Below are 57671 nucleotides of genomic sequence, written 5' to 3' on the forward strand. Positions count from 1 at the left end.
ACAAAAGACCATATCTCCCTTTTGAACGCCAATGAGTTTTAAAGCAAGGTGAATGGCTGCTGTCCCAGAAGATAATGCTGCGCCCCTCTTCACCCCTGCATAATCCGCGACCACTTGCTCAAATTCATTTACAAGCGGTCCTAATGGTGCAATCCAATTGCTTTTAAATGCCTCCTCTATTTTCTTCTGTTCTTTTCCACTCATATGAGGAGGAGATAAGTAGATTCGTTTCCTGTCTCTCATGATTTCCCACCTTCTCTTCGATCTTTGATCTCAATTGCAGGAACGCCTACGGCGACTTTCTGATCATGTATATCTCGGGTCACTGCCGCTCCTGCGCCGATCACTGCCCAGCTTCCAATGGTTCTGCCAGGTATGACAGCAGCCCCAGCTCCAATATGAGCACCCTCTCGCACAGAGACACAGCCGGTGAGCACGGCTCCCGGAGAAAGGTGCGTAAAGGATTCGAGAAAGCAGTCATGCTCCACGATAGAACCGGTGTTGATAATGGCATGCTCACCAATTACTGCATCTGCTTGCACAACAGCCCTTGCCATCACAACCGTTCCTCGGCCAACCTTCGTTGACGAGCTCACAACTGCCTCTGGATGAATCAGTGTGGCAAATGCCCTCTCTTCAAATGCGAGACGTTCTTTGATCCTCTGTCTGATTTCGTTTTGCCCAATGGCAATCAGCCATTGCATATCAGGTATTTCATCTCTTACCTTTTGACTCATAGAAACCGGACCATACAGAATGCCGGTTCGAGTGTCAGCCTCCTCAAATCGATCGTCTAATACAGCACACAATGAGTAATCAGGATGCAAAAAAATCAACTCCTGAATGACCTTACTGTGTCCGCCAGCCCCTATTAAGCCAATGGGCTGCTCTTTACGTATCGGTTCCTTTGAATTTTTCAGCTGTTGCATGATTTGGCTGCTGCACCCCTTCTGTTTTGATGACTTTCAGCAAGGTCATCCATAAGATTTTCATATCGAGCCAAAACGATTGGTGCTCTACATACCAGAGGTCATAGGTGAATTTCTCCTCCCAAGAGAGAGTATTCCTCCCATTCACCTGGGCCCATCCAGTGATACCAGGCTTCACAAGATGACGCTTCGCTTGCTCCTCTGTGTACATTTGTAAATACTCCATTAAAAGCGGTCTTGGTCCAACGAGACTGATTTCCCCTTTGAGTACATTGACAAGCTGCGGCAATTCATCAAGACTGAGCTTACGAATAAAGGCGCCGGTTTTTGTTAATCGAAGATGGTCTGGAAGCAGTACGCCATGTTCATCGCGTTCCTCGGTCATCGTCCGAAATTTATAAAGCATAAACGGCTGTCCGTACAGACCAGGCCGTTCTTGTCGAAACACCACAGGAGCTCCGATTTTCCACCGAATGAGTCCATAGATGAGAAGGAAAAGGGGGCTGCCTGCGATGAGCAGGGTCAAAGCCACGACCACATCTATTATTCTTTTCATCATTGCTTCTCCTTTCCACACTAGCGAGAGACAGAGCGTTCAATAGCAGCTTGTTTCACCTTACGCATGAGCTGTATCCGCTCTTGTTTTGTTCCTGCAAATTGATACAAATAGCCTAAGTAGAGAACGAAACATATTCCGCCAATACAAAATAGCTCCCACCATCTCGTCACATCATACACAGCCTGAATGCCGGCACAGATCCCCCATATAAACAGAGCCCCAAACAGCGGAACGACTGTATGTTTGTAAAAGATGGTACTTTTCTGTTTCGTGATCTTGGCTGTATACAATGGGAGAAAGACGATATTTTTCATCAATAAAACAACGGCCCCTGCTGATGCAATGCCATATAACCCAAGCTGAAGTAGGTGAGTCAGTCCATAGGCTAACAGGACATTGGAACCGCCTAATATGAGTGTCACAACCGCCGGCACTTTAAATCGGTTAAAGGCAGTCGGTACATAGGTCAGCGGTAAAAACATCAACGTGAAACACAAATAAGCCGCATGAATCATCAGCAGCCATTTCAGTTCCTCAAAGGCTGGTCCAAGCCATAACAGCATGAGCGGACCGGCAAGACCTCCTAACAGAGCTGCGGGGAATGCCACAAATAAACCACTCCATTTCATGGCATTGGCGGCGTATTGAATGAGCCCCTGCTCGTCTTGATTTGAATATAATTTTGTGATCGTTGGCGCAAACACAACCGCAAGTGTCCCTGCAAGGGTGCGCAATAATAATGGAAATTGTAAAATGGCGGCATACTGTCCAGTCGCTTCTGCCCCAATCAGTAAGTTGGTCATCAATAAATCGATTTGTAAAAACAACAAAATGCCCATTTGCTCAAATGAATGCCACACCCCTGATCGAACCAGCGTGAGACTTGAAGATAAAGAAACGTACCGCCACTTAAACGAAAACCAAGGAATGAGTTTCTTAAAATAATAGAGACCCATTCCCAAAGCGGCGAAACTCCCCATAACGGCTGCAAGCGGAATATGCCAAATGGCTGGTGTCGTCACGGTAAATAACAGCACAATCACAAGCGCCCTGCCAAACATCTGAATGGCCTGTCCAACACTCGATACATATAATTTGTTCGCATAAAACGGTGCCGCCCCAATACCAGACATGACGAAATTGAGCATAAATAAAAGACCCCCTAACACAAAGGCGATCTGTGTATCTTTTGCAAGATGAGCAGGCACATGGAGCCAGTCAACCAGCTGCTGAGACATGAATAGACAAAGTAAAAAAAGACAGATGGATAAAAAAAGAGAACTGACAAAATAGGAAGCGAGATAGCGCTGCGCTTGTTCCATCTCTCCTTTATGAGCCGCAACAGAAAAAAAACGCACCACCACAGCACTTAATGAAGCCGTAATGACCGATAAATAATTGATCATATTTTGCGTCAGATGAATCAGACCAAACGCTTCCACTCCAAGTGTATGAACAATGTAAGGCGTTAAACAAACAGACATCAGCATCATCAAGAAAAACGTCATCACATTTGCACTGACATTGTAAAGAAACGCACGGTTCATGGTGATTTCACGCAGTGTTTAAGGGCCTTCATCCAACTTCCTCTCCCTTTTGTCCGCTTGTTTTCATATGCTGATGAATGGCCTTTTTCACCGCTTCCTCCGTTGGTTCCTTCAAAAGGGTCATAAACGGCAAGTGCGCTACCCATTCATATCCTTCCATGACTTTATGATCAAACGACCTGATGACAACACACGGTGTATGTGTGATCGCACAAAAGATCATGCCATGCAGTCGATCTGTCACGACGACTTGTGCCTGACTCAACTGCGTCCATAACGTGGATAATTCCTCTAAACGAGTCGTTCGATTCACTCGCTTACCAATGGTCGTTGTGATAAAACCAACTTGATCATACGTTTCTTTGATATGCTCCTGCAGTTGTTCTCGTTTCTCTTTCGTGAGATACGCCTCCTTATCCTCACGCAGACAAAGTAGCACACCTTTACGGGTTTGACTCTTTGATGTTTCGTCTAATGTCAGGACCATATCAGGCTGTTTCCACACCTCTTTATTAGGAAAATGCTGCTTCATCCATTGATAGGTGGTTTGATCTCTTGCCATCAAGAGAAGCCTCGGGTGTTGCTGATATGCTTGAATAGCGCGGCGTTCTTCTCTTTTCCCTCTCTTTGTTTCTGTAAAATGAGCAGTAGCGGGCAGCTGAATGACGGGATAAGACTTAAAGGCGTTCATGATAAATTGTCTTGTCCATTCTTCATATCGATATAAATCGCCCATGTTGCCCCCGCCGATGATACAGACAATGTCCTCTGGGTGCCGTGCGTGCTTCAGCGGACGTGCTAGACGATACATCTCCTGCATGTCTACTTCTATGATTTGATAGTCTGGAAAGTGCTTTTGTAGAAAACAGCAGCTGGCATAGGCAATCGCGTGATCACCTAAGTTGTCATGTGCCGGTAGCAGCGTGAGAATGATTTTTTTCTGATGACGCAGCTCTGGCAGTCTTTGGCGGCTCAACCTATATTGAAGTGGATACTTGACCTTTAAGAGCAGCCACTCTGCGGCATGTGCTTTTAATTGCTGCAATGTCACACTCATCACCCCGATTTTCTCGTTTGATATTCAATCCATTTTTGATAGCTTGATGCTGCGGCAGAGAGCGGATACACCCACTGCATCCTAGCAAGGAATAAGATCATTCGCTTTCGCACAGTCAGCTTCGATGGTTCCACTTGTTTCACAGCCTTCTGAAAAGCTTCATGTGTCACCATTTCACGCATATGACCAAGCTTTTTTTGAAAGGAAAGGGAATTTTGGCTCTTCCATTCATTGAGCATACAATGCAGCGTATGATTCACGATAAAAAAATAAAAAGCCTTCTCATATGGTGTCAGCTCATCATGCTCTTTTAAAAACAAACGCTGCGCGTCATAAAACGCCAGTCCATGCTGAAAATACTGCTTTTGATATCGCTGGACAATGGATGACAAATGAACCCGGTAATAATAAAGCGGCTCATGAACAAAGGCAATGACACGTGATAAAGAAAAACAGCGCAGCGTGACATATTGATCTTCAATATTCTCAAGCTCACCTCTCAACGGAAAACGGATATGATGCTTTTCGATAAACGCCCGCCGATACAGCTTATTCCATGAGAATCCCGTGATCTCACCATGTAATAACGATTCTATTAAACTTGTCTTATCGGCTTCCTGCTGAGCTAACAGCGTCGTCGGTATGATCCGTTTTGACTGTTCAAACTGAATCCAATATTCACTGACAACAAGATCGGCACCGGTGTTTTCGGCTTCTTGATATAAAGCCTCACAGTATTGAGGAGCGAGAACATCGTCTGAATCAACAAAGGCAAGATACGTTCCTGTTGCTTCTTCTATGCCCCTGTTCCTCACCGCTCCCAGCCCTTGATTGGTTTGGTGAATCACCCGAAATCGCTCATCACGCGCAGCAAACGCTTCAAGGATGTCTCCACTGTGATCGGTAGATCCATCGTTAATGAGGATGACCTCTATATCTGAAAAGCTTTGGTCTGCAATCGATTGAAGACACTGCTCCACATATTGACTAGTGTTATAGACTGCGACCAATAGACTGATAGCTGGCATGACAGCAAGCCCCACCTTTCTTCAAATCTACTTTGTAAAAATCGTTCGGTACGGTAAAACAGAAGAATCAAACGGCATCAGCATGATGCTGTACAAAATATAGCAAACCGCAATTCCGATATACATAAAGAAATTGGTTCGCTGATCAAAAATCCGTGTGAAATAAGGCAGTAAAATGAGCTGATACAGACCAAAGTAAATATGAAATCTTGCATAAATGACATCCTTCGTTGCAAGGATGCCAAACAAAAATCCAAGCAAGCAAAAATTCACAATATAATCACTCTCTGGCGTCAGCTCACGAAGTCGTTTTCGACAAAAGAACGCAAGCAATAACGGCAAAATCAAGACACCAATTTTCGTCACATTCATTCCATTCGTATTCGTTGTCAGCCACTCCTCGTAATGACCATAAGAACTCCCTTGCAGCATCACCACAAACACGGAGACAAAGCGGTCATACAGAGCGGTTAAGCCTAGAAAAATCATACATAACACAAGCATCATCCAAGACCACGCCTTTGTTCTGACGATGAAATAGACTGGAATCATAATGAGTGCCGAGGAATGAAATAGCGCGCATACAAGTACGAGCGGAAAATACCATTTCCACTGACCTTTGATGACAAACTGGATGGCATAAAAAAGAATCGCTGCCACCATATACTGCCGCATGCCATTAAACGAAGCGTAATAATGAAATGTGCCGAGAAATAGCAGCATACTAAGCTCAAATGGCCGTCCATATCGCACAAGTGTTTTGATAATAAAAAAATAGGTGATGATCCCAACTGTGATATACATGATTTGCGGCTCATGTGATAGTTGATTGAGCATCCATAAGATCAATGTAAAGCCCGGATCAGTGGCGGCCTTGTCTACACCGAATCCGAAAATATGCCAAGGCTTGTCATAGTTGACGGAGAACTCATACATTTGTCCATAGGTTACAAAATCAGTTCCTACTTTGTAGCGTATGCCCGCCACAATACAAAGAAATAAAAATGGAAAAAACACCAGAAGCTTGTTCGGCCGCCAGCCGCTTTGTATGGTATCATCACGTCTGCCATAAAATGCAGCAAAGCTCGACCATAAATAGACCATGATCATGTTCACCAAATAAACCGCCATCTGCCAATCCTTCCTTACAATCCATACACATTCATCACACGGGTGATGTTCTGTTTTACATCAAATCCTCTAAGGCCAAGCTGAGAAATAATCGTCTCCTGAAGAGGAGGGTCTGCATGGTAGGCTTCTAGTATGGCTTTCATCCACTCATGTGCTGAATCTTGCAAGGATTTCCGTTTCACAAGCCCACAGCCTAAATCGACTTCCTTTGTGATATGATCTGAAATCACACATGGGAGTCCAGATGCCTGCGCTTCCACTAATACGAGAGGAAGACCTTCAAACAAAGACGGCATCACAAACACATCAAATGCTTTCATATACTGCGGAACCTCTGAGACAACGCCCGTAAACACAATGTCTTCCATTAATCCTGCTTTCACTGCATACGATTCAACCACTGGCCGGAGCGGCCCATCTCCTATGAGAACTAGCTGAAAGGAGACCCCTTGTTTTTTCAGTGTCTGCGCTAATTCAATGAAAAAAACATGGTTTTTCTGCTCATGAAATCGGCCAATATGTCCAATGATCAGTTTTCTCTCGTGAAGATGGAGGTCTTTTTTCATCTTCACCTTCGCTTCTGGCTCCAACTGAAAAAAAAGGTCCAAATCAATCCCATTTGGTAAAATGTCCACTCGTCCATCGTGCATTCTTTTTTGCCCAAATAAAAAGACACCGGCATCTTCACCGCATGCAACAAGCTGCGTAGAAAAGGCAAAGATCAGCTGACGAAACCCTTTGAGCATCAAATGATCGACCCGGCTAGGAGACTGTTTCCAAGCCGTATTATGTGAATGGCAAATGCGTATCTTCACACCTGCCAGTTTCGCAGCAAGGGCAGAAAAGCCCGTTTGAAAATCTGTATGTGCATGCACCGCCTGATAAGGTCCCGTTTGCTTGATCGTCTTCGTCAACGTTTTGACAAACGTCCATGGAGAGGACGCTCCAATACTTGGGACATAAAAAATCCGCCCGCCAAGCTGACGAATTTCCTCATCGTAATCACAGACATCCTCCCGGTGGGTAATGAAATCAAATTGAAGAACATTCCGGTCGATTGCACGATAGATATTCATGATCATCGTTTCTGCTCCGCCTCTGTTCATTCCGCCCACAACATGAAGTACACGCTTTGGCTCACTCATCCCGAATCGTCCTCCTTTTCACCATAGATCCTCCAAGTTTCCGCTGATGATAAAACCTCATGATCTTTGGTGACATACAGGCACGGATGACCGGCTTAAGTGCAAAGAGATAATCAAACGGCGACAATTTTAATTGCTTGCATGCTTTTAACACAAGCCAGGCATTGTCCATTGAATATCGGAATTTCCGGCGCTGAAAGGCCGCTTCATCCTCCCTTACAAGGTATAAGGGCTCTTGCAAATTAAAGCCTTTTCTCCCCGCAGCAAAAAAACGAATCCAAAGATCGATATCTTCCATCCGTCTAGTTGTTTTTACAGAACGATAGCCATTTAAAGCTTTGTAGGCAGACGCTCTCATCATAATCGTCCCATGACAAAAAGGCGTTCCTCTTGCTAGCACCTTTCGATCAGGCTCTGAGACAAGGGCTCGAACGCCCTTCGTCCCTGACTCATCAAACACCGTCATCGCCGTCCCAACCACATCATATTCTGGATGTGCTTCGAGGAAATGAACCTGTTTTTCTAATCGTGTAGACACTGATATATCGTCGCCATCCTGTCTTGCAATCAGTTCTCCATTCACTTCAGTGAGACAACGATTTAAACTGGCGGCAAGTCTTTGATTGTGTTCGTTTTGAATGAGGCGAATTCTATCTGGATCACGCATGGTATAGTGCAGCACTTTTTCATAGGTGCCATCTGTTGATGCATCATCACATATGATGAGCTCCCAGTTTTCATAGGTTTGACGGAGAATCGATTCAATGCTTTCTTCTACTGTCTCTTGGCAATTGTAAACACCCATGATAATCGATACTTTCGGCTGACGCATGCTCACATCACCTTCTCTTTTTGGTCCATATACGTTGTGTAAATTTCCTCCATTGCACTTACCGTCTGCTCCTGTGCAAATGCGTGAGCCATAGAACGTCCCGCTTTCCCCATTAGGTGAAGCTGGTCCTTTTTATGGTAGAGCTGTTGTAAATAAACGGCTAAACCATTCACATCATTCGGTTTGATTAAAAAGCCGTTCACTCCATGTTTGACGAGCTCACAATGCCCTCTATTTTCTGTTGCAATCACCGGCTTTTCAGCTGACATTGCTTCAAGAAGATTCATCCCAAGTCCTTCTCTCAAGCTGGTTGATACACATACATCGCTCATATGCATCCAATCTTCGATGTGTTTGCAAAATCCCGCAAACTGTACATGTTCCTCAAGATTCAGCTGACAGACCAGCTTTTCATAGGACGACCGACTTGTCCCTTCTCCAGCAAATACAATTTTCACATGTGGTATATTCCGATACACCTGCGCGCAAGCTTCGATGAGCATTCCTTGATTTTTATTGTCATTTAATTCACCAGCACACAACACGATAAAATCTTGCGTGGTAAAACCATATACTTTACGAAGGCGGTCTTTTTCTTTGTCATCAACTGGTGCAAATCGCTTCATATCGACACCCATACCGGGAACATAATGCACAGCCGCCTTCTCTTTTGACAGACGATCGGCTCTTTCATAGTCTTCTCCATTAATGGTGATGAGTGCATCCGTATATTGAACGAGCCATCTCTCAACTGGATAATAAAGCAGCCAATTTTGAAGCGGTGCCCCCTTCCAAAAGTGAAACCCATGCGCTGTGTAAAGAACTTTCGTCCCTTTTTTGCGCGTCCCTTTGGCCGCTAGCCTGCCAATGACACTCCCCATCGGTGTGTGACAATGGATGAACTGATAATGCTCTTTTTCTAACAGCTTTTTCAGCTCCACATAAGCAAGCCGGTTGTGCAAATGAAAAGGGGAACGCTGAATCGGAATGGAATGCGCTTGATCCACATACGGTAGCTCCAGCTGGCCATTTGCCGCTGTATGCACTTCCCATCCTTGTTCCTGAAACCATCTGAAATACGGGAGATGGAACGCCTTAAAATGATAATCAACCGTTGCGCAAAACAAGACTTTTTTCTTCATTAGCAAGTGGCTCCTCCTCTCGTTGCATCGGTTCAGGCAATACATCATGCGACTCAATGGAGGCAAACAAGGCCTGTCTTAATTGATCGTCACTCATCATATTAAATTCGTGAATAAAGCGGTTCAGCACATACGGATCACCATCCAAGGCATGCCCGATATGGATTTTCGGGAAAATTTGCTCCTGTGCTTTTTCATGCTGGTTGAGTAACTCCTCGTACATTTTCTCTCCGGGACGAATCCCCGTAAATGTGATTGGAATCTGGTCTGTGGTGTAGCCTGAGAGGTGAATGAGGTTTTCTGCGAGGTCGACAATTTTGACTGGCTCCCCCATGTCTAAAACAAAAATCTGCCTTCCTTCTGCTAGTGCACCAGCTTGAATAACAAGCCTTGATGCTTCTGGTATCGTCATAAAATATCTTGTCATGGCTGGGTGCGTGACGGTCACTGGCCCGCCTTTTTCAATTTGTTTTTTAAAGATCGGAATGACACTGCCCCTGCTTCCGAGTACATTCCCAAACCGGACGGCGACAAATTTCGTTTCACTGCTTGCCCCCATTTGCATAATCACCATTTCAGCAAACCGCTTTGTCGCTCCCATCACATTGGCAGGGTTGACCGCTTTGTCAGATGAGATGAGGACAAATGTTTCAACTCCGTGCTCATGTGCAGCTTCTGCCACATTTTTTGTCCCGATAATATTGTTTTTCACCGCTTCTTTCGGGCTGATTTCCATGAGCGGGACATGTTTATGCGCGGCGGCATGATAAATCATATCCGGCTGAAAATGACCAACGATTTCACTCATTTTTTGTTTATCTTGAATATCCGCAATTTGTGGATATAGGCTAATGCTGTCTCCATACAATTCTTTCAGCTCTAGTAAAATAGAATGAATGCTAAATTCTCCATGTCCCACAAGCACAATCGCCCGAGGGGAAAATACACAAATTTGACGACAGATTTCTGACCCGATAGACCCGCCAGCTCCTGTCACCATAATCGTTTTTCCTTTTAGGTGAACGGATAGACGGCTTGTATCTAATTGAATCGGCTCTCTTCCAAGCAAATCCTCTGGCTGTACATCCCGCAATTGATTCAGCGCGTGGGTTCCTTTTAAAATCTGTTCCATTTCCGGCATAATCTGTGTTTTGATTCCAGTCGCTACACATTCCTTATATAGACCTTTTAATGTGTGACTGCTTTTGGATGGAATGGCGATAATGATTTTTTGAATATCCATCATCACAACAGCCGTTTGAATATGTTCTTTTCCCCCAAGAACAGGCAGCCCCATAATTTCAAGCTTATGCTTTGTTTTGTCATCATCAATGAAAGCGACCGGCTCAATATGTACATCACTCGACTGCTGAAGCTGACGAACGATAATGGTCCCGGCTGATCCAGCGCCAATGATTAGTGCCCGCTCCTTTTCAACTTGAAACCGCTTGGCACCATCATGAAACAGCCTGGATGCCATACGTGATGCACCGATGAATAACACATGGAAAAGCCAGACAATAAATAAAAAGCGAAATGGCCATGTCTGCACAAAAATGTACAGCATCGTCATGGAAAATAAAAATGAACACGCAAAGGTCTTCATTAAAGAAAATAGCTCTCTAACCCCTGTATAGGCCCATACTTGCTTGTACACGTGAAAAATATACGAAAACAAATGGTGCCCGATCAGTAGACTGAGCGAAGAAATGACGAGCATTTCAAATGTATATACGGTTAACGCCGCCTCTTGGACAAATTGAAAGCCAAAAAAGACGGCAACTAAGATGAGATATGAATCTAGTGCCACGATGATTGATAATCTTTGGGCGTAAGTCAACGCTCCTCCCCCTTTTTAAAACATCACTATTCTTACGTAAAATGGGCATCAAACCCGTCCTCACATCCCACTACCGATGACGAGCATCTAAGGCATATGTCATGCCCACAGCAGGATCGAGTGCCTCCGTTGTTAAAGATTAGGAGACATCACCTATCAATCTCTTTAATACATATAGTGCCTTCCCTTTTTCACTTTCTTGCCATTTAGCATCGCCCCAAGCAGTTTCCCTGTCGTACCCTCTAATACTTCTTTTGATTTCTTCACAGCGGCAATCTTCGTTTTACCGCTTAAAACCACAAGAATGCTTCCATCCGTCCGGTTTGCTAATATTTTGGCATCGGCTACAGGCAGAAGCGGTGTGGAATCAACAATCACCATGTCATACTGCTGTTCAATCTCGTAAAATAGCTGCTTCATCACAGAGGAGGAAAGCAGCTCAGCGGGATTTGGCGGAATGGTCCCACTCGGAAGCAGCTCTAAATGCTCAATTGGTGTAGGCAAAATGGCTTCTTCCAAACTGCAATTATTTAATAGCACATTGGTCAATCCGGTGTGCGGACTCAGATCAAAATATTCATGAATGGCAGGTTTACGTAAATCAGCATCCATGAGCAAGACCCGTTTTTTCTGCTGTGCAAAAACAGCTGCCAAGTTTGCAGCCGTAAATGATTTTCCTTCCTTCGGCAAGGAGGATGTGACCAATATCGACTTCAGCCTCGTTTGAATCGACGTGAATTCGATGTTCGTTCGGATCGTTCGGAATTGTTCCGCAATGACAGAGTGAGGATTTAATACAGAAATACAGGATAAATCTCTTTTTTCTCGTTTTTTCCTCTTAAAAATCAATGTTCTGTCCTCCCGTTATGACGGACTGCTTGTCTTTTTTTGCCCTCCTGTCCGCCTGCATCTGATAGACACTGCCGAGCGATGGCAATCCGATCTCTTCTCTTATTTGATGTGTTCGTTTCACCGTATCATCGAGTAAATTCATTAAGAAAATGAGTGTCATTCCCCCTAATACAGAGGCGCCTAGTGCCAGAACGATGTGAACGAATTTACGTGAGTTCATCAGTATCGTGTTGGACAGCTTGGCTTCAGACAAAACATTAATGCGATCCATATTCATGGTTTTTTTGATTTCTTCTTGCAGCACCTCTGTGGCTGTATTCGCAATGGCTACTGCCTTCGCTCGGTCCTCATCTTGTACAGAAATATTTATGACCTCTGACTCATTTTCTGTACTTGTGGCAATTTTGTGTTTTAATCCTTCCGCCGATTCTGTAAGATTGAGTGTTTCTTTTACTTTTTCAATAACGATTGGACTTTTTAATAGGACTTGAAAGGTACGTGTATATTGAAGGTTCATCTGAATATCGTTTAAATTCGCTTGTGCATCACTGCTTCGTTTATGAACAAGAATTTGAGTGGTTGCCTGATATACAGGAGTCGAGACATAGAACTGATAGTAGGCTGAAATGCCCGTTACGATCAGGACAATCAGGATCAGAAGGGCCATTTTCTCTTTTATGACAGAAAACAGCTGCTTAAAACCTATATTCTCATTCATAGATACCTCCCGATTTCATCATAAAAAGGTTATATATGGTTTCTTTTTGTTAATGATTGGATTATAAAAGATAATACCCGCAAAGAAAAATGTCATAATAGGTCTTATAGTTCTTTTTAAAGAACGAAATCGTTCGTTTTCTTTTGTTTACTTCCTGTTTCTTACGTTTTTGAATTTTATAAAGAACAATTTATTTCTTATAATGAACGAAAAGGTCGCAGAACGATTCGCCGGGGAGAAGGGAGATCATATATCGAATGATAGGAAAGGTGATACGCATTTACCGAAAGAGGAAAGGATACTCAATCCAGCAGCTGGCTGAAGATGCCCATGTCTCTAAATCGTATTTGAGTAAAATTGAGCGTGGTGTCCATCGTAATCCATCTGTCCAGTTTTTAAAAAAGGTATCCTCATCACTAGACATTGATTTACAAGAGCTGTTTGATGCAGAAACGATGATGTTTCATTACGCTGAGGGCGGTGAACAGGAGTGGCGGGATCATATCGTTCATGCCGTCCAATCTGGCATGCCTAAAGAAGAACTGTATCAGCTGCTCCAAACCTACAGAAAGGAGCAGGAAGGAAAGACGTTACATGTCCATCATAGAAAGCTGACCGACTCAAATATGTCAGAATGGAAGCGTCTCATGAGTGAAGCAAAGGCCATTGGCTTAACCATCGAGGAAGTGAAAGCGTTTCTTACCAATATGGGAGAACACCGGGCGTAAGCCACTGAGATCAAACCAATTTGCGGGGAGAGGCGCTTGTCGCTTCGATGAAATAGAGCCTTTTTATATGAAAAGGCTCTTTTCAGTTTATGGACAAAGGGCTAAAATGAACTTATTTTAGCCCTTTGTCTTCTTTTCAGCGTGATAGAAAACCTTTGCAGTCTAGGAGCGAATTCGACATTCGTGAGCACCAGCGCGCAGGACTGACACCGAATGCGAGGGTTTGTCTACATGCTGAGAGCCTTTTTGCATGAAAAGGCTCTGTTTTCTGTTATTCTTCTTTTTTGGTTCGTGCTTTTTTCGTAATATCATTGTTCTTCCAATAGGCCCATAGTGATGTGATGCCAAGAAAGGCTAACGTAATGAATTGCTGCACACCTTCTTCATCAATTGGAATTGGGCTTTTTCCTGCAGCAGTGAGAGCGCTGTTCACAAGTGCCAATAAAAGCAGCACAAGCCTCGCAATAGTGCCTGCACTAATTTTTTGAACCTTCAACTGTAACCCCTCCCCTTATCCTTTCATACGGGCGATACTGCTCGTTCCCTCTCATATGTATGCAAAAAGCGAATGAATAGAAGAACGAATCAAAAAAAGAGACATCATTCCTAGATGCGGAATGATGCCTTGATTTATGTGCTGTTTATTTAGAGAACATCTTTTTTGCTTCATCCATTGCCATTTTGTTGCCTAGAGCTGAATAATCTAACCATGGCTGATCGGCAATCGGATACACTTGGTTTTTCTTCACGGCTTTTAGGCCTTTCCAAATCGGCGTCTGCTCTAACTGTTTGAATGCCTGCTGCGCCTTATCATCACGGTTCACAACGACAAAAATAGCATCTGCATCAAAGTCAGGAAGCACTTCTTGAGAAATGACTTCAAATGGACGTTTGCTGTCCAGTTTTTTCACACCATCTACAGGTGTCAGTCCTAAATCATCGTATAAAATTGGCCCCATCGGACGTTTCATACTAAATACTCGAAGCTCTTTTGCTGTTACACGAATCGCCATCACTTTTCCATTTCCAATCTTTTTCTGGATGAGTGATTTGACTTCTTTTGCTTCTTGATTGTAGTCCTTAATATATTGATCGGCTTCTTTTTCTTTATTGACGAGCTTGCCGATTTTTTTCAAATGATCACGCCATGTGCCATCATTTAAATTAAACACTTCGGTTTTGGCGATTTTCTTGTATTTTGATAAATCTTGTCCAGCCAGTTCTTCATCGACGTAAATGACATCTGGTTTTAAAGCAAGCAATGACTCCATATCAGGATCTGCTGCGATGCCCAGCTTTTTCGTTTGGCTAAGCTGCTTTTTCGCATGTGGAAGGAAATCTTTTAAGTCTCCCCCTACAACAGAGCCAGCAGGTTTTATCCCGAGTGCTAATAAGTCATTTGTTAAATGAATCGACAAGGACGCAATCTTAGGTGTTCCGTTTTCATCTTGATTTGTTGTCTTCTTTGTTTCCTGTTGACCACAAGCGGCCAGAATCAAAAAACAGAGCGTTAAACCAAACACAAGTACTTTTTTCATGATGAGTTCCTCTTTCTTATTTTGTTTTTGTTAGTAAATAGAGAAAATAAGGTGCTCCGATAAAAGCCACAACCACACCTGCTGGGATGGCATTTGGGGCAAATATGGAACGTCCGAGTGTATCAGCACTGACCAAAATCAACAATCCAAGCAAAGCGCTCACTGGTAAAAAATATTGGTGCAGTGAGCCGACAAGACGCCTCGCCAAATGAGGTGCAACAAGGCCAATAAAACCAATTCCGCCTGTCATCGATACACTTGCACTTGCTAGACCAACAGCTAAGGTGAGAAGAAAAAGTCGTTTGCGCTCTACACGTACTCCGACACTTGAGGCGACGGCATCACCTAATGTTAACGCATTGAGTGTGCTGGACTGCATGAGCGTAAGCGGGACAAGACATACGATCCAAGGTAGGAGCGCAAGCACATGAATCCAGTCTCTTCCCCATACATTTCCCACAAGCCACCTTGAAGCGAAGGTGTATGTATCTTCATCCAGTTTCAATGACAAATATAACGTCAATGCACTAAACCCCGCAGCTACGGCAATTCCAACAAGGATCAGCCGGATAGGCACAAGCCCTTCATGCCTGTCGTACGCAAGAAGAACGATGACTGCCGCCGCAAGTAGGCCTCCACCAAATGTAAAGAGCGGAATGAGTAAAGATGGATTTCCTTCTAGTACGTGAAAATACGTCACAAAGATGATTAAGCCGAATGCGGCTCCTGCATTCAGACCAATAATCCCAGGATCGGCAAGTGGATTGCGGGATAAACTCTGCAAAATGCCACCTGCGATGCCTAGACCTATTCCAGCTAGTATCGTCACGACGATTCGAGGCAGACGATAATCAAACAGCACCGTCTCACTTTGGAAATCTCCAAAGCCAAATAACGTTTTGACGACAACGAGAGGACTGAGTTTCAGCGTGCCGGTATTTAAACTATACAGCACGACAGCCGCACTCAGACAAAGCAAAACGGCTGTCACGACAAGAGCACGCCGTTTCTCTTTCATGACAGGTTCCTCCCTTCTTTTCTGGCAATATATAAGAAGAAAGGAACACCAACAAGTGCCACCATGACGCCAATGGCAAGCTCTCTTGGCGGATTTACTGTCCGGCTGGCAAGATCAGCGAAGACGAGAAGCATTGCGCCTAAAATCGCTGACATCGGAATGACGAAACGATAATTGACCCCAACCAGCTTTCGTGCAATATGCGGAATGACAAGCCCGACAAACCCAATAGACCCAACCGCCGATACAGAAACGCCTGCCAACAGAACCGCAGCTGCCATACCTAGTATTCGCACTTGCCGGGTTTTCACCCCTAAATTCGCAGCTACATCTTCACCAAGTGATAATAACGAGAGGGATCGTCCTAATAACATCGCCCAAACGATGACAATGAGAATGACTGGAGCAAGGATCATCAGCTGCGGCCATTTGACACCTGCCACACCCCCTGCATACCAAAAAGCCAGATCCTGACTGAGATCAAAGTAAATGGCGATACCTGAGCTTAGCGCATGCAGCAATGCGGCAACAACAGCTCCAGCTACAGTGAGCCGAAGTGGAGTCAGCACGCCGCCAGCCGCCCCAATGGCAAAAATCAGCAGTGTACTGAGAACGGCACCAAAAAAAGAAAATAACATCAATGCCGAATAAGGCATTCCTGGAAAAAAAGCAAAACAGAGAGCGACTACAAACATCGCACCGCCGTTAATGCCTAATATCCCCGCATCTGCCAGCGGATTTCTTGTAATGCCTTGCATCAGCGCACCTGCCACAGCAAACGCAGCTCCAACAAGCGCAGCTCCTAACACACGAGGAAGCCTTAATTCATGAATGATCTGCTGCTCTGTCACATGAGACTGATAGTCAAACACAGCTGTCCAGACCGTTTGCAAAGACAATGACTTTGCACCGTATGAAACAGCCAAAAACATAGCCGCCAATAAACCAATGACAGCGAGAAAAAACAATAAAAAGAACAAAATAGGTGATGATCGTTTTTGTTGAGATGTTCGCTTATCCGGCAAAATCGGTGTCATCCTTTTCTTCATTAAAAGTCAGTTTGAAAATGAGAATCATAATCATCAAAATTATAGCTGTCAGCCTCTGAAAAATCAATGTACGGCTCATTTTTTTAATTATTGAAGGTATTGGTAGACGGCAAATAAGAGAATTCTTTCCTTCTGCTTTTTCTCGTTCTGAAAGACCTATCAATTTTTACAGTATTTTAATAGGAAAATAGTTGACATTCCGCATGAAAATCCCCTAAAATTACAAAAGTAAGTCAATTGTTATAAAAATATTACAAACAGATGTCAAAGGAATAAAGAATGACCCGTCATGAGAGGAGAATTGAAAGTTGTGTCAGTAAAGGGAAAATGGAGTATCATCCTATTTGCGCTTGCCATCGTCATTGGAACAGTTGCATTCTTTCAAAATCAGCAAGCAAGCGGTACAGAGAAGAAAAATGTGAAGCAGGATACGAATTATAAAAATGTTGAAATTGTTACTCTTGTAAATGACGGGAAGTTTATGAGATATGCGGTGAACTATCCACTTTTTCATCAAAAAAAGCTAGATGACAAGATTCAAAGCTATGCGAATTCAGCATTAGAGCATTTCAAAAAGACATTTAGTGAAGCAAAGGACATTGATGAAAACAAACGGTTTGAACTGAATATTGACTATGACATGGTGCACTATGCAAAACAATCTGCGGCCATTTATTTTACGACCTATACATATACAGGTCAGCAAAATGGGACCACTCACCACGTCACAATCAATTTCGATTTTCAGAAAAAAGACTTTCTTGACACAAAAGATTTATTTCAACCAAAAAAGGACTATTTGAAAAAATTATCCTATATTACATACACGGAGCTTAAAAAAGATAAAACCTTGTCTAAGGATCTATCACTCCTTCAAAAAGGAACAGCCCCTACTGATCAAAACTTCAGTCAATTCGCCTTAAAAGAGAAATATATAGAGTTCTATTTCCCAGCTTCTCAAGTAGCCGCAAAGGACTTAGGTCCGCAAACGCTGGCGATCAAAAAGACGTTGCTAAAAGATATCTTGAAGCCGGAATATATGAATAAGACCAAAAATCAGAATGAAATCAAAGAACCGAATCCAAAAAGAAAAGCCGTCAAGCTGCCGCAAAAGCCAAAGCTTGATCCGAATAAAAAAGCCATCGCACTCACATTTGATGATGGTCCAAACCCAGCCACAACTTCAACCATTTTAGCAGCGCTGAAAGAAAATAAAGGACACGCCACCTTTTTCGTATTAGGAAGCAGGGTTCAGTATTATCCTGGAATGCTTGCCGACATTTTAAAGGGCGGAAATGAGATCGGAAACCATTCATATAACCATCCTTTATTAACGAGACTCCCTCTAAAAGAAGCGGTCAAACAAGTAAAAGACACGCAGAAGCTGATTGAAAAGGCCAGCGGTTATACTCCTACGCACTTTAGACCGCCATATGGAGGAACAAATCCCGACATCAATCAAGCGGTGGGCATGAACGTTTCATTGTGGGATGTCGATCCTGAAGACTGGAAAATTCGCAACAGCCAGCAGATCACAAACCATGTTCTCTCACATGCAGCAGATGGCAAAACCGTACTCATGCACGATATTTATGACAGCTCTGCTCGAGCAGCAGTGAAGATCATACATGAACTCACCAAACAAGGCTACCAGCTTGTCACAGTCAGCGAACTTGAACAATTGAAAAAAGAACGAAACGAACAGACCCCTGTGCAGTAAACACAGGGGCTTTTTTTTATGACTCTAACAACTTCTTTCTTTTTAACAATGCTTGAAACGTCTCTTCAAGCTCACGAGAAGGCTCGATGCTTAAACGACTGAGCACTTCAGACAGCTGCATATCAATCAGCAAGAGCTCTTCTTCTTTCTTTGTAGCAGTTGGCTTTTCTTCCTTTTGTTTATATTCTTCATAGGTGCCATCAAAGCGTTCAATGGTACCCTCGTGCACATGAAGAATACGAGTAGCCACCTGCTCAATGAGCCGCCTGTCGTGGGAGACAAACACAACTGTGCCCGGGTAATCTTTTAAAAGTCCTTCAAGCGCTTCTACTGCCGCAAGGTCTAAAAAGTTCGTCGGTTCATCAAGCATCAGAACATTGGAATCACTGACGAGCAACTTTGCAAGCATCGTCTTCACTCGTTCCCCGCCGCTTAATACGTTCGTCAGCTTATACACATCGTCTCCCCGAAACCCAAGTCTCGCTAAAACGGTGCGAACGATCGTCTCATCTTGAATCGCCTGTTCCAGTGCATTTTGTAAGATCGATTCATCTAGATTCAGTCCTGAAAGATCTTGGCTGAAATAGCCAATCTTCACGGCTTCTGAACGAAAAATCCCGGGATGTCCGTTTACAAGCATTCGGAGAAATGTCGTTTTACCGCTCCCATTCTTCCCAATGATCGCGACTTTGTCTCCGCCTCTCACTTCAACATTCGCCTTTTTCCAAAGGACTTTATCTCCTGCCATGCCATCTACATGTTCGACACGAAAAATGGAGCGGCTTGCCACTTCCTTCATGGTGTGCTGCGTCATTTGAAGAGGCTGGACTTCCTTTACCTTCTCCACCTTTTCTAATTTCTCCATTCTTGTTTCAATAGATTTGGCTGTTTTTTGAAGCTTTTTTTGCTTGTTTGCATAATAAGGCTTTGCAATTTTAGGCCCCGAGGATTTCAGCTTTGGAGATGGCTTTGTCGCTTTGTCGGCTTTTTTCATTTTCTTTTGCAGTGCATGTTCTAACTGTTTTTTCTTTTGGGTATACACCTCGTACGCCTCCACGTGCTGGCGATGTTCGAGTTCTTTTTGCCGGGCAAAATCGCTGTAGTTGCCTTTGTATAGTTTGAGCTTCCCATCTTCCAATTCCCAAATGTCTGTACATAACGCATCTAAAAAAGCACGGTCATGCGAGACGACAATCAGAGCACCTTGATGATGACGAAGCTTTTCTTCTAGCCACTCAATATGCTCCGTATCTAAATGAGTCGTCGGTTCATCGGCTAATAAAAGGGCAGAAGGCCGGCTTAAAGCTCTCTCAATATAAGCTTGAGTCATCTCTCCGCCACTTTGTCTGCCATCTCCTGTCTTTAGTTGAGGAAGCAGCGTACAAGTTGTAGTGTGTGCAAATGTGCCGCTGTCTGGTTTTTCCCTACCCGCCAGTACATGGAGCAATGTCGTTTTCCCACTGCCATTTGTCCCTACAAGGCCGATTCGGTCCCCTTGATGAATGGCAAGCTCCTCTATATCAAATAACAAACGATCCTTTCGAAATACTTTTAATTGGTGGGCTCTCAGTAACATCCAACCCTCTCCTTTCGTATCAGGAGACATGAAAAAGCCTCCCATTCTCAGAATAGGAGGCAAAATGGTGTACAAAAATAAGCGTATCGATACAGAATGACATGCGGTTCATCAAATGAGCACACATATCCCCCGTATCCATCACTTCAATCTTTGATTCCCAAGCTGTACCATCCTATTCCGAAGCTAAAAAATGAAAACGCAGCAAACATAGCAACACATATCGTTTGCTCACTGCCTTCGTTCTTTCATTTTGCTTACAGGTCATAGGATTAGTACTTCATTGCATTGGGTCACCCTTCCGTCGTTTATTACGTATACGATAAAAGATTGGTTATTTTTTGTCAAGTGGGTTTCCTATTAAGACAGGCTGGCCAACTTGAGTAAACACCTTACCTATTGCATCTGTTTCGCTTGCATAAACTGATCAATGACACGTAATGCTTTTTCTGTTCCACCTGCTGTTTGGAAACTTTCTTCAATCTTTTCAATCCCAGCACGGTATGTGTCACTTCCGAGTACACTCTCTACAGTATCTCTCAACTGCCTTGCTGTCAGCTGGTCTTTATCGAGTGCACGAGCAGCAGAGAGATCCGTCAGTCTTTTTGCCACCATCGGCTGATCTTTGTCAACCGGGATGACAACCATTGGAACATGATAATGAATACCTTCATTGACACTGTTCATCCCGCCGTGGGTTACAAACACATCTGTCAGTTCAAGGACTTCAAGCTGCGGCACATAAGGCTCGATGAGAAAATGAGATGGCGCTTCTTTTAGGAGAGACATGTCGATTTTTTCACCAGTTGCGAGAATCACTTTTCCATCAAAGTCGGCAAAGGCATCAATACACATATTAAAGAATGCTTCAGTATCTCCAAGAACCGTTCCCATTGAAATAAAGACAACCTTCTCCCGCTCAAGCGCTTCTAATGGGAAATCGTGCTGGTCAGCACGTTTTAGAAAACTCGGTCCAATGAAAACAAACGAATCATCCAATGCATCAACAGACGGCTGAAAATATTCACTTGTATACACCATATTCAGTTCGCCGCGGTTTTTCATGAATTGCATCAAATGCTTTGGCTGAACGCCAAAACGTTCATGTATTTCTTCTAACAGATGAGCCGCCTTCTCATCTTTTCTGTATAGAGGTGTATCAAAATGCGCCTCCTGCAGCACAAAAGAAGGATTCGAACCGACGCCTGGAATCTGTAAGTAATCCCGCACAAGCTCACCTGCTCCAAACATATCAAAATAGACCAAATCAAATGAATGCTGTTGAGAAAGAGTTTCCACCACTTCTAAAATGTCTAATGACGTTTGTAGCATGGCATGAAAAAATGGCTGCATGGACTCCAAATCGTCTTCTTCCACGCTTAATGTCCGAATATAATCTGGATGTATATGTATGTGAGCGCCTAAGCGTTTGATCCGTTTTTGATAATGTTCAGTTGTGACCACATGCACTTCATCACCTCGATCAACAAATGCTCTTATCATCCCTAACATTGGGTTCACATGTCCTTCAGCTGGGAACGTAATCATTAAAACCTTCGCCACAAGAATCCTCTCCTTATTGTCAATTCCCTTCCATGTTAATCTTATACAGTGATCAGGCTCAACAAATACGCCTGAAAAGGGGATAAATGAGTCTTAGGGCTAGTATTTTTAAGAGGATAGCAGAAAAAAAGACAAAGCCTCCTTTTTAAGTGCTTTGTCTTTTTTCTATTAATTTTTGAGCAGCATTTGTTTAAACGCAGCAGACTGTTTTTCAATTGAGATTGGATCAGCATAGATAAATTCTTTGATTGAATAGGTTAGAACATGTCCTTGTTTTACTGCTTTATTCTTCTTCCATACACCGCTACCTGTGATATCAGAATTAGGTGCTTTTCCATCCTTTGTTGGTACAAGTAAATAGTCACCTGTATACTCGTTCATCTCTTCTAATGAAATACCGAGATACCCTTCTTTTGGTAGAGCTTTCTCTGCTTTTTCAGGCAAACTGAATCCATACCCTTGATAGATAACCTCTCCTCCACGACCAAAGTCTGTACCAAATAAGTACACCTGCTTAGGCTGCACATCCATAATGGAGAACGTCTTGTCTTCACCAATTTTTGCTTTGACCTCTTTGCCGTCTTTTTTCAGCTGCTCGTCCATTTCTTGTATTTGTTTTTTGGCTAACGATTCTTTTCCAAGAATCTTTCCGATTTCAATATGCATCTCTTTAAAGCTATGTTCACTTGTTGTGAAAGTAATTGTTTTTGCGATCTTTTTATATTTTTCAACTTGATCATTTTGTGAATACGCAATAATGAGATCAGGTTTCAGTTTGGCGATTGCCTCCACATTTTCTATCGGCACCCTCTTCACACCTGTTTCATCTAAAAAGGATGATTTAGGATAAACATCTGTCATGCCAACAGGTGTCACACCTAACTTTTTAAAATTTCCAAGCTGTGCTGTTAACACAACAATTCGTTTCGGTTTGTCTGGAATGGTGATCTTTTCACCCGTTTCAGTTGTATATGTACGAGTATTTGATTCTTGTTCTTTATTGTCTTTCTGCCCGCAAGCCACCAACAATACTGCCAGCAGACTCATAAGCCAAATCATTTTTTTCACTTACGAAACCACCTTTAATTGAGAATGATTATTAATTATAACATAAGCAGTGTGGTTTAGATGTAAAGTTTTAGCAGTGAACGCCACATACAAAAAACCCTCTTCTGATGGAGAGGGTTCGAGAAACCTTTTTCAATTGTGAACTAGGTTGGATGCACACGCTGAGAATCTATAAAACCCCGACACGATAGATGTTATTACAGGATATTATGAAAGCAAAACACCCTTTAGTCGAAGAACATCATTCAAACATTAAAATTTTGGGGTCTTGATTGTAACAGTGAACAAGCATAGCATGTAATTGTCCCCTATGATGATAAACATGTGCTAATATCTCTAACAACCATTCATACCTTGTATATGTCACACCCCAATAGGAAGTGGTACGAGACAGTAGTTCTGTGTCCGATAATTTCATATAATTATTTTTTAATGAATGGAAATTAGTCATTAAGCCTTTTTCTATCGACTTTACAGTTTTATATGATACATTAGCATAAAATGTTGCCATCTCTTCTTGGGTCGCCTCATTTGCAATACGCCAGTCAGCTTCACAAATGATCGCAATGTGTTCCAGCAACTCTCCGATAGACTGCTTATGAGGTGTTGGTCTTTTTTGTAAATCAGCTTCTTCTAATTGACTTACTATTTTTATCAATGTTTTAACAGCTACTTCAATTTGATGTAAAACACTTTCACAATTCATTAGTGCCTCCTTATGAATGAATTTTGCCCTTTTCGTTGAACAAGCTTTTAGAATATTGATGAACTGACTTTATACTCCAATAATAGATTAAGTTTACTTGATTACCTATCATCAAGAAAATTTGTCTTTTTAACAATATTAATCTGTGTTTTTCGATACAAAATGAACGCGCTAATACATAGTGAAGTTCCTCTCAATTCACTCACACAATACCACTCATAAAAAAACAAAAAAACCCTTTATTTCAAAGGGTTTTCAAGTTCTTTCATAAATAATCCATCGGATACTCAAGACGCGCTCGGAGGGATTCGAACCCCCGGCAGACGTGGTACCGGAAACCACCGCTCTATCCAACTGAGCTACGAGCGCACGATATGTTTTTTGAACGTCAGCATATCAAATTATAAGGGAAATGCTGCAAGAAAGCAATGATTAATCGCTATCCCTGTCGATGCATTTTCTTCATTCCCATACATATACTCATATGATGGTTTGAAGTGGAAGAGTTTTGGGGAAAATGGATAGGGGTATTTGATTTTAGGTCAGCATTTTGTTTGACCTTTATTGACCAAAAATGTATCATTGAATTACATACTTACCTAAAAGGTGAAGGAGGAACATTATGAATTTAATACCTACAGTCATTGAGCAAACAAATCGTGGGGAAAGAGCTTACGACATTTATTCTCGTCTTTTAAAAGACCGTATTATCATGCTTGGTTCTGCGATCGATGACAATGTTGCCAACTCCATCGTATCACAGCTTCTCTTCTTAGAAGCCGAGGATCCAGAAAAAGATATCTCTATCTACATTAACAGCCCTGGCGGTTCGATCACAGCTGGTATGGCCATTTACGATACGATGCAATTTATTAAACCAAAGGTATCAACTATTTGTATTGGTATGGCTGCATCTATGGGTGCGTTCCTGCTTGCTGCTGGTGAAAAAGGTAAGCGTTATGCCCTTCCAAATAGTGAAGTGATGATTCACCAACCACTAGGTGGTGCGCAAGGTCAAGCAACAGAAATTGAAATTGCGGCAAAACGAATCCTTTCTTTACGCGATAAACTGAACCAAGTACTTGCTGAACGTACTGGTCAGCCAATTGAAGTCATTGAGCGCGATACAGATCGTGACAACTTCAAAACAGCGGAAGAAGCACTTCAATACGGACTCATTGACAAAGTCTTGACCCGTAATTCAGAAGAACAAAAATAATCACAAAACAAACCGTCTGCTCTTTGAACAGGCGGTTTTTTGTTATGCATCTGTTTTAAGACAGCTCCGTCCATTTCTGCTGAAGAGACGGTGTTTGATAGGAAGCCATCTGTGAAATCAATTCTTCCGGTTCTCCAGAGGCATGCAGCAATTGAAGGTGTGATTCATTCGAAAAACCTTCCTGTACACTGAACGTCACCATGTCGAGGAGCGGTTTGAAATACTGATTCACTTGATACAATCCGATTGGCTTTTGATGGATGCCAATTTGCGCCCAGCATAGCACCTCAAATAATTCTTCATATGTACCAAAACCACCTGGCATGGCAATAAACCCATCGGCCAGCTCGCTCATTTTCGCTTTTCGTTCATGCATTCCTTTGACTTCAATGAGTTCAGTGAGCTCTTGATGCACAACCTCTCCTCTAAAAAGCCCTTTTGGCATGACTCCGATCACTTGCCCGCCGTTTTTTAATACCTCATCCGCTATAGCGCCCATTAAGCCAATTCGTGAGCCACCGTATACAAGACGGATTCCTTGCTCTGCCATATAAGCCCCTAGCTCGACAGCTTTTTGTTTGTAGATGTCATTCACACCTGGATTCGAACCAGCAAACACACAAATCGTTTTCATCAAAACAGCTCCATCTCTCTCTATGATTTCTTCACCCACTCATTCTACTATAATTCATTGTAAAGAAACAGCCACTCCATCTATATATAGTGTAAAATCAGAAGGTGAACACCATATAAGGAGCTGTATAAAGAGAATGCAAACAACTGAAATGGAAAAATGGATCAAAGATTTCTACAAAATGAGAAATTGGACAGAATACGGGCCGTTTATCAGGTTAGGTTTCCTGATGGAAGAAACAGGAGAACTCGCTCGTGCAGTCAGGGCGGTCGAAATTGGACGCGATCGACCTGATGAGAAAACACAGGAGGACGCCGCGTTAAGAAAGGACCTTATTGAAGAAATGGGAGATGTCTTAGGAAATCTACTAGTTCTAGCTGATCTCTATGATGTAACAGTAGAAGAGATCTTCTCTTCCCATCAACAGAAACTCACACAACGGTTTTCTAGTGAAAAAGAGCAGGTAAAAAGCACGTGACCGACATGTCACGTGCTTTTTTTAGCCTTTTATAGCTGCTGTGGTGAAATATCATCCGTTCGTTCAAAGAAATGCTGCTTTCCAATGTGATGGAAAAAACCGGTACGATGCAAAAGCTCTTTTGGCTGTGATTGAAGCCCTACAATCATCAATTTTCCATTGTGATGCTTTAATCGATTGGAAATGTTCATCAGAACCGCTTCTGCTGAGGTGTCCATATAATTCACTTTGTTCATAAGCAAAATGAGTGTTTTCGGCTTTGTCTGAACATGATCCAAAATCGAATTTTCCAATGAATCGGTTGTACCGAAAAAGAGTGGCCCTTCAATCGAATACATACTAATCCCTTTCTGATCGGTCTCCCTTTCTAAGGCAGCCGCCGTTTCGATTTGAGGAACAGCGACATTTGTGTGGATATTCGTTGTCTGGCTCATTTTTTTGATAAAGGCGATAAACGCTAAAATGAGACCTGCAGTCACCCCAATAATCAAATCACCGATGACCGTTAGCAGGAAGGTCACGACAAGCACAAGGGAATCCGCATTTTTGACTTTGACAATATTGATAAACTCTTTTTTCTCACTCATATTCCACGCCACAAACATCAAAATCGGTGCCATGGCAGCAAGCGGAATCATCGATGCATATGGTGCAAATAACATTAAGATGAGCAAGACGACGACACCATGCACGACTCCTGAAATGGGGCTCGCTCCACCATTTTTAATGTTTGTTGCCGTACGAGCAATCGCTCCAGTCGCTGGGATCCCTCCGAAAAGCGGTGCCGCCATATTGGCAATTCCTTGCCCGACAAGCTCCTTGTTGCTGTCATGCTTTGAGCCTTTCATATTATCAGCAACCATAGCTGACAAGATGGACTCCACGCCGCCCAAAAGCGCAATGACAATAGCCGGCGGCAGCAAATAAATCATTTTTTCAATCGTTAATTCAGGAAAAGCGAAAGTTGGCAGTTGACGAGGGATTTCGCCATATGCAGAGCCGATGGTTTCAACTTGTCCTTGAAAAAAGAGAACAGCTATAAATGTTGAAACGAGTAGACCTAATAGAGCACCAGGTATTTTGGGAATGTATTTTTGTGCCGCCAAAATCACGATGAGCCCAACAATCGCTGTGAGAATGGCGAGACTGTTTGCGGTACCAAGATGGACCACGATCTCTCTCATATTGAGGAAAAAGCTTTCATGCTTTTCAACACCCTTTAATCCGAGGAAGTTGGCAATCTGTCCTGAAAAAATAATGACAGCAATGCCAGCAGTAAAGCCGATGATAACCGGACGAGGAATAAATTTCATGAGCTTTCCTAGTTTGAATATTCCGAATAAGACAAGCATACAGCCTGCCATAAAACCAGCAATGAGCAAGTTTTCGATACCGTACTGGCTGACGATCCCGAATAAAATTGGAACAAATGCCCCGGTCGGTCCGCCGATCTGATACTTTGAACCACCAAACAATGAAATCAAAATGCCGGCAACGATGACTGTGTATAATCCGTATTCTGGTCCGACACCAGATGCAATGGCAAAAGCCATGCCTAAAGGAATTGCCACAACGCCCACGACAAGCCCAGCGATTAAATCGCGTCTAAACTTTGATGAATCATAACCTTCAAATCTTCCATAAAAACGCATGGTATGTGTTGGCCTCCTTCAAGTATGTGTAGATGATTTAGGTATATTGCGGGTCGATCTGTTTATCTTTTATAACGACATCCAGCTTTCCTGTTGCCGGATGAATCACTAGTCCATGAACAGCTACATCACTTGGCATGAGCGGGTGCTCTTTGACTAATTTCACACTTTGGGATACGCTCTCTTCCACTGAATCAAAGCCTGTCAGCCAGCCCTTTAAATCGACACCTGCGCTTTTCACAATGCTCAAACACTTTTCCTCAATTCCCCTTGCTTTTGCCTTTTCAAGTAAAGGGTCTGCCGCAAGGCCTGCCATTCCGCATTCATGATGTCCGACAATGCATACTTCCTCTGCTTTCAGCTCATAAATGGCTAGTAAAATACTCCGCATGACACTGCCAAATGGATGTGTGACGATGGCTCCTGCATTTTTAATGATCTTCGCATCACCGTTACGAAGCCCCATGGATTGGGGTAATAATTCCAACAGGCGTGTGTCCATACAAGTTAATATAACCAATTTCTTCTCAGGAAATTTTCCCGCCTTGAAAGGCTCATACTGTCTCTCTTTCACAAAATCTGCATTGTGCTGAAGAATCTGTTCTAATGTTGAATCCATCCTGTCATCTCCTATCTTTTTTAAGTGATTGTAACGCCTTACCTGGCCTCCTTTTCCCTTGTGTGTTCTCAAGCATAGAGAAGAAAAATGATAGAAAAAAAAGAAAAAAATGAGAAAACGATGAGAGAATATGTAATCATTTTCTCTATTTTGCTCTTTGTTCCGCTTCAGCACAGGGCAGAGGCGGCTTTTGCTTACAAACGATGGCTTTCATTTCACCAAAAGACGATGAAATGGTTTAGTAGAAAATGACCATCCCGTTTAATACACTGCAAATATAATAAATTTTCTATCAAAAAGTCTCGATCTTTTTTCCAATTTGTCAGATTATCTCTCGAAACATCTAGCGTTTTTCTATGACTCATCTACTAATCACTCGTTTTTCTACATCGTAAAAAGACATCAGAGGGCCATGTCATTTACTCTTTCACTATAAAAATCTCTCCTTTTCCGTTATTTCAGTATATTAAATATTGAGTAGCTCATATTCAAACGTGTACTGCCAAAATGGTTGCTTTATAATAAAAAGAGAAAGATGACCATGTGAAAGGAGCGAGTTGATGATGAAACCACATATTTTTGTCGCCAAACCCTTACCTGCCGCTTTTGAAGACATGCTAAAGGAACATTGTACATACGAGGTATGGCAGTCAAAGGACCCGATCCCAAGAGATCTATTATTTGAGAAGCTGCAGAAGGCTGATGGCCTTTTAACATCAGGTACGAAAATTGATCAAGATTTATTAGATCATGCACCTCAACTCCAAGTGGTAAGCAATAATTCAGTCGGCTATGACAATTTTGATCTAGAAGCCATGAGACAAAGAGGCGTGATTGGTACGCACACGCCTTATACACTCGATCATACCGTTGCTGATCTTGCCTTTTCTCTCATTCTCTCTTCTGCGAGGAGAATTGCCGAGCTTGATCGTTTTATCCGCGAGGGAAAATGGACAAAATTTGTTCAAGAAGAAGACATATTCGGCATTGATGTCCATCATCAAACGCTTGGGATCATTGGGATGGGACGAATCGGTGAGCAAGTAGCCAAACGAGCCGCTCATGGTTTTGATATGAACGTCCTCTATCACAACCGGAGCCGGAACGAGAAAGCCGAATCGGCATATGGCGCTGTATATTGCGCACTGGATGACTTGCTGAAGCAAGCTGATATCATTGTGTTAATCACACCACTGACGGATGAGACGTACCATATGATAGGAGAGCGGGAATTGAAATTAATGAAGCCGACAGCTTTATTCGTGAACATCTCCCGCGGAAAAACCGTCGATGAGAAAAGCCTCATTCAAGCACTGCAGGAAGGGTGGATTAAAGGAGCTGGTCTGGATGTGTATGAGCAAGAACCGCTTCAGGAAGATCATCCTTTCAAAGAGATGGACAATGTCACGCTTGCCCCGCATATCGGTTCCGCTACTGAAACGACAAGAGACCTTATGCTGAAACGAGCCATTCATAATGTGCTTCATGGAATTGATGGCAAAGCCCCTGTTGATATTGTGAAGGAGCTTGCCTCATCTTAATTGAAAAAAGGCGCAGGAAACTGCGTCTTTTTGTTTACGTCATCTAGAAACAGTAGGTCAAAAAGCCTCATTTTTTCCAATCTCCTGATTCTTTACATTCTCTTCATATGCCGGTGCTATAATATGAGGTAGACAAGCATCAAGAGGACGGCATCCCATTTCCTTTTGAGGAGGATCAAGATGAAAAAAATAAGTTCGATTTTTACTCTGTTCGCTCTGATTGCTGCCATTCTGTTTTCTGGATTTATCCCGCAGCAAGTCCATGCAGAAACACCACTTACACCAACAGCCACAAATGAGACTGCTTCCGTACAGCTTGCACCAGACCTTCGTACCCTTGCCGTCATTAATACCTTTGATGGTGTAGCAGATTACTTAATCCGCTATAAACGACTACCTGATAATTACATCACCAAATCACAAGCGAGCGCCCTCGGATGGGTGGCATCAAAAGGAAATTTAGCTGAAGTCGCGCCAGGCAAAAGCATCGGTGGAGACGTATTCTCTAATCGGGAGGGACGCCTTCCATCCGCTAGTGGCCGTACATGGCGTGAAGCCGACATCAACTACGTCTCCGGTTTCCGTAATGCTGACCGCCTAGTATACTCAAGTGACTGGCTCATTTATAAAACAACCGATCACTATGCGACATTTACGAGGATTCGTTAATCAATGAAAAAGACAGCCCTAAGTCAAAAGGGCTGTCTTTTTTCATATTGTTTACGGAAGCAGTTTTTGTACGTACTCCTCAAACGGTTGTGAGAGTGATTTCTTCGATACTTCTTCCTGTTCATGTATCGTGACATGATCCTCTGTCACGATCACACGACCTGTTGGTGTCAGTTTGGATGCAAGCAGCCTTTTGTTAAAAGGAGAGGCTTCATTTTCATAAATCTCATGCCGCAATTGCACAAGTGTATCTTCACCGACTTCTTTTAATGTGAAAGCATAACCTGTTTCAGCACCTGCTCCCCTATCCAATTGGAGTAGATGGGTTCCTTTTTCTGTTTCCTCTGCGTTCACGCGAAAACGAAGGGACGGTGCTTCCACCCATTCACCTGTAAAAGGGACGGGCTGAAGGGGTAAATTCACACCAAATCCTGCATCAATGAGGTAGCGCTCATGATGATGTTGAAGGACGATGGCTACATGCGTCCCATCCAGTGCCCACTTCTCTGCTTCTTTGTTATATACGGTCCCTTGAACGAGCTTTACGGCGAGACCTGCCTCTTTTAAGACATAATATAAGAGCGGATTGAGGTCATAGCAAAGCCCACCTCTGCTGCCTTCCAGAAGATGATGCTTCAAACCTTCTTGATCCAAAGCATAGGCGTGTTTACCCACCACAGATCTATTTTCAAAAGGAAAGGTATAAGCCATCTTCCTTAGTAAATCCGGTAATTGATCAAACGTAATGGACGCGGCTTCGTATCCAATTTTCTGTAAAAAGGCTGATTGAATCACAACTTTCCCTCCTAAAAAAACTGAGCCCTTGAAAGAGACTCAGTTTTCTTGATTGATAAAATCCGTTAACGCCTCGATGGCTTCTTGTTCATCTGCTCCATCAGCTATTAGTTTGACGGTGACCCCAGAGCTGATCGCAAGACTCATCAGTCCCATAATACTCTTCGCATTGACCTTTTTCCCATCTTTCTCTAGAAAAATATCAGCACCAAAACGATTGGCTTCTTGAACGAACAAAGCAGCCGGACGTGCCTGCAAACCCGTTTTCAGCTGAATTGTGACCGTTTTTTCCACCATATGATCTGCCTCCCTTTTTTATTTCCCTATTTGAGTGTAACAGCTTGTCCGTTTCTTAATTGTTCTGCAATTTGATCTAGCTTTCTTAAACGGTGATTAATGCCTGATTTGCTGATCTTGCCGCTTTCCACCATTTCGCCAAGTTCCTTTAATGTGACTTCTTGGTAGTCAATACGCAGTTGCGCAATTTCACGCAGCTTATCTGGCAGGGCGTCTAGTCCAATCTTTTCGTCAATGAATTGAATATTTTCAACCTGGCGCAGTGAGGCACCGATCGTTTTATTCAAGTTTGCTGTTTCACAATTGACGAGCCGGTTCACTGAATTCCTCATATCTCGGACGATGCGCACGTCTTCAAAACGAAGCAATGAGTTATGAGCACCCACAACACTTAAGAATTCCGTAATTTTCTCCGCTTCCTTCATGTATGTGATAAAGCCTTTTTTGCGTTCAAGTGTTTTACTGTTAAGATGGAATTGATTCATGAGCTCACAAAGGGCATCATTATGTTCTTTGTATAGTGAAAAAATCTCAAGGTGATACGAAGAGGTTTCTGGATTATTCACAGAACCTCCTGCTAAAAAAGCACCTCTCATATAGGAACGCTTGCAGCATCTTTTCTTCACAAGTTCTTCTGAAATGTTGCGTTCAAATACAAATTGTTCACCTAATATCTTTAGGTCCTCTAAAATGGTTTTCGCTCGTTCTACCAGTCTGACAATATACACATTATTCTTTTTTAATCTCATTTTTTTACGAACGAGCAGCTCGACAGTCACATCGTATTTCTTTTTCAAAAGGGTATAAATACGTCTTGCAATGGCTGCGTTCTCTGTCTGTATATCTAAAATCAATTTTCGATTAGAAAAAGATAATGAACCGTTCATACGGATGAGGGCAGAAAGCTCTGCTTTTGTGCAGCAGTCCTTCACTTCCAGATTAGTCAGCTCTTTTTTTGTTTCGGATGCAAATGACATCCTTGCCACCCCCATTCCTATTTTTTCTGATGCAGCAAATCGACAAGCAGCGCAGCTACTTTCAACGTATCATGACGAATCACATGCTGGTCATATGTAATGATTTCCCCAGGGATGACTTCTAGTCCCATGGCTTTGAGTACATCTGTGTCGAATTGTACAGGCTGCGCCTGTTCTTCTGCATATTTTGCTTTGATTTCTTCTGGAATTTCTTTATTGTTCACAAATATCGTATCGATAAATGGTCGGTCCATATGATCGTTTAGTGCCTGCACATGATCAGCTGCACTGTAGGAAAGCGTTTCCCCTGGCTGTGTCATGACATTGCAAATATAGACTTTTTTCGCCTTAGAACGAATGACTTCTTCGCCAATATGCGGTACAAGCAAGTTTGGCAAGATACTTGTATACAAGCTGCCAGGTCCAAGGACGATCAAGTCGGCTTCACGAATGACTTGAATCGATTCTGGGAGCGGCTCAATCGTATCGGGTGTGAGGAACACTCGTTTAATTCGCTCACCATAGGTTGGGATTTTTGATTCTCCTGTTACCACTTGCCCGTTTTCTAATTCCGCATGAAGAACAACACTTGAATTCGCTGCTGGCAATACTTTTCCTCTCACATTTAAGACCTTGCTCATTTCTGTGACGGCATGAAAAAAATCACCGGTTATATTCGTCATAGCCGCAAGAATGAGATTGCCGAGAGAGTGGCCTGTTAAGTCATTCCCTTTATTAAAACGGTGCTGAAATAAATCTTCTACAAGCGGTTCGACATCAGAGAGTGCCGCAAGTACATTTCGAATATCGCCTGGAGGCGGAATATTCAAATCATGTCGCAGTCTGCCTGAGCTGCCTCCATCATCAGCTACCGTCACAATGGCGGTAATGTCCACTGGCTTTGTCTTTAATCCTCTAAGTAAAACAGATAAGCCAGTGCCTCCGCCAAGAATGACAACCTTTGGTAATGTCGTCATCTATTTTCTGCTTCTCTTTTCAATGTCCCGGTGAGTGACATGTGTATAGTAGTCATTTTTAAAATACTCCGATAAGTAGTTCGCTAGCGTCACTGATCGATGCTGTCCGCCTGTACAGCCAATAGCGATCACCAGCTGACTTTTCCCTTCTCGTTTATAGGACGGAAGCATAAAACTGAGAAGGTCAATTAATTTCTCTGTGAATTTTTGTGTCTCGCTCCATTTCATTACATAGGAGCGTACTTCTTCATCGTTTCCAGTCTGTGGACGCATGCTCTCAATATAGTAAGGATTCGGCAGAAATCTCACATCAAATACAAGATCAGCATCAATCGGCAGACCGTATTTAAAACCGAAGGACATCACATTCACTGTAAACACCTGCCCTTGGCTCGTGGCAAAGTGTGCGACAATTTTTTCTCGAAGCTGTTTGGGTTTTAAATCCGATGTATCAAAAATCATTTGAGCCCGGCCTTTTAACTCTTCTAACAGATCGCGTTCCATCTCAATTCCTTCGAGCGGCAAACCTGTTGTCGCAAGGGGATGAGAACGTCTCGTTTCTTTATATCTTGAGACTAGCACCTTATCGTTTGCATCTAAAAATAGAATCCTTGGTGTGATCCAGCCGATATCACTCATCTCATCTAAGGCAGCAATTAAGCTATCAAAGAATTCGCGTCCGCGCAAATCCATCACAAGGGCCACCTTGCTCATCTTTGAATTCGATTCCTTCATGAGCTCTAGAAACTTCGGTAAAAGTGATGGCGGTAAGTTATCCACACAAAAGTAACCTAAGTCTTCAAAGCTTTGGATGGCAACGGTTTTCCCCGCACCTGACATCCCTGTAATAATCACAAGCTGAATATCATCTTGTTTGTGCGTATTCATGCCTGCTCCCTCTCCTTCTTTATGAAAACGGTTCATTTATTAGTCTCCTTGAGGATCTAATCGATAAGCAATCAGCTCAAAATCTGGTGTATACGTAAAAGTGCCGTGGAGAAGTCCTTTCCCTTTCAACATGAAGTCAAGAATATGGGAATCTCCTGGAGCCATCGGCAAGCTGGGCACATCTTTTACATCATGCCATTTTAAAATGCCTTCCTCCGACTCTGATACGTTTTTTCCTGTAAAGGAATCTGCCATAAAGGTGAACATCATCCACTCTTGAACGATTTGATCGCCTTCTTTTATGATAAAGGTAAACACGCCTTTTAGCTGCGGATTTAAAATATAAATGCCTGTTTCTTCTCTAAATTCTCGAACGACTGAATCCTTGACCGATTCTCCGCTCTCCATTTTGCCGCCAGGTGCTACCCACCAGCCTCGTCTTGGCTTTTGCAGCAAGAGAACTTGATCTTCGTGATGCAGCACACAATTGGTTACTCGTTGCATCAGCTGTCACCTACTCTTTTATGTCTTTTTCTTATTATACAGGTTCATCATGACTCCCACAATGAACATGCCCGTTCTTCACTGAAAACAGACAGGTTTTCGTATGAATATGGTGACGGGCACTTTATCTATTCTTTATTTTACAACATCTAACGGTTCTCCATGCGTCATTTGTGAACATCTCGTGAATTTCTGATTTTAAGCAAAAAAAAGGACACGGATTCACATCCGTGCCAAACATGTATTCCTTATAAAAGGGGGTCAATTACTAGTTTCATCATAACGGATAATTGTTTCACCCGTGTTACATTCCAGTTAAAAGCCCGTGACGCAATATTAAGGATTTACGACAGCTGTTTATTTCATTGCTTTTAGCTTTTCAGCAAGCTCTTCTACATAATGCTGTGCACTCTGTGCTGCAATACTTCCATCACCTGTTGCTGTGACGATTTGACGAAGTGTTTTCTCACGAATGTCTCCAGCTGCGAAGATTCCTTCAACTTTTGTTTCCATTCTTTCGTTCGTCTCAATGTAACCCTCTGCATTTGTAATCCCTAGATTTTCAAATGGTTTAGACAGCGGCAGCATACCGATGTAGATAAAGACGCCATCTGTTTTGAAGTCTTCTTCCTCACCTGTCACGGTATCAATTAATGTCACACTGCCGACTTTCCCGTTCTCTTCATTGATTTCTTTGACGGTTTTGTTCCACATAAAGTCGATTTTTTCATTATCAAATGCACGTGCTTGTAAGATGCTTTGGGCACGCAGTTTGTCGCGTCTATGGACAATAGTGACTTTAGATGCAAAGCGAGTGAGGTAAACACCCTCTTCTACTGCTGAGTCTCCTCCGCCAATCACGACAAGCTCTTTGTTTTTAAAGAAGGCTCCATCACATACCGCGCAGTATGATACGCCGCGGCCGCCAAGTTCTTTTTCGCCTGGTGCACCGATTTTTTTGTATTCAGCACCTGCCGCAATAATGACAGAGCGTCCTTTGTATTCTTTGGAACCAGCTTTGACGATTTTGTACTCTTCACCATCTACAATTTCTTTAATATCGCCATACGCATACTCGGCACCGAATTTCTTTGCATGCTCAAACATTTTATTTGAAAGTTCCGGCCCTAAGATGCTTTCAAAGCCCGGATAGTTCTCGACATCTTCCGTATTCGCCATTTGGCCGCCTGGAATTCCTCTTTCAATCATCAGTGTTGAAAGATTTCCCCGTGATGTATAAACAGCGGCTGTCATTCCGGCAGGACCCGCTCCAATGATGATCGTATCGTAGATTTTTTCTTCTGACACAACTGTCACTCCCTCTTCAATTGCTGCTAGCATTTCTTATTAGAATGCCCTTGGGTGATGCTTCCATTCATGACAGAGAGCATCATTTCCACTCTTAGCTTTTATTCCTTACCCATATCCTATTAAATCTGCGGGTAATAAGCGAATCATTTGCTCATATCTTCAAAAAAAGAAAAAGCTTCCTTAAACTGCTGTTTAAGGAAGCCTGTTTACGGTTATATAGTAAGTAATGATTTATTCAACGACTCTTCTTACAACGCCATTGAATGCTTTTTTCCAGTAAACGTTGCTCATAGAGTCAACTGAAACACCGCGAGAGCTATTATCGTTCAAGAATGTACCGTTTCCTAAGTAAATACCAACGTGTCCATTTACTTTATACGTATCAAAGAACACAAGGTCTCCGCGTTTCATGTCAGATGCACTTACAGCTCTTCCTTTACCTACAAGCGTATCTGTTGTTGTACCGCCAACTGGTCCAAGGTTGATGCCTGCTGATGCAAATGCCCAGCGAACGAATGAAGAACAGTCAAAACGACGTGCGTCAATATCGGCTTGTGATCTGCCGCCGCCCCATTTATATGGAGATTGTCCTACAATCGTAGAACCTGTGCTGATTGCACCTTCGATTCCGCCTACATTATTGCTGACAGGTGATCCACCGCCAGAAGATGGCTTTTTGCTTGGTGAACTGCTGCTATTGTTATTTGAAGATCCACTGTTATTTGAAGAAGAACCGCTGTCGTTATTAGAGCTGTTGTCTTCAGCTTGAACACTAGCTTGACGCTGCTGTTGTCTTTGTGCTTTTTCTTCTTTTGCTTTTTGAGCAGCTTCTCTTGCTTCTTTTTCAGCTTGTTTTTGAGCAGCGATTGTTGCGTCTTTTTCAGATGCAATGCTGTTTGCCTCAGTGTTTAACTCGCTGATTTGAGAAGAGGCACTTCCTTTTTGCTTTTTCACTTGCTTGAATAGCTTGTCTTTCTCATCAAGCTGTTTATTTAAGTCTGTTTGAAGTGTTTCAAGCTTTGCAAGCGTCTTTTGAACATCTTCAAGCTTTGTGTTTAATTCGTTTTCAGACTTTTGTAATTCCGCTTTGTCTCTTTCTTGTTCTTTAATGATTTCGCTGTCTGCGTTGATTAATGTAGATACAGCACCTGCACGGCTGATGAAATCGCTAAAGCTTTTTGCTCCTAGTAATACATCTATGTATTTCGTAGAACCACCGCTTTCTTGAAGCGCACGTACACGCTTTTTCAAGAATTCGTTTCTTTCTTCGATACGTTTTTCTGTATCAGCAATTTCTTTTTTCAGTGCTTTGATTTCTTTTTTTGTTTTTTCGTTTTCTTTTTGTTTTTCTTCGATTTGATCACTTGTTTTTAAAGCTTTTTCGTCAATTTCTTTTAGCTTTAGCGCAAGTGCCTCTTGTTTTGCCTCAAGCTTTGAAAGCTCTTCTTTTTTCTTTTGAAGATTCTTGTTTACCTCTGACTGCTTGCTGTCTAGTTCTTGTTTCTTTTGTTCAAAGTTCTGTGCATTTGCTTCATGAGTAAATGGAATAAATAAACCGCTCGCTCCAATCACCGAAGCTAAACCGAAAGTAATAAACTTTTTCACGTATAGTTCCTCCTTTGACAATTTCCCAAGCGACATGAGAAAGCAGCAAATTCTCTGCGACCAATCTGTGCTTCCTGTGTCTTTCTTCCTGATGATTCAGTCAGATGTTGACCAGATTGTTTCTATCACTAGGTGTTGCATTATGTATAGTAAAATATTTAAATATATGTCTTTGTTTTAATCCACGAGTTTCATTATACATGACACATCGACAAAATGAGCTAATATTTTTATTACATTTATGTTTCAAATAGATGTCGAGATTGTCATACTTCGCCAAATCCTAGCAAATCCCACCTTTTTATCCAAGAAAAAAGCATGACCTTTTCGGCCATGCTGCTGTTATCTGAATCTATTTACCTATTCAAACCATGAACGCACAAATAATATTCTCATATTTTGACAGCGTTTGAACGCTGATCTGAAAAGAAGCTGCGATCTCTTTTTTGCTGACAGCTGATTCTTCTTGTTCATTCATCCATAGATAATAAGAAGCTGCTGCCCATGCAATGGCATTTTTCTTCTCTACGCCTGAAGCGCGTGCTTGCTGAATAATATGGAATAACCAAAAATATGGCATGTGGCTATCAGGCTGCACCGCTTCTTCCAAAGCAGATGCCGCCTGTTTTGCGAAGACCGCATCTTCTGAAAACGATCGTTCTTCCATTTCATCTTCATATAAAAGTAACTCAATAAACTGCTGTTCAAAGGCCGTTTTCGCAGCGCGGGAATCAAGAACAGATTGCAAGACGTCACGTTCACCTTTTTGTTTGCTAACATAGTAGGCAGTGAGTCGTTCCTCAATTGAAACCATTGGCTCAGACTCCTCTGGTTTATCTTGCCACGGCTTGATTTCATCTGCATCAATATCTTCTTCCACCATCTTATCCCAGACGGTTTGCGCCAGCGTTTTGTGGCCCGTATAATAGGCTGCACTTGCCAGCCAGTATAAAAACGTACTATCACCTTGGAAACCTGTTTTATACAAAGAATAAAGCCATTTAAATGCCCATTCAAATTCTCCAACAAGGGCAAATGTTGCGCCAAGCTTATAACGCTGTTCACTTAATATTGGATACACGTGCGTTAATTGCTTCGCTAACAGATTGACCTTTTCTTCTTCTTTTTCATAATGATAGAAAACAAGCTGATTACAAAGGGCATGCAGATTACCGGGATTTTCATGAAGGACCCGGTTCAACATTTCTTTTGCCTGATCGATTTGGCCAGAATAAAAATAGGCCAAAGCGAGATTATTATACGCTGACCAAAACTCTGGATACTCAACAATCATCTGTTCCAGCATCTCGATTGCTTCATCTAGCCTGCCGCTTTCTAGCAAATGGTTGGCTTGATCCTGCTTTACAATCAGATCATCCTGATCATAAGGAAAATCTTCATCAACATCGTCACTCATATCAAGCAGATCGAGGAGATCGTCATTTTCATCTGCAAATTCCCCGTCTTCTTCCAGCGCAGCATAAGCAGTGGCGCATCTATATGCCTCTTGAAACAAACCGAGATTCGCATAATTATTGGCTTTAAAGTAGTGACACTCTGACATATTCTCATCCAAGTGTTCAAGGATAAAATCAAGCAGTTCATTTGATTGTTGGTAATGACCCATTTCAGTATAAATAATGGCAAGCTGCGACAGCATTTCTACATTTTCAGGCTCAAGTACGATGGCCCGCTGTATCAGCTTACTTGCCCTAGACAGATTTCTTTCTCTATATGCTTTTAGACCTTTATGAAAAAAGTAATGCCCATCTTGGAATAGCTGGACGACTTGTGTGTGATTATTTTGAGAAGTGTATTTACTCACCGATACCCTCCATTTCGAACAGTGTACCGTGTGTAGTATAACATACTTCATGAGTCGTCACATAGAACAAAAGGAAAGGAAGGATTTGTTTTTCATTTAAAAGCAAAAAGCCGGGGGTACCCCCAGCTTTTCATTCCCCTTGATGGCGCTTTTTCAATACCTTTAATACATCATCAAGAGGCAGCTGCTGTTCACGTAATAACACAAGAAGGTGATACAGGAGATCTGCTGTTTCCCATTTCAATTCTTCTTGATCACGGTTCTTCGCCGCAATGATAACTTCAGAAGCTTCTTCCCCTACCTTTTTCAGGATTTTGTCGACTCCTTTTTCAAAAAGATAGGTCGTATAAGCTCCTTCTGGCATTTCCATCTGCCGTTTCGCAATGACCTGTTCCAGTTCATTTAAAATGGCAAAGCGGTCTTGTTCTCCCCTTGGCTGTTTCACGCCATCTTCTGAAAAACAGCTATAGCTGCCTGTATGGCAGGCTGGGCCGCTTGGTGTCACTAGAACAAGCAGGGCATCTTGATCACAGTCATAGCGAATAGATGTAACACGCTGGGTGTGTCCAGATGTAGCTCCTTTGTGCCAAAGCTCATTTCTCGATCTGCTAAAAAACCATGTTTCCCCTGTCTCTAATGTTTTTTCATAGGATTCTTGATTCATATACGCCAAAGTAAGAACTTCCTTGCTTTGAGCATCCTGTACAATGGCAGGAATGAGACCTGCATCATTAAAGATTAATTCGTTTGCCTGTTTCATCTTACCTTCACCCCGTGTTCTCTCAAATATGTCTTCACCTCTTGAATAGAGGTTTCTTTATAATGGAAAATAGAGGCTGCGAGTGCGGCATCAGCTTCACCTTTTGTAAAAGCCTCCAGCATATGCTGCGCATTGCCAGCACCTCCTGAAGCAATAACTGGCACTGTGACTGCTTCTGATACAAGCCTCGTCAAACGATGCTCAAATCCCGTTTTCTCACCATCGGCATCCATGCTAGTCAGCAAGATCTCGCCTGCTCCTCTTCGCACGGCTTCTTTCGCCCAGTCACTCACTTCTAAATCCGTTTGACGGCGTCCTCCGTGCGTATAGACCATGTATGCTTTTTTCTCTTCATCGTATTTCGCGTCAATCGCAACAACTATGCACTGTGAACCAAAAAAGTCGGCTCCTTCTGTTATTAGCTCCGGTCTTAAAACAGCCGCTGTGTTCACAGACACCTTGTCTGCCCCCGCTCTTAATATACGCTTCATGTCATCAAGGTGGTTAATCCCGCCACCCACCGTGAATGGGATAGCGAGAGTGGATGCAACTTGTTTCACCACATCCACCATTGTTTTTCGGCCTTCATGAGAGGCAGATATATCAAGAAAGACGAGTTCATCCGCACCTTCCTCGTCATAGATCTGCGCTAATTCGACCGGATCACCAGCATCCTTCAACCCTAGAAATTGGATCCCTTTGACCACACGCCCTTCCTTTACATCAAGACATGGAATGATTCGTTTTGTCATCATATGCTGTCAAGCCCTTCAAACGCTTCTGCTAAAGTAAATTGCTTTGTGTACAGCGCCTTGCCAATGATTGCACCAGACACACCTGTCTGCTTTTGTGCTGATAGCTTTTGCAGATCACCTACTGCACTGACACCACCTGAGGCAATGACTTGTTTGCCAGTTGCTTCTGCTAATCGAACTGTACTTTCCACATTTGGACCAGACAGCATGCCATCCATTTGAATATCAGTGAAAATAAAGACCTCTGCGCCTTCCTTTGCCAGTTCCCTACCGAGTTCCTCCGCCTTCACTTCCGATGTTTCAAGCCACCCTTCAGTCGATACAAAACCGTTTCGTGCATCAATGCCAATGGCGATTTTCTCCCCATATTGCGCCAACATTTTTTTCACAAAAACCGGGTTTGACACCGCTGAACTGCCAAGAATGACTCTCGATACGCCATTGTTTAAATAAAATGCAACATCTTCTTCTGTCCGAATGCCGCCGCCAATTTGGACATTCACATCTAATGAGGAAGCAATCGCCAGCACATGCTCGTGATTCACGCGTTTTCCTGCTTTTGCGCCATCTAAATCAACGAGATGTATCCATTTCGCTCCTTCATTTGCAAACCGTCTCGCCATGTCTAACGGTGAGTCTCCATAAATGGTTTCTTGGTCATAGTCTCCTTGCACAAGTCGTACACATTTGCCATTTCTCATATCAATTGCTGGATATAATGTAAAATCACTCATTTGCTCACCCTCTGTTCGTTTGCTAATTGAATAAACTGTTTCAGCAGTGCCATTCCTGTTGTACTGCTTTTTTCAGGGTGAAACTGCGTTCCAAACACATTCCCCTTTCCAACAATGGCAGGTACTTGAACGCCATAGGGCGCACTTGCCAATAGATCTTCTGGATTCATGCCGCTCACATAATAAGAGTGAACAAAGTATGCAAATCCTTCCGGCACACCGTCAAATAATGGTGACGGCTGATGAAATGTGAGCTCATTCCAGCCCATATGAGGCACCTTCAGCCTTTGTCCATCCTGATCACGATCCTTCAAAAGAACGACACGTCCTTTTAAAAGGCCTAACCCTTTTGTTTTTCCTGCTTCTTCACTTTCTTCAAACAACAACTGCATGCCAAGGCAAATGCCAAATAACAGCTTTCCTTCCTGCACGACTTGGTGGATAAACGCCTCAAGTCCTGTCTGTCTTAACAGCTGCATCGCATCACGAAACGAACCGACGCCTGGCAAAATGTACGCATCTGCCTTTTTCAGCTCCTCTACTTCAGAAGACACGATATAAGACGCTCCTGCTCGTTCCAGTGCTTTTGATACGCTAAACAAATTTCCCATTCCATAGTCAATGACGCCAATCATTAGAGCATCCCCTTTGTCGACGGAATCCCTTTCACACGCGGATCAATGGTTGTTGCTTCATCTAAGGCGCGTGCCATCGCTTTAAAAATGGCTTCAATCATATGGTGGGTATTGGTTCCATAGTGAACGATCACATGAAGATTGATTCGTGCTTCAAGGGCAAATTTCCAAAGAAACTCATGAACCAGCTCCGTATCAAAGGTGCCGACCTTCTGACTCGGGAAATCAGCTCTCATTTCCAAATGAGGACGATTGCTTAAATCAACGACGACTTGGGCAAGTGTTTCATCCATTGGAACAAAACTAGAGCCGTAGCGCTTAATTCCTTTTTTATCCCCGAGCGCTTCTTTAAACATCTGTCCAAGCACGATGCCAATATCTTCTGTTGTGTGGTGATCATCGACATCTGTGTCTCCTTTTGCATCTACAGATAAGTTAAAGTGCCCATGCTTTGTGAATAAGTCGAGCATATGCGTCATAAAAGGGACATCTGTTTGAATATCTGCTTTTCCTTCACCATCAATCTCTAGCGCTAACGAAATGTTCGTTTCATTTGTCTGTCTCGCTGTTTCCGACTGTCTCATTCTGATTCCTCCCGCTTTCTCGCTTCAATCGATCTTGCATGTGCTTCAAGCCCTTCTAATCTTGCAAAAGCCGCAATGCTTTCCCTATGTGTTTCAAAGGCTCCTTTGCTATATGAAATGATGCTCGTTTTCTTTTGGAAATCCGTGACGCCAAGCGGACTGGAGAATCTTGCTGTCCCGTTTGTTGGCAGCACATGGTTCGGTCCTGCGAAGTAATCCCCTACCGGCTCTGGGCTGTAACGCCCTAAGAAAATTGCTCCAGCATGCTTGATTTGACCAAGTAGTGATTCTGGATACGCCGTCAGCACTTCTAAATGCTCTGGGGCTAACTGGTTCACGATATCAACTGCACGATCCAAGGATTCTGTCACGTAAATATGGCCATAGTCTTGAATAGATTGTGCTGCTATTGATTTCCTTGGCAAAGTGTCCAGCTGCGCTTGCACCTCTGCTTGCACTGCTTCAGCCAATCCTTTAGATGGTGTCACCAAAATACTAGATGCCAATGCATCATGCTCTGCCTGTGAAAGCAAATCAGCTGCCACCTCATGTGCGGTTGCCGTTTCATCTGCTAAAACAGCAATTTCACTTGGGCCCGCAATCATATCAATGTCTACTTGACCAAATACTTCCCGTTTGGCAAGTGCTACATAAATGTTTCCTGGACCGGTGATTTTATCAACAGGCTGGATACTGTCCGTTCCATATGCAAGAGCAGCTATCGCCTGAGCACCACCCATTTTGTACATTTCTGAAATGCCCAGCTCCTTCGCTGCTACTAGTACAGCGTCAGACAGACGACCGTCTTTTCCTGGCGGTGTCACAAGAACAATTCGCTCAACGCCGGCTACAAGTGCCGGGATCACATTCATTAAAACAGATGATGGATAGGCGGCCGTTCCGCCTGGGACATATACACCGACCGCATCGAGCGGTGTTACTTTCTGACCTAGCATTGAGCCGTCCTTTTGGTGATAAAACCAAGAGGAGGTTAGCTGACGCTCGTGGTATGTTCGAATATTCCGGATCGCCGTTTGGATGATTTGGATCATCTCCGGGTCCAAACGTTCGTAGGCTTTTGTCTTTTCATCCTCCGTCACAAGTGGCTGTTCAATAGAGACACCGTCAAATTGCTTCGTGAAAGACCGTACGGCTTCGTCACCATTTTTTCTCACTTCTTCGATTATTCGCTGAACAGCCAATCGCTGCTCTTCCGTTCCTGTATCTAGAGAACGCTTGAGTGAGAGAGTGTCTGTCTCACCTTCTTGTATGTAGGTGATGTTCATGATGTTTCCTCCCCTTCTCCTTCGATGATTCTTGCCAGACGCTGCGCCATTTCATCGATTACCGCATCCTTCATTCGATAACTCACAGGATTGACAATAAAACGTGACGTAATGTCACAAATATGTTCCGTTTCGACAAGCCCATTTTCCTTAAGTGTTTGACCGGTGGAGACAATGTCAACAATTCGATCGGCAAGTCCGATGAGCGGTGCTAATTCAATGGAACCATTTAGCTTAATGATCTCCACCTGCTCACCTTGTTCTCTAAAATAAGAAGAAGCGACATTTGGGTACTTTGTGGCCACACGCGGCGCGACACCGCCCCAGCTGGCTCCCGGCAAGCCCGCTACAGCTAAATGACATTTGCTAATGTTTAAATCGAGCACTTCGTACACATCCCTTGCTTCTTCAAGCATGACGTCTTTCCCTGCAATGCCCACATCTGCTACACCGTGCTCTACATATGTCGTCACATCCATTGGCTTCGCTAAAATAAAGCGGAGACTTTCTTCCGGTACATCAATGATTAATTTTCTTGAATCTTCGAATTCCTCCGGCAGCTGATATCCAGCCTGTCTTAATAGCCCTGCTGCTTCTTCAAATATCCGCCCCTTTGGCATTGCCATTGTCAACACTTTACCCATTTTGCTCTTCCTTTCTAGCGCCGATAAAATAAGTCACTTGCTCAAATGCCTTGGTCATGGCATCGATATTTTCAATACCTGCTAAGTCTTGGAGAACAATCCTTTTGCCCTTTGTCCGCTCTTTTTCTGCAAAATCAAATGCTTCAAGCCGCTGTTCTTTACTAAAAATCACAGCCTCTTGGGGCTCATTTATTTCTTTTGCGTCGAGCGCCTCAAGAAGACGGTCTAATCGAAGTCCAAAGCCTGTAGCGGGTGCGGGTGCATCAAAGTGAGCAAGCAATTGATCATACCTTCCTCCACTTCCGATCACAGACCCAACATGATCTGCAAATACTTCAAACAAAATCCCCGTATAGTAGCTCATATGACTGACCATGCTTAAATCCAAACGGATATATTCTGTACAGCCGTAATCTTCAAGTGTCTCCCACAGCGCCTTTAACTCCGCAAGCACTTCTTTGCCCTCTTGTGACACCACAATTTCTTCAGCCTGCTGGGTCACTTCTTGACCGCCGCGCAGCTCTAAAAGCTGGAGCAGCCTTGTTTTATCGATGGATGAGAGCGGCAATTGTTTAACATGCTGCCTGTATCCCACATAATTCTTTTCATATAAAAATCGGCGCAATACGTTCGCCCGCTCTGTATTCCCTAGTACATCTAAAAACAAGGTCTCAGCCAAAGCCACATGCCCGATCGCAATTTTGAAGGATTGAAGTCCAGCATTTTTTAATGCAAACACGACAAGCGCTATGACTTCAGCATCTGCACTAATCGAACCATCACCGATCAATTCAATACCAACCTGCTCAAATTCAGAAGGTCTTCCGCCTTCTCTTTCCTGTGCCCGAAACACGTTTGCTGCATAACCGACTCGAAGCGGATACGCCTGTTCGTGAAGCTTTGAAGCCGCCACTCTCGCAATTGGTCCCGTCATATCAGGTCTAAGCACAAGGGTTTGACCATTTTGATCAAGAAGCTTAAACAGCTGCGTATCTGTAATCGCCGATTGAACACCGACTGTATCGTAAAATTCAAGCGTTGGCGTTTCCATTAAACGATAACCCCAACCATTCATGACCTCTGTTAAAGAATGCCTAACTCTTTTCTTCGTCTCATACAATCCTGGTAATGAATCTCGCATACCATATGGTTTTTCAAACATGAACATGTTCCGCACCTCCAACACATTAAAACAAAAAATTCCGAATCCTTTAGTTCGCTAATATGATAATATGCTAACAAAATAAAGTGATTAAATCAATCATTTTTATTTTCCCCTTTTTTTCCTTAATCATTTGTTCATATATTACATTCAAATGACACCTAATCCTTTTTGATCTCTTTGCTTTAGGAACATGCTATAATACTTAAAAATATTGAATAACACAGGAGATTACAGTGAAATTCATCCAGACATTAATCTTAACTTTGTTGTGCGCATGTCTTGTTTATTTCGGCTTTATTTACATTTCACAATTCGACCAAGTCAAGAAAACAACGTCACCGCAAGAAGCCAAAGAAAAAGAAAATGATACCGCACTAGCAGCAGAAGAAACACGTTCTACGAAAAAAACAGAAACAACACATTCTAGTTTAAAAGGAAATAAAAAAGCCATGGACGTCATCCTCTTTAATCAAATGGATGCACCAAAGCTTTATAACGGATGCGAAGTCACGAGCTTAGCCATGCTTCTTCATTACAGCGGCTATGAGCATATAACGAAAAACGCATTGGCAAACGAGATTAAGCGTGTCCCGCTCAATTATGAGAATGGCTTAAAAGGAGACCCTCATGACGGGTTTGTAGGCGATATGGAGAATGGACCAGGTCTTGGTGTGTACCACGAACCCATTTATCAGCTTGCGAAAAAATATGTAGGTAATCAAGCCGTTGACTTAACCGGCAAGCCAGTTAAAAAGGCCATTTACCAATCACTTGAAAAAGGTTATCCTGTCTGGGTCATTACCACTTCGACCTTTGCCAAAACAGATAACATTGAAACATGGAATACACCAAATGGGAAAATAGATATCAGCTTTAATATGCATAGCGTCGTCATCACTGGCTATGACAAAGATCATGTCTACTTAAATAACCCTTACGGAGAAAAGAATCAAAAAGTAGATCGTGAACAGTTTGAGGATTCTTGGAAACAGATGGGCAGCCAGGCGATTATCATTAAAGCATAAAACCCCGCTAAATAGCGGGGTTTTTATTTTCTTATTCTGCTTCAGAAACCACAGTAAAACGTTCTCCAACATGAGCAGCTTGTTCTATCTCATCGACAAGCGCAACGGCGTAGTCAGCATAACTCACATAGCTGTCACCCTTTGAATTGACGATAAGATGGTCTTTGCCTTTCACATAAGCACCTGTACGTTTGCCTGCTGGATCAAAGAATGCAGCTGGACTAAGAAATGTCCATTTTAATCCTTCGGTCTTTTGAAGATCTATTAAATTTTCTCCTTGGTGTGAAGCAGTAGCAAGGTATTCCTTTGGAAACTCCGGTGTGTCCATCAGTCTAGTTGTTTTGGCCTCATCTACAAATAAACTTCCAGCACCTCCCACAACGATTAAACGCGTTTCTGGTGTCTCTTTCAAGAGATGAATGAGTTTTTTCCCTGCTTCTACATGAAGGTGCTCTTGTCCTGCTGGTGCACCAAATGCGTTTACGATCACATCAAAACCTTTGACGTCTCCTGCCTCTAAGTGAAAAACATCCTTTTCTAAAACAGCTGCTGATGAATTGGTCACTTTTTGTGCATCTCGAACGATTGCCGTTACTTCGTGCCCTCTCGATTGAGCTTCTTTTAAAATGTGTTGTCCTGCTTTACCTGTTGCGCCAATGATTCCAATGTTCATGTAAATTCCTCCTACAATATATTGTTATTTTGATCACTTAAGATGTAACCACGATAGTTACAACAGAGGTAAAAAAAATTGAATAGATCATCCAATTTTTTTGATTAAAACCTGCGTTAGTTCACTTAATTTGATCTCAGCAAGCACTTGCTCCATCGCACTTTGAGCACGGCACAAAATTAATTCTAGTACAGCTTGAATATTTGCACCGATCGGACAGTCAGGGTTTGGGCTTTCATGAATTTGAAACAACTCTCCCTCATCCACAACTTCAACCGCTTTATACACATCGAGCAGTGTCATGTCATCTTCACTGCGATTCAATTGAGAACCGCCTTTGCCAAGACTCGTTGAGATTAGGCCTGCTTTTTTGAGCTTACTCATGATACGGCGAATCACCACTGGATTTGTATTGACACTTCCTGCGATATCCTCCGATGTCTGTAAAGAACCTTTTTCAAGTGATAGCAAGGCCAGAATATGGACAGCGACAGTAAATCTGCTGCTGATTTTCATGTTTTCTCACCTCTGTTGTAATCATTATAGTTACACCATGTTAGAATGTCAACAAAAAAGTCTGCCGAGCTACTCAGCAGACGAAGATTGACGTGCTTCCATTTCCTCTTTCGTATAAATCATCCGCATTGGATTTCCTCCAACAAAGGAGCCTGCCGGAACATCTTTGTTCACAAGAGTTCCCGCCGATACAATCGCACCATCACCAATTGTCACTCCAGGTAGAATCGTTGAATTTGCCCCAATTAACACTTCATCACCAATATAGACTTCCCCAAGCCTATACTCTTTAATCAAATACTCATGGGACAGAATGGTTGTGTTATAACCAATCACACTATTTCGGCCGACAGTGATTTTCTCAGGAAACATGAGATCGACCATCACCATTAAAGCAAACGCCGTATCCTCCCCGACTTTCATCCGAAGGAAGGTGCGATAAATCCAATTTTTCATTCCCATAAAAGGCGTATACCTTGCCATTTGAATAAAGATAAAGTTTTTCACAACCTTGAGAAAGGGGACCGTTCGATAGACTTGTCTAAGCGAATTGACCCCTTTGACAGGATAACGATCTGTTTTTCTCAACTTAATCAGCTCCAACAATCGCCAAGAGATCACTCATTTTCTGCAGCATATAATCTGGGCGATGCTTTAACAGGGCTTCTTCTCCCTTAATAGACCAAGCAACACCTGCTGTTTTCGTCCCTGCCGCTTGACCAGATAAAATGTCGTGATAATTATCACCAACCATGATCGCCTCATGCGGATCACTGCCGAGCTTGGATAATGCAAGTTGAACTGGTTCTGGATGCGGCTTTTCATTTTGTACATCATCAAGTGTGACAATGACCTCAAAAAATGGCTCCAATCCAGTCAGCTTTAATCCCATTAAGACCGTATCACGGATTTTTGTTGTCACAATTCCGAGCTTAAATCCCTGATCCTGAAGAATTTTCAACGTGTCTAACACCGTCTCATACTCCGTCACAAGCAGATCATGCTGTTCATGATTAAACGTTCGATACATCTGAATCATGTCATCTGTCAGATTCGGATCCATTGCAGAGAATGTATCAAATAATGATGGACCAATGAAATGAAGGATATCCTCACGGCTGTATTGACCAGGGTAATAATGATCAAGCGTATGCTGAAATGAAGCAATAATTAATTCATTTGTATTGATTAATGTGCCATCTAAATCAAATAACACTGTGTTAATAGTTGATTGGTTCATATAGCTTCCTTTCTAACAGCTGCATGTTCCCGCCTCCGCCAAATATAGCTGATGGCAGCTGTCAATAAAATAGCAGAAATAAGGCGAATAAGAAGAAGCGGCCAGACTGGAATACCTAAAGGAATGAAAATGAGTGTATCTTCGACCACCGCATGACACGCCACAAGGAAAATGAAAGCAAGCGTTAAATCCTTTTTGCTGACACCGTCCTCTTCCACTGCCTTCATCATGACGCCTGCCCCGTAGGCAAGACCAATGGTCAAACCAGCCACCATCGTCATAGACGTATTTTCTTTCATTCCAAGCATTCTCGTAAAAGGAGACAGCCACTTAGACAGCGTATGGAGCCACCCTAAGTCTCTCATGAATTGAATAATGATCATGAGAGGAATGACAATACAAGCCAGCTGCAGCACACCAAGAACAGCTTTCTGTAAAGCAAGAAGTACGATCATATACCAGCTAGAAGGCACATCAGCCGACTGAGCAGCTGTCAGCAAACCATATTGCGCCGGCTCCTCGCCTCCCTGCCAAACGAGGTGAATGACAATTGCTGACACGACGGCAAGACTGATTCTGACTAGCAAAATGACAGACACCCGCAGCCCAACCTTCGCCGCCACTGTTGATTCGATGATCAAGTTGTGACAAAAGGAGAGCATGACCGCTAAAATGAACACTTCCTTCACAGACAGCTCTAATGTCAAGATGGCTGCAATACCCGCATACAAGTTCAGCATATTTCCTAAAACAAGCGGAATGGCCGCTTCCCCTGAAAGACCAAACAGGCCCATAAATGGACGGATGAATTGTATAATCCAATCCATCACAGGTGTATGCTGCAAGATACTAACGAGAATGGTAACCGGAAAAATGACTTTTCCAAGTGTCCAAGTTGTCGATAACCCTGCTTTCAAGCCGTTTTTCCATGTCTCCCCCATCTCTTATCCCCCTTGCTCTTAATTTGATGAGTTGTTCTCTTTATACGGTATAGATGCATATCCCTTGATTCTTCTAAACACAATCAGCAAAACAGCCACTGCAAATATGGCAATTGAAATCATCTGTGCAATTCGAAGGTGCTCAGTCAGCATTAAGCTGTCTGTTCTCATTCCTTCAATGAAGAAACGACCGATTGAATACCAGATTAAATAAGACAAGAACATTTCGCCTCGACGCAATGATGTTCTACGTAATAAGATTAATATCAAAAAGCCTGCGATATTCCATAATGATTCATATAAGAACGTAGGGTGATAGTAGGTCCCGTCAATGTACATCTGATTAATAATAAACTCAGGCAGGTGCAAATTTTCTAAAAAGGCTCTTGAAACAGCCTCACCATGCGCTTCCTGATTAATAAAGTTCCCCCAGCGCCCGATGGCTTGCCCTAGTAAAATACTAGGCGCTGCGACATCGGCGATTTTCCAAAAGGACACCTTTCTCACTTTAGTAAAGACAATCGCTGTCAGCACGGCCCCTATCAGTCCACCATGTATGGCAATTCCGCCATTCCAAATCTTGATGATTTCATTTGGGTGCTGCTGATAATAATCCCATTCAAAGGATACATAATAAATTCGTGCACAAATAATGGCGATAGGAATGGCAAATAAGATGAGATCAATAAACATATCTTTATTGATGCCTCTTTTTTCACACTCCCTTAATGCGAGCCAGAGTCCAAGCAGGGCTCCGACCCCAATAATCACACCATACCAATGAACCGAAATAGGTCCGAGCTGAAAAGCAATCGGATCAATTGGTTGAATTGCTTCATTCATATAGACAGCTCCTATTCATCCTGGCCATTGTCTTCAATGACATCGGCAAGTTTACTTGTAAATTGTTCCGCTGCATTATGTCCCATTCGTTTCAATCTGAAGTTCATTGCAGCTACCTCGATGATGACCGCTAAATTTCGTCCCGGACGTACAGGGATGGTCAGCTTTGGTACATCTGTATCGATGATCCGCATTTTTTCTTCCTCAAGTCCTAAACGGTCATACTGTTTGCCTTGTTCCCAAAGCTCAAGGTTCATAACAATCGTAATTCTCTTATAGCTTCTGACAGCGCCCGCTCCAAATAAGGTCATCACATTAATAATGCCTAATCCACGGATTTCTAGAAGGTGCTCAATCAGCTCTGGTGCGCTTCCAACTAACGTATCCTGATCCTCTTGCCTGATTTCCACGCAATCGTCTGCAACCAGCCTGTGTCCTCTCTTCACTAATTCTAAAGCCGTTTCACTTTTACCTACGCCACTTTTTCCAATTAACAGCACACCTACACCATATACATCTACGAGTACGCCATGAATCGCAGTCGTTGGTGCAAGCTTGCTTTCTAAGAAGTTCGTTAATCGACTCGAAAGTCTTGTCGTTTTTAAGCTTGAGCGTAAAACCGGCACTCCATTTTCGTTTGAAGCTTCGATCAATTCCTTTGGTACTTCACGATCTCGTGACAAAATGATGGCAGGGGTAATATCTGTACAAAGAGACATCATTCTCTGCTTTCGTTCGCGTTCTGGGAGCTGTTCAAAAAAAGAAAGCTCTGTCTTCCCTAAAAGTTGAACTCTTTCTTTTGGGTAATATGTAAAATATCCAGCCATTTCAATACCTGGTCTGGAAAGATCACTGATTGTAATGGGACGATTAATCCCTTCTTCCCCACTTACCAGTTCAAGATGAAATTGTTCCATTATGTCCTTCGTACGAACTTTCGGCACGCTTCTTCCTCCTTTTATCGCAGGCGTTTCAGAAATACAGCTCTATTTTATCACTTTCAATGATGAACCCAAAATAGTATTTTATCCTGATCCTGTTTCATCACATTTACTGGTATAGACAACTATACTTAAAAAAGGTAAACTGAATCTAACGACGAGAATAAGGGGGCACAATCATGAGCAGTTCTTTATTGCTCTCCAATATTCATATTGTGACAAAGACAGAAATCATTGAAAACGGTTTTGTCGGTTTACGCGATGGCAAGATCGACTATATTTCAACATCACCGCCGACAGGAAATTATGAAAAAGTATATATTTCCCGGGAAAACTTTTATTTACTCCCCGGAATGATTGATATTCACATCCATGGAGGATATGGTGCAGATATGATGGATGCGACACCAGAAGCCATGAATACACTTGCTGATCACTTACCCGCAGAAGGAACGACAAGCTTTTTAGCAACAACCATTACACAAAATCATCAAGAGATTGAGCAAGCACTTAAAAATGTCGCACAGTGGAGACCCTATAATAAAAAGCAAGCTGGAAGTCAGGCACAATGTTTAGGCATTCATCTAGAAGGTCCTTTTATTTCTAAAGATAAAGCTGGAGCGCAGCCTGCTCAATGGATTACACAGGCTAACCTTCCTCTTTTTGAGAAATGGCTGAGTGCAGCAGATCAGCTGATTCGAATTGTCACTTTTGCACCTGAGGAAGATACTGATTTTGCATTCCTTTCCCTGCTAAAAGAAAAAAATATCATTCCTTCTATTGGACATACAAATGCCCCTCATGACATGATTGAACTAGCAGCAAAGCACGGTGCGCGTCATGTCACGCATCTTTATAATGCGATGAGTTCATTTCAGCATCGTGAGCCAAATGTTGCAGGGGCTGCGCTTACAAACGAAAAGCTTTTGACTGAGCTGATTACAGATGGCATTCATTCACATCCTCTTTCCGTAAAGCTTGCGTATTTGGCAAAGAGTAGTGAACGTTTGATCATGATTACAGACTCAATGCGTGCAAAAGGACTTGGAGAGGGAACCTACGAATTTGGCGGACAGACTGTGACAGTCAGCGGTGAAAAAGCATTGCTGGCAGATGGAACACTTGCAGGATCGATTTTACAAATGAAAGATGGGGTCAAACGTATGAGACAGATCACACAATGTGGATGGACAGAAATTGCTCAAATGACCTCAACAAATGCAGCCACTCAGCTCGGGATCGATCATCAGCTCGGTTCGATCGAAGTTGGAAAACTGGCAGACTTGGTCATTTGGGATGAAGCTGGCGAACTCATGATGACGATCTGCCATGGACAAATCGTTTATGAAAAAAAGGAGGCCACACACTGATGAACATCATCGAATTTGCAGATAAAGATCAATTAGGAAAAGCAGCAGCTGCTTTCATTGCACGTACCATTGAATCAAAAACAGATGCGGTTCTCGGTCTGGCAACTGGCGGTACACCAATTGACACTTATAAAGAGTTAATTCAGTTGCATGAAACAGAACAATTGTCTTTCAAACAAGCAAGAACAGTGAATCTGGATGAGTACGTGGGAATTGATCCAAATCATGAAAATAGTTATATGACTTACATGAAGCGTCATTTATTCGACCATATTGATCTCCCATCAGATCAATATTTCCTCCCCAATGGTGCTGCTTCTCACTTGGAAGAAGAGTGCTTAAGGTATGATCAGCTCATTGAAGATTTAGGGGGTATTGATCTTCAGCTACTTGGTATCGGACAAAATGGACATATCGGGTTTAATGAACCTGGTACTCCCTTTGACTCAAAGACGCATGTCGTCCAATTAGATGAACACACTCGCCAAGCCAATGCCAGGTACTTTTCTTCTATAGATGAGGTACCTACACATGCCATTACAATGGGAATTGCAAGCATTCTTTCAAGTAAAAAAATTCTCCTTCTTGCATCAGGAAAATCAAAAGCGGACGTGATACAATATTTAGAACGAACAGAGATTCACCCAGACTTCCCTGCATCTGCTCTGAAACTTCATGAAGATGTGACGATTTTTATTGATCGAGAAGCTGGTTCACTACGCTAAACACGAGAGGATTTTCACATGTTTATTGATAAGCAGTCACCTATCCCCATGTACCATCAGATTATGGAGAACTTGAAAAAGCAGATTGAGGATGGAACGTTAGCACCTGATACACTCATTCCTTCTGAAAGAGAATATGCCGAACGCTTTGGTATTAGCCGAATGACTGTCAGACAAGCCTTATCGAACCTTGTGAACGAAGGATATTTATACCGGCAAAAAGGAAAAGGAACATTTGTTAGCCGAAAGAAGTTTGAACAACCGCTTCAAGGCTTAACAAGCTTTACAGAAGATATGCGTCAACGTGGGCTCAAAGCTTCAAGTCAGTTGATTGATTTCAAAAAAGTCGCATGCCCAGAGCACTTGCTGCAATCATTACAGCTGTCGAACAGTGAAGATGTCTATGAATTAAAACGAATCCGCCTTGCAAACGATGAACCAATGGCTATTGAAACGAGTTATATTCCTGAAAAATTTGCTGGCGAGCTCACAAAGGACCATTTAACTGGATCTTTATATGAATATATAGAAGCGAACACAGGTCTAACCATTGCCCATGCCAAGCAGGAGCTTGAAGCCAATGTTGCTTCAAAGGAAGAAGCTAACGTGCTGTCTATTTCATTAGGGGACCCTGTTCTCTCCATTGCAAGAACAACTTATTTTCAAAATGACCTTCCATTCGAGTATGTCATGTCCGTTTATAGAGGGGATCGATACAAGCTCACTCACACAATGGAAAGATAAAACTGTGCTCCTGAAAGCACAGTTTTTTATTTCCTAAGAAATGTTGATTGATCATCATTTTTTGTATGAATTTTCCATATAGGCGAAATCGCTTTCCCTTCGAAACGGTCTTTTGCGACAGTGTACCAATAATATTCTTGATTTGGCTTTAACCCTTTCCATTCAAAGGTTGCTTTTTTACCACTTTTCACACCTTTGACTTCTCCAAGAAGAACGTTTGTGTAGACATTCAATTCAAAATAATTGGTTTTAACGGATTTCATTTTTGGTGTTAAATCGACATCAATTGAAAATTCATCTTGATCTCCATACGTTTTTGGATCATAAAAATGTTCTTGATTCAAGTAAGGTGAGTATGTGGTGAAATGAAGCTTATTTTTTTCTTGATCCGCAGTGATCAGCCGCATAAAACCTTGACCACCTTCAGGACCTGACTGGTAATCTGCAAGGATTTGATATACTTTTCTGTCCACTTTTCCATCATGATCATCGTCAATCTCATCTACTTTTCGACTGGCTCCGTGGTAGTGGCCACTAAATACTGCGACAATATTCGGGTGACGCTTTACCACTTGATGGAAGATCAAATCTCCAATTGGGCTTCGATTGCCGCTCACTAACAAATACTCATGGAAATTTAAAATGACAATGCGATCTGGATGTTCAGAAATGACTCGATTTAACCAGTCAATCTCATTTTGCTTGATCCCCCAGCCCATATACACCATCATATAATCATTGCCACCAGCAGAGATAAGATCATAATGACCTCGATTGTTTTGATAAGATTCACCGTAATATGGCTTGTCTTCAAAGCGTTTCGCTCCAAAGTATCTCCCATATTCCCTATAATGGCCGTCTTTGTGTCTGACATCATGATTACCAGCTAATACACCGTAAGGAATCTGATGCTGATCTAACACACGCATAAATGTATCGGCACGATTCCATTGCTTATCCTTTGAATCATCCACAATATCACCTGTATGGAACACATATTGAATATTTAATGGGTCCCTTTGATCTCTGATCCACTCGACCATTTTTTTGAAGATATGAGGATAACTTCTGGCATAATATTGAGTATCAGACATCCACACCATCTTATAAGGCTTTAACGACTTACTGATCTCATCTTGTACAAGCAAATCAAACGTTTGATTTTTCATATACTGTCTGACTGACAGCAGCCCTTTTAGGTAAAATTCCTTTTCATCCTTGGCAAAGTGATGAGTGATTTTATCCCACTTTTCTTGCTGATGATTCCAAGCGTACATCGTTACCTTTCTCCCTGATAATGAGCTTCCTTTCCATACAGCCTCGACAACATCCTTTTCACGTACATCGTGATGAACCTTGATTTGAAAGCGATGATAAGGAAAATGCTGTAGATCTTTCGTTTCCACTGATTTACCATCAGCAAATGCAATGCGATTTCTTTCTCGATCAGAAAAAATCATTTCCCCTGTTTCATTTAAATGTTTTGGCGGCTCCGTTTCCGCTGCATATTTGAAAATCTTCATGGACGGATGCAGCGATGTATATTGATAGGCACGGTAAAAGGAGTAATCTAACTGATCATTAGTAGGATCATTGGTTAGCACTGTTTGCTTAGATGATTCCTTTTTTGTCCTATCTGACACTCTCTCTGGCGTTTCAGGGTGTTCATGTACCGTCTTAAAAACCTTCTTCAAAGTTGATTTGTTTCCAGCGGCATCTTTTGCTTTTATCTTCAATGTGTGTTCTCCAGGTTCTAATTCGCTAGAGGACGTTTGATAAGGCAAAGAGATCGGTTTTCCATCTAAATATGCCTTCATCTCCGTTATGTCACTCCAACGATCCGTCACCTTTGCCTTTAACGTAAAGACGCCTTTATATTGGTCATTTGCCTGTATATTACTCTTGATTTTCGGACCCGTGTTATCGACTTTCACACGTACAGATTGAGATTCGTCTGCGGTTTTAGCCTGAACAACATGTACTCCTTCTTTCAGCCTTCTTGTATCCCACTGAATATAGCTTGAAGCATATGCCTGCTTCGGGATTTGAAACTGAAATGCTCTCACCTTCTTAGCGCTGCCACCGTCGCCCATTTTCCATTCCTCATGCTGGCTCGCATTTAGAGGCAGAATTTGAGTTCCATTCGATAAAATCATCTGGACATTTTTCAATTCAAAATCATCGTGATTTTCTCCAGGAAATCGGTCAAACGGCGATGACTTCGTCCCAGCATGGAATGATATCGTTTGTGGACCTGCCTTTTCTAAGTGTTTTTCTGGTATTGGTATCGTATAGGTGCGATACACTTTTGTCGAATCATCAAAAATGGAAAGTAAGTGCTTACCTATAGACA

The 57671-nt window shown here is 42.6% G+C and carries 58 protein-coding genes, 1 tRNA gene and 1 pseudogene (2 of these 60 running past the window's edge); 10 read left to right on the top strand and 50 right to left on the bottom strand.

Annotated elements, in window-relative coordinates; genetic code table 11:
- The 13 genes from NST73_RS16120 to NST73_RS16180 all read right to left on the bottom strand — a co-directional run.
- Nucleotides 1–243 carry the beginning of a DegT/DnrJ/EryC1/StrS family aminotransferase gene (locus NST73_RS16120; protein ID WP_072368085.1) on the bottom strand. It extends 921 nt beyond the left edge of the window, so the window shows 243 of its 1164 coding nt (coding positions 1–243); it begins with the start codon at nt 241–243; the stop codon falls past the left edge of the window.
- Nucleotides 240–929 carry an acetyltransferase gene (locus tag NST73_RS16125; protein WP_268430575.1) on the bottom strand — a complete coding sequence of 230 codons (690 nt, stop codon included), beginning with the start codon at nt 927–929 and terminating at the stop codon, nt 240–242. Before NST73_RS16125 ends, NST73_RS16120 begins: the two co-directional genes overlap by 4 nt.
- Nucleotides 892–1485 carry a sugar transferase gene (locus NST73_RS16130; protein ID WP_017359198.1) on the bottom strand — a complete coding sequence of 198 codons (594 nt, stop codon included), beginning with the start codon at nt 1483–1485 and terminating at the stop codon, nt 892–894. The genes NST73_RS16125 and NST73_RS16130 overlap by 38 nt, the downstream gene beginning before the upstream one ends.
- 20 nt (nt 1486–1505) lie before the next feature.
- Entirely contained in the window at nt 1506–3035 is a 1530-nt protein-coding gene (locus NST73_RS16135) for an MATE family efflux transporter (protein ID WP_041507797.1), read from the bottom strand.
- 28 nt (nt 3036–3063) lie between these two features.
- Complete coding sequence (locus tag NST73_RS16140; RefSeq protein ID WP_342499210.1) at nt 3064–4092, bottom strand: polysaccharide pyruvyl transferase family protein; 1029 nt, start codon at nt 4090–4092, stop codon at nt 3064–3066.
- Nucleotides 4092–5120 carry a glycosyltransferase gene (locus NST73_RS16145; protein WP_025208004.1) on the bottom strand — a complete coding sequence of 343 codons (1029 nt, stop codon included), beginning with the start codon at nt 5118–5120 and terminating at the stop codon, nt 4092–4094. Before NST73_RS16145 ends, NST73_RS16140 begins: the two co-directional genes overlap by 1 nt.
- A 27-nt stretch (nt 5121–5147) precedes the next feature.
- Complete coding sequence (locus NST73_RS16150; RefSeq protein WP_024719852.1) at nt 5148–6251, bottom strand: EpsG family protein; 1104 nt, start codon at nt 6249–6251, stop codon at nt 5148–5150.
- 14 nt (nt 6252–6265) lie between these two features.
- On the bottom strand, nt 6266–7396 hold the full coding sequence (locus tag NST73_RS16155) for a glycosyltransferase family 1 protein (RefSeq protein ID WP_144679162.1): 1131 nt from the start codon (nt 7394–7396) through the stop codon (nt 6266–6268).
- On the bottom strand, nt 7389–8228 hold the full coding sequence (locus NST73_RS16160) for a glycosyltransferase (RefSeq protein WP_342499211.1): 840 nt from the start codon (nt 8226–8228) through the stop codon (nt 7389–7391). The genes NST73_RS16155 and NST73_RS16160 overlap by 8 nt, the downstream gene beginning before the upstream one ends.
- Before the next feature lie 2 nt (nt 8229–8230).
- Complete coding sequence (locus NST73_RS16165; protein WP_342499212.1) at nt 8231–9370, bottom strand: glycosyltransferase family 4 protein; 1140 nt, start codon at nt 9368–9370, stop codon at nt 8231–8233.
- The gene (locus NST73_RS16170) at nt 9336–11210 is read right to left on the bottom strand and encodes a nucleoside-diphosphate sugar epimerase/dehydratase (RefSeq protein WP_342499213.1); all 1875 of its coding nucleotides are present in this window, start codon (nt 11208–11210) and stop codon (nt 9336–9338) included. The genes NST73_RS16165 and NST73_RS16170 overlap by 35 nt, the downstream gene beginning before the upstream one ends.
- Before the next feature lie 165 nt (nt 11211–11375).
- Nucleotides 11376–12059, bottom strand: a complete 684-nt coding sequence (locus NST73_RS16175; protein WP_008347761.1) for a CpsD/CapB family tyrosine-protein kinase — start codon at nt 12057–12059, stop codon at nt 11376–11378.
- A complete protein-coding gene (locus tag NST73_RS16180; RefSeq protein WP_024719858.1) occupies nt 12049–12780 on the bottom strand; it encodes a Wzz/FepE/Etk N-terminal domain-containing protein in 732 nt (243 codons plus the stop codon). The genes NST73_RS16175 and NST73_RS16180 overlap by 11 nt, the downstream gene beginning before the upstream one ends.
- Nucleotides 12781–13037: 257 nt before the next feature.
- Here NST73_RS16180 and NST73_RS16185 point away from each other — a divergent pair, with 257 nt between their 5' ends.
- On the top strand, nt 13038–13508 hold the full coding sequence (locus NST73_RS16185; RefSeq protein ID WP_007500131.1) for a helix-turn-helix domain-containing protein: 471 nt from the start codon (nt 13038–13040) through the stop codon (nt 13506–13508).
- A gap of 271 nt (nt 13509–13779) precedes the next feature.
- Here NST73_RS16185 and NST73_RS16190 read toward each other — a convergent pair whose 3' ends face one another.
- From NST73_RS16190 to NST73_RS16205, 4 genes are all read right to left on the bottom strand, one after another.
- Nucleotides 13780–14004, bottom strand: a complete 225-nt coding sequence (locus NST73_RS16190; protein WP_008347764.1) for a phage holin — start codon at nt 14002–14004, stop codon at nt 13780–13782.
- Between the two features lie 145 nt (nt 14005–14149).
- Nucleotides 14150–15046, bottom strand: a complete 897-nt coding sequence (locus NST73_RS16195; RefSeq protein ID WP_007500130.1) for an iron-hydroxamate ABC transporter substrate-binding protein — start codon at nt 15044–15046, stop codon at nt 14150–14152.
- Between the two features lie 16 nt (nt 15047–15062).
- Nucleotides 15063–16064 carry an iron ABC transporter permease gene (locus tag NST73_RS16200; protein WP_025208010.1) on the bottom strand — a complete coding sequence of 334 codons (1002 nt, stop codon included), beginning with the start codon at nt 16062–16064 and terminating at the stop codon, nt 15063–15065.
- Nucleotides 16061–17089, bottom strand: a complete 1029-nt coding sequence (locus NST73_RS16205) for an iron ABC transporter permease (RefSeq protein WP_025208011.1) — start codon at nt 17087–17089, stop codon at nt 16061–16063. The genes NST73_RS16200 and NST73_RS16205 overlap by 4 nt, the downstream gene beginning before the upstream one ends.
- Before the next feature lie 334 nt (nt 17090–17423).
- On the opposite strand from NST73_RS16205, the gene NST73_RS16210 reads away from it, so the two are divergent.
- A complete protein-coding gene (locus NST73_RS16210; RefSeq protein WP_096881881.1) occupies nt 17424–18833 on the top strand; it encodes a polysaccharide deacetylase family protein in 1410 nt (469 codons plus the stop codon).
- A 16-nt stretch (nt 18834–18849) separates the two neighbouring features.
- On the opposite strand, the gene abc-f is transcribed toward NST73_RS16210, so the two are convergent.
- From abc-f to NST73_RS16235, 5 genes are all read right to left on the bottom strand, one after another.
- Entirely contained in the window at nt 18850–20409 is a 1560-nt protein-coding gene (abc-f, locus tag NST73_RS16215) for an ABC-F type ribosomal protection protein (RefSeq protein WP_217967809.1), read from the bottom strand.
- Nucleotides 20410–20805: 396 nt separating this feature from the next.
- Entirely contained in the window at nt 20806–21972 is a 1167-nt protein-coding gene (locus NST73_RS16220; protein WP_326242361.1) for a macrolide family glycosyltransferase, read from the bottom strand.
- A 168-nt stretch (nt 21973–22140) separates the two neighbouring features.
- Nucleotides 22141–23031, bottom strand: a complete 891-nt coding sequence (locus tag NST73_RS16225) for an ABC transporter substrate-binding protein (protein ID WP_234879727.1) — start codon at nt 23029–23031, stop codon at nt 22141–22143.
- Nucleotides 23032–23281: 250 nt separating this feature from the next.
- Nucleotides 23282–23746, bottom strand: coding sequence for a DinB family protein (locus tag NST73_RS16230; protein ID WP_251185077.1), 465 nt, complete (start codon nt 23744–23746; stop codon nt 23282–23284).
- 293 nt (nt 23747–24039) lie between these two features.
- Nucleotides 24040–24115: transfer RNA gene (locus NST73_RS16235), tRNA-Arg, on the bottom strand.
- Between the two features lie 253 nt (nt 24116–24368).
- Here NST73_RS16235 and clpP point away from each other — a divergent pair.
- Nucleotides 24369–24965, top strand: a complete 597-nt coding sequence (clpP, locus tag NST73_RS16240; RefSeq protein WP_024719872.1) for an ATP-dependent Clp endopeptidase proteolytic subunit ClpP — start codon at nt 24369–24371, stop codon at nt 24963–24965.
- Between the two features lie 55 nt (nt 24966–25020).
- On the opposite strand, the gene NST73_RS16245 is transcribed toward clpP, so the two are convergent.
- Nucleotides 25021–25599, bottom strand: a complete 579-nt coding sequence (locus NST73_RS16245; RefSeq protein WP_024719873.1) for a TIGR00730 family Rossman fold protein — start codon at nt 25597–25599, stop codon at nt 25021–25023.
- Nucleotides 25600–25735: 136 nt separating this feature from the next.
- On the opposite strand from NST73_RS16245, the gene NST73_RS16250 reads away from it, so the two are divergent.
- Nucleotides 25736–26077, top strand: a complete 342-nt coding sequence (locus tag NST73_RS16250; RefSeq protein ID WP_047945650.1) for a MazG-like family protein — start codon at nt 25736–25738, stop codon at nt 26075–26077.
- A gap of 29 nt (nt 26078–26106) precedes the next feature.
- On the opposite strand, the gene NST73_RS16255 is transcribed toward NST73_RS16250, so the two are convergent.
- Together NST73_RS16255 and NST73_RS16260 are read right to left on the bottom strand one after the other, a co-directional pair.
- Entirely contained in the window at nt 26107–27729 is a 1623-nt protein-coding gene (locus NST73_RS16255) for a SulP family inorganic anion transporter (RefSeq protein WP_326242362.1), read from the bottom strand.
- 37 nt (nt 27730–27766) lie between these two features.
- Nucleotides 27767–28348, bottom strand: a complete 582-nt coding sequence (locus tag NST73_RS16260) for a carbonic anhydrase (protein ID WP_024719876.1) — start codon at nt 28346–28348, stop codon at nt 27767–27769.
- Nucleotides 28349–28911: 563 nt separating this feature from the next.
- On the opposite strand from NST73_RS16260, the gene NST73_RS16265 reads away from it, so the two are divergent.
- Nucleotides 28912–29889 carry a D-glycerate dehydrogenase gene (locus tag NST73_RS16265; RefSeq protein ID WP_326242364.1) on the top strand — a complete coding sequence of 326 codons (978 nt, stop codon included), beginning with the start codon at nt 28912–28914 and terminating at the stop codon, nt 29887–29889.
- Between the two features lie 342 nt (nt 29890–30231).
- Nucleotides 30232–30558: pseudogene (locus NST73_RS16270) on the top strand (ribonuclease); the annotation flags it as partial.
- 51 nt (nt 30559–30609) lie between these two features.
- On the opposite strand, the gene NST73_RS16275 reads toward NST73_RS16270, so the two are convergent.
- From NST73_RS16275 to NST73_RS16355, 17 genes are all read right to left on the bottom strand, one after another.
- Entirely contained in the window at nt 30610–31353 is a 744-nt protein-coding gene (locus tag NST73_RS16275) for an arylamine N-acetyltransferase (RefSeq protein WP_160757982.1), read from the bottom strand.
- 39 nt (nt 31354–31392) lie between these two features.
- Complete coding sequence (locus tag NST73_RS16280; RefSeq protein ID WP_342499214.1) at nt 31393–31650, bottom strand: HPr family phosphocarrier protein; 258 nt, start codon at nt 31648–31650, stop codon at nt 31393–31395.
- Between the two features lie 26 nt (nt 31651–31676).
- Nucleotides 31677–32627 (bottom strand): DNA-binding protein WhiA, encoded by a 951-nt coding sequence (whiA, locus tag NST73_RS16285; RefSeq protein WP_008348125.1) that lies wholly within the window; start codon nt 32625–32627, stop codon nt 31677–31679.
- A gap of 17 nt (nt 32628–32644) precedes the next feature.
- Nucleotides 32645–33604: a YvcK family protein gene (locus tag NST73_RS16290; protein ID WP_008348128.1), complete on the bottom strand. Its 960-nt coding sequence runs from the start codon at nt 33602–33604 to the stop codon at nt 32645–32647.
- Complete coding sequence (gene rapZ, locus NST73_RS16295; RefSeq protein WP_024719879.1) at nt 33605–34492, bottom strand: RNase adapter RapZ; 888 nt, start codon at nt 34490–34492, stop codon at nt 33605–33607.
- A gap of 39 nt (nt 34493–34531) precedes the next feature.
- Nucleotides 34532–34996 carry an 8-oxo-dGTP diphosphatase gene (locus NST73_RS16300; RefSeq protein ID WP_008348133.1) on the bottom strand — a complete coding sequence of 155 codons (465 nt, stop codon included), beginning with the start codon at nt 34994–34996 and terminating at the stop codon, nt 34532–34534.
- Between the two features lie 357 nt (nt 34997–35353).
- A complete protein-coding gene (gene trxB, locus NST73_RS16305; protein WP_024719880.1) occupies nt 35354–36304 on the bottom strand; it encodes a thioredoxin-disulfide reductase in 951 nt (316 codons plus the stop codon).
- Nucleotides 36305–36538: 234 nt separating this feature from the next.
- The gene (locus NST73_RS16310) at nt 36539–37912 is read right to left on the bottom strand and encodes a C40 family peptidase (RefSeq protein ID WP_024719881.1); all 1374 of its coding nucleotides are present in this window, start codon (nt 37910–37912) and stop codon (nt 36539–36541) included.
- Nucleotides 37913–38276: 364 nt separating this feature from the next.
- Nucleotides 38277–39737: a tetratricopeptide repeat protein gene (locus NST73_RS16315; RefSeq protein ID WP_058336955.1), complete on the bottom strand. Its 1461-nt coding sequence runs from the start codon at nt 39735–39737 to the stop codon at nt 38277–38279.
- 130 nt (nt 39738–39867) lie between these two features.
- The gene (gene hisIE, locus NST73_RS16320) at nt 39868–40497 is read right to left on the bottom strand and encodes a bifunctional phosphoribosyl-AMP cyclohydrolase/phosphoribosyl-ATP diphosphatase HisIE (RefSeq protein WP_138279041.1); all 630 of its coding nucleotides are present in this window, start codon (nt 40495–40497) and stop codon (nt 39868–39870) included.
- Nucleotides 40494–41252 carry an imidazole glycerol phosphate synthase subunit HisF gene (gene hisF / locus NST73_RS16325; RefSeq protein WP_282916971.1) on the bottom strand — a complete coding sequence of 253 codons (759 nt, stop codon included), beginning with the start codon at nt 41250–41252 and terminating at the stop codon, nt 40494–40496. Before hisF ends, hisIE begins: the two co-directional genes overlap by 4 nt.
- Nucleotides 41249–41986, bottom strand: coding sequence for a 1-(5-phosphoribosyl)-5-[(5-phosphoribosylamino)methylideneamino]imidazole-4-carboxamide isomerase (gene hisA, locus NST73_RS16330; protein WP_041507813.1), 738 nt, complete (start codon nt 41984–41986; stop codon nt 41249–41251). The genes hisF and hisA overlap by 4 nt, the downstream gene beginning before the upstream one ends.
- Complete coding sequence (gene hisH, locus NST73_RS16335; protein WP_041091643.1) at nt 41983–42621, bottom strand: imidazole glycerol phosphate synthase subunit HisH; 639 nt, start codon at nt 42619–42621, stop codon at nt 41983–41985. The genes hisA and hisH overlap by 4 nt, the downstream gene beginning before the upstream one ends.
- On the bottom strand, nt 42621–43205 hold the full coding sequence (hisB, locus tag NST73_RS16340; protein ID WP_342499215.1) for an imidazoleglycerol-phosphate dehydratase HisB: 585 nt from the start codon (nt 43203–43205) through the stop codon (nt 42621–42623). The genes hisH and hisB overlap by 1 nt, the downstream gene beginning before the upstream one ends.
- On the bottom strand, nt 43202–44491 hold the full coding sequence (gene hisD, locus NST73_RS16345; protein ID WP_342499216.1) for a histidinol dehydrogenase: 1290 nt from the start codon (nt 44489–44491) through the stop codon (nt 43202–43204). Before hisD ends, hisB begins: the two co-directional genes overlap by 4 nt.
- On the bottom strand, nt 44488–45135 hold the full coding sequence (gene hisG / locus NST73_RS16350) for an ATP phosphoribosyltransferase (RefSeq protein ID WP_259253531.1): 648 nt from the start codon (nt 45133–45135) through the stop codon (nt 44488–44490). The genes hisD and hisG overlap by 4 nt, the downstream gene beginning before the upstream one ends.
- Entirely contained in the window at nt 45128–46303 is a 1176-nt protein-coding gene (locus tag NST73_RS16355) for an ATP phosphoribosyltransferase regulatory subunit (RefSeq protein WP_017368113.1), read from the bottom strand. The genes hisG and NST73_RS16355 overlap by 8 nt, the downstream gene beginning before the upstream one ends.
- A 230-nt stretch (nt 46304–46533) precedes the next feature.
- Between NST73_RS16355 and NST73_RS16360 the strand changes: the two genes are divergently transcribed.
- A complete protein-coding gene (locus tag NST73_RS16360) occupies nt 46534–47325 on the top strand; it encodes a C39 family peptidase (protein WP_024719888.1) in 792 nt (263 codons plus the stop codon).
- Between the two features lie 31 nt (nt 47326–47356).
- Here NST73_RS16360 and NST73_RS16365 read toward each other — a convergent pair whose 3' ends face one another.
- The 7 genes from NST73_RS16365 to hprK form a co-directional block, all read right to left on the bottom strand.
- Nucleotides 47357–47998, bottom strand: a complete 642-nt coding sequence (locus NST73_RS16365) for an NAD(P)-dependent oxidoreductase (protein WP_327862214.1) — start codon at nt 47996–47998, stop codon at nt 47357–47359.
- Nucleotides 47999–48085: 87 nt separating this feature from the next.
- The gene (locus NST73_RS16370; RefSeq protein ID WP_024719891.1) at nt 48086–48514 is read right to left on the bottom strand and encodes an Rrf2 family transcriptional regulator; all 429 of its coding nucleotides are present in this window, start codon (nt 48512–48514) and stop codon (nt 48086–48088) included.
- 69 nt (nt 48515–48583) lie between these two features.
- Nucleotides 48584–49102: an acyltransferase gene (locus NST73_RS16375; RefSeq protein WP_024719892.1), complete on the bottom strand. Its 519-nt coding sequence runs from the start codon at nt 49100–49102 to the stop codon at nt 48584–48586.
- 1 nt (nt 49103) lies between these two features.
- A complete protein-coding gene (gene ppaX / locus NST73_RS16380; RefSeq protein WP_007500058.1) occupies nt 49104–49754 on the bottom strand; it encodes a pyrophosphatase PpaX in 651 nt (216 codons plus the stop codon).
- On the bottom strand, nt 49751–50695 hold the full coding sequence (locus NST73_RS16385; RefSeq protein WP_342499217.1) for a nucleoside recognition domain-containing protein: 945 nt from the start codon (nt 50693–50695) through the stop codon (nt 49751–49753). The genes ppaX and NST73_RS16385 overlap by 4 nt, the downstream gene beginning before the upstream one ends.
- 18 nt (nt 50696–50713) lie before the next feature.
- On the bottom strand, nt 50714–51538 hold the full coding sequence (gene lgt, locus NST73_RS16390; protein ID WP_342499218.1) for a prolipoprotein diacylglyceryl transferase: 825 nt from the start codon (nt 51536–51538) through the stop codon (nt 50714–50716).
- Between the two features lie 11 nt (nt 51539–51549).
- Nucleotides 51550–52482, bottom strand: a complete 933-nt coding sequence (gene hprK / locus NST73_RS16395; RefSeq protein ID WP_003212943.1) for an HPr(Ser) kinase/phosphatase — start codon at nt 52480–52482, stop codon at nt 51550–51552.
- A gap of 176 nt (nt 52483–52658) precedes the next feature.
- Here hprK and nagA point away from each other — a divergent pair, with 176 nt between their 5' ends.
- From nagA to NST73_RS16410, 3 genes are read left to right on the top strand one after another with little or no spacing between them, the layout of a single operon-like run.
- Nucleotides 52659–53849 carry an N-acetylglucosamine-6-phosphate deacetylase gene (gene nagA, locus NST73_RS16400; protein ID WP_342499219.1) on the top strand — a complete coding sequence of 397 codons (1191 nt, stop codon included), beginning with the start codon at nt 52659–52661 and terminating at the stop codon, nt 53847–53849.
- Nucleotides 53849–54574, top strand: coding sequence for a glucosamine-6-phosphate deaminase (nagB, locus tag NST73_RS16405; protein ID WP_041507820.1), 726 nt, complete (start codon nt 53849–53851; stop codon nt 54572–54574). The genes nagA and nagB overlap by 1 nt, the downstream gene beginning before the upstream one ends.
- Before the next feature lie 18 nt (nt 54575–54592).
- Nucleotides 54593–55318, top strand: coding sequence for a GntR family transcriptional regulator (locus NST73_RS16410; RefSeq protein WP_041507821.1), 726 nt, complete (start codon nt 54593–54595; stop codon nt 55316–55318).
- A 26-nt stretch (nt 55319–55344) separates the two neighbouring features.
- On the opposite strand, the gene NST73_RS16415 is transcribed toward NST73_RS16410, so the two are convergent.
- Nucleotides 55345–57671, bottom strand: partial view of a metallophosphoesterase gene (locus NST73_RS16415; RefSeq protein WP_342499220.1) — the 3' portion only. It continues 1525 nt past the right edge of the window; only the last 2327 of its 3852 coding nucleotides appear in the window; the start codon falls outside the window, past its right edge; the stop codon is at nt 55345–55347.

Source organism: Bacillus sp. FSL W7-1034, assembly GCF_038593365.1.
In the GTDB taxonomy this organism is placed as follows: Bacteria; Bacillota; Bacilli; order Bacillales; family Bacillaceae; genus Bacillus; species Bacillus altitudinis.

Bases quoted from the DNA above. Each gene is read 5' to 3' on its own strand.
- NST73_RS16255 (WP_326242362.1), bottom strand. From the start codon at position 27,729: ATGCGTTTTTATGGAAGATTTGAAGGTTATGATTCATCAAAGTTTAGA.
- ppaX (WP_007500058.1), bottom strand. From the start codon at position 49,754: ATGAACCAATCAACTATTAACACAGTGTTATTTGATTTAGATGGCACA.
- NST73_RS16140 (WP_342499210.1), bottom strand. From the start codon at position 4,092: ATGAGTGTGACATTGCAGCAATTAAAAGCACATGCCGCAGAGTGGCTG.
- NST73_RS16355 (WP_017368113.1), bottom strand. From the start codon at position 46,303: ATGTTCATGTTTGAAAAACCATATGGTATGCGAGATTCATTACCAGGA.
- whiA (WP_008348125.1), bottom strand. From the start codon at position 32,627: ATGTCATTTGCATCCGAAACAAAAAAAGAGCTGACTAATCTGGAAGTG.
- NST73_RS16225 (WP_234879727.1), bottom strand. From the start codon at position 23,031: ATGATTTGGCTTATGAGTCTGCTGGCAGTATTGTTGGTGGCTTGCGGG.
- hisIE (WP_138279041.1), bottom strand. From the start codon at position 40,497: ATGAAACAGGCAAACGAATTAATCTTTAATGATGCAGGTCTCATTCCT.
- hisG (WP_259253531.1), bottom strand. From the start codon at position 45,135: ATGGGTAAAGTGTTGACAATGGCAATGCCAAAGGGGCGGATATTTGAA.
- NST73_RS16165 (WP_342499212.1), bottom strand. From the start codon at position 9,370: ATGAAGAAAAAAGTCTTGTTTTGCGCAACGGTTGATTATCATTTTAAG.
- NST73_RS16130 (WP_017359198.1), bottom strand. From the start codon at position 1,485: ATGAAAAGAATAATAGATGTGGTCGTGGCTTTGACCCTGCTCATCGCA.
- hisD (WP_342499216.1), bottom strand. From the start codon at position 44,491: ATGAACATCACCTACATACAAGAAGGTGAGACAGACACTCTCTCACTC.
- abc-f (WP_217967809.1), bottom strand. From the start codon at position 20,409: ATGTTACTGAGAGCCCACCAATTAAAAGTATTTCGAAAGGATCGTTTG.
- nagA (WP_342499219.1), top strand. From the start codon at position 52,659: ATGAGCAGTTCTTTATTGCTCTCCAATATTCATATTGTGACAAAGACA.
- NST73_RS16180 (WP_024719858.1), bottom strand. From the start codon at position 12,780: ATGAATGAGAATATAGGTTTTAAGCAGCTGTTTTCTGTCATAAAAGAG.
- NST73_RS16160 (WP_342499211.1), bottom strand. From the start codon at position 8,228: ATGCGTCAGCCGAAAGTATCGATTATCATGGGTGTTTACAATTGCCAA.
- NST73_RS16300 (WP_008348133.1), bottom strand. From the start codon at position 34,996: ATGCAACGAGTAACCAATTGTGTGCTGCATCACGAAGATCAAGTTCTC.
- NST73_RS16260 (WP_024719876.1), bottom strand. From the start codon at position 28,348: ATGGATTCAACATTAGAACAGATTCTTCAGCACAATGCAGATTTTGTG.
- nagB (WP_041507820.1), top strand. From the start codon at position 53,849: ATGAACATCATCGAATTTGCAGATAAAGATCAATTAGGAAAAGCAGCA.
- NST73_RS16370 (WP_024719891.1), bottom strand. From the start codon at position 48,514: ATGAAAATCAGCAGCAGATTTACTGTCGCTGTCCATATTCTGGCCTTG.
- NST73_RS16155 (WP_144679162.1), bottom strand. From the start codon at position 7,396: ATGAGTGAGCCAAAGCGTGTACTTCATGTTGTGGGCGGAATGAACAGA.
- NST73_RS16265 (WP_326242364.1), top strand. From the start codon at position 28,912: ATGAAACCACATATTTTTGTCGCCAAACCCTTACCTGCCGCTTTTGAA.
- NST73_RS16195 (WP_007500130.1), bottom strand. From the start codon at position 15,046: ATGAAAAAAGTACTTGTGTTTGGTTTAACGCTCTGTTTTTTGATTCTG.
- NST73_RS16185 (WP_007500131.1), top strand. From the start codon at position 13,038: ATGATAGGAAAGGTGATACGCATTTACCGAAAGAGGAAAGGATACTCA.
- NST73_RS16245 (WP_024719873.1), bottom strand. From the start codon at position 25,599: ATGAAAACGATTTGTGTGTTTGCTGGTTCGAATCCAGGTGTGAATGAC.
- NST73_RS16365 (WP_327862214.1), bottom strand. From the start codon at position 47,998: ATGAACATTGGAATCATTGGCGCAACAGGTAAAGCAGGACAACACATT.
- hisF (WP_282916971.1), bottom strand. From the start codon at position 41,252: ATGATGACAAAACGAATCATTCCATGTCTTGATGTAAAGGAAGGGCGT.
- NST73_RS16230 (WP_251185077.1), bottom strand. From the start codon at position 23,746: ATGAATTGTGAAAGTGTTTTACATCAAATTGAAGTAGCTGTTAAAACA.
- NST73_RS16280 (WP_342499214.1), bottom strand. From the start codon at position 31,650: ATGGTGGAAAAAACGGTCACAATTCAGCTGAAAACGGGTTTGCAGGCA.
- rapZ (WP_024719879.1), bottom strand. From the start codon at position 34,492: ATGAATACGCACAAACAAGATGATATTCAGCTTGTGATTATTACAGGG.
- NST73_RS16150 (WP_024719852.1), bottom strand. From the start codon at position 6,251: ATGGCGGTTTATTTGGTGAACATGATCATGGTCTATTTATGGTCGAGC.
- NST73_RS16125 (WP_268430575.1), bottom strand. From the start codon at position 929: ATGCAACAGCTGAAAAATTCAAAGGAACCGATACGTAAAGAGCAGCCC.
- lgt (WP_342499218.1), bottom strand. From the start codon at position 51,538: ATGAATGAAGCAATTCAACCAATTGATCCGATTGCTTTTCAGCTCGGA.
- NST73_RS16410 (WP_041507821.1), top strand. From the start codon at position 54,593: ATGTTTATTGATAAGCAGTCACCTATCCCCATGTACCATCAGATTATG.
- NST73_RS16290 (WP_008348128.1), bottom strand. From the start codon at position 33,604: ATGACGACATTACCAAAGGTTGTCATTCTTGGCGGAGGCACTGGCTTA.
- clpP (WP_024719872.1), top strand. From the start codon at position 24,369: ATGAATTTAATACCTACAGTCATTGAGCAAACAAATCGTGGGGAAAGA.
- NST73_RS16200 (WP_025208010.1), bottom strand. From the start codon at position 16,064: ATGAAAGAGAAACGGCGTGCTCTTGTCGTGACAGCCGTTTTGCTTTGT.
- NST73_RS16145 (WP_025208004.1), bottom strand. From the start codon at position 5,120: ATGCCAGCTATCAGTCTATTGGTCGCAGTCTATAACACTAGTCAATAT.
- NST73_RS16135 (WP_041507797.1), bottom strand. From the start codon at position 3,035: ATGAACCGTGCGTTTCTTTACAATGTCAGTGCAAATGTGATGACGTTT.
- NST73_RS16250 (WP_047945650.1), top strand. From the start codon at position 25,736: ATGCAAACAACTGAAATGGAAAAATGGATCAAAGATTTCTACAAAATG.
- hisB (WP_342499215.1), bottom strand. From the start codon at position 43,205: ATGAGACAGTCGGAAACAGCGAGACAGACAAATGAAACGAACATTTCG.
- hisH (WP_041091643.1), bottom strand. From the start codon at position 42,621: ATGATTGGCGTCATTGACTATGGAATGGGAAATTTGTTTAGCGTATCA.
- NST73_RS16385 (WP_342499217.1), bottom strand. From the start codon at position 50,695: ATGGGGGAGACATGGAAAAACGGCTTGAAAGCAGGGTTATCGACAACT.
- hisA (WP_041507813.1), bottom strand. From the start codon at position 41,986: ATGAGTGATTTTACATTATATCCAGCAATTGATATGAGAAATGGCAAA.